At 63.2% G+C, this 56534-nt stretch carries 53 protein-coding genes (1 of these 53 cut by a window edge); 34 read left to right on the forward strand and 19 right to left on the reverse strand.

All coding sequences use genetic code 11. The annotated features are described in order from the left end of the window. Nucleotides 1-703, reverse strand: the start of a protein-coding gene (locus KUV86_RS13440; RefSeq protein ID WP_261397644.1) for an insulinase family protein. 2234 nt of this gene lie to the left of the window's left edge; the window shows 703 of its 2937 coding nt (coding positions 1-703); its start codon is at nucleotides 701-703; the stop codon falls past the left edge of the window. An 8-nt stretch (nucleotides 704-711) separates the two neighbouring features. Next, nucleotides 712-1386, reverse strand: a complete 675-nt coding sequence (locus tag KUV86_RS13445) for an SOS response-associated peptidase (protein WP_206940457.1) — start codon at nucleotides 1384-1386, stop codon at nucleotides 712-714. A 189-nt stretch (nucleotides 1387-1575) separates the two neighbouring features. On the opposite strand from KUV86_RS13445, the gene KUV86_RS13450 reads away from it, so the two are divergent. After that, on the forward strand, nucleotides 1576-2196 hold the full coding sequence (locus KUV86_RS13450; protein ID WP_206940455.1) for a TetR/AcrR family transcriptional regulator: 621 nt from the start codon (nucleotides 1576-1578) through the stop codon (nucleotides 2194-2196). Continuing rightward, entirely contained in the window at nucleotides 2193-2900 is a 708-nt protein-coding gene (locus KUV86_RS13455) for a 1-acyl-sn-glycerol-3-phosphate acyltransferase (protein WP_315857905.1), read from the forward strand. The genes KUV86_RS13450 and KUV86_RS13455 overlap by 4 nt, the downstream gene beginning before the upstream one ends. A 166-nt stretch (nucleotides 2901-3066) precedes the next feature. On the opposite strand, the gene KUV86_RS13460 is transcribed toward KUV86_RS13455, so the two are convergent. Beyond that, nucleotides 3067-4356 (reverse strand): HlyC/CorC family transporter, encoded by a 1290-nt coding sequence (locus tag KUV86_RS13460; protein WP_206940453.1) that lies wholly within the window; start codon nucleotides 4354-4356, stop codon nucleotides 3067-3069. A 217-nt stretch (nucleotides 4357-4573) separates the two neighbouring features. Continuing rightward, nucleotides 4574-5374 (reverse strand): inner membrane protein YpjD, encoded by an 801-nt coding sequence (locus tag KUV86_RS13465; RefSeq protein ID WP_222164013.1) that lies wholly within the window; start codon nucleotides 5372-5374, stop codon nucleotides 4574-4576. Between the two features lie 463 nt (nucleotides 5375-5837). Between KUV86_RS13465 and ffh the strand changes: the two genes are divergently transcribed. The 11 genes from ffh to recJ all read left to right on the forward strand — a co-directional run bounded on the left by ffh (nucleotide 5838) and on the right by recJ (nucleotide 17186). Next, nucleotides 5838-7247, forward strand: coding sequence for a signal recognition particle protein (gene ffh / locus KUV86_RS13470; protein ID WP_206940442.1), 1410 nt, complete (start codon nucleotides 5838-5840; stop codon nucleotides 7245-7247). Between the two features lie 206 nt (nucleotides 7248-7453). Next, the gene (gene rpsP, locus KUV86_RS13475) at nucleotides 7454-7702 is read left to right on the forward strand and encodes a 30S ribosomal protein S16 (RefSeq protein WP_206940440.1); all 249 of its coding nucleotides are present in this window, start codon (nucleotides 7454-7456) and stop codon (nucleotides 7700-7702) included. A 50-nt stretch (nucleotides 7703-7752) separates the two neighbouring features. Beyond that, entirely contained in the window at nucleotides 7753-8322 is a 570-nt protein-coding gene (gene rimM, locus KUV86_RS13480) for a ribosome maturation factor RimM (protein WP_206940438.1), read from the forward strand. 42 nt (nucleotides 8323-8364) lie between these two features. Continuing rightward, the gene (trmD, locus tag KUV86_RS13485) at nucleotides 8365-9171 is read left to right on the forward strand and encodes a tRNA (guanosine(37)-N1)-methyltransferase TrmD (RefSeq protein WP_206940436.1); all 807 of its coding nucleotides are present in this window, start codon (nucleotides 8365-8367) and stop codon (nucleotides 9169-9171) included. 110 nt (nucleotides 9172-9281) lie between these two features. Further along, nucleotides 9282-9638, forward strand: coding sequence for a 50S ribosomal protein L19 (gene rplS, locus KUV86_RS13490; protein WP_045991330.1), 357 nt, complete (start codon nucleotides 9282-9284; stop codon nucleotides 9636-9638). A gap of 283 nt (nucleotides 9639-9921) precedes the next feature. After that, complete coding sequence (xerD, locus tag KUV86_RS13495; RefSeq protein ID WP_222485153.1) at nucleotides 9922-10818, forward strand: site-specific tyrosine recombinase XerD; 897 nt, start codon at nucleotides 9922-9924, stop codon at nucleotides 10816-10818. A gap of 3 nt (nucleotides 10819-10821) precedes the next feature. Next, a complete protein-coding gene (locus KUV86_RS13500; protein WP_206940432.1) occupies nucleotides 10822-11574 on the forward strand; it encodes a DsbC family protein in 753 nt (250 codons plus the stop codon). Nucleotides 11575-11726: 152 nt separating this feature from the next. Continuing rightward, on the forward strand, nucleotides 11727-13043 hold the full coding sequence (locus KUV86_RS13505; RefSeq protein ID WP_206940846.1) for a homoserine dehydrogenase: 1317 nt from the start codon (nucleotides 11727-11729) through the stop codon (nucleotides 13041-13043). A gap of 88 nt (nucleotides 13044-13131) precedes the next feature. Beyond that, complete coding sequence (gene thrC / locus KUV86_RS13510) at nucleotides 13132-14523, forward strand: threonine synthase (protein ID WP_206940429.1); 1392 nt, start codon at nucleotides 13132-13134, stop codon at nucleotides 14521-14523. 65 nt (nucleotides 14524-14588) lie between these two features. Next, nucleotides 14589-15206: a glutathione S-transferase family protein gene (locus KUV86_RS13515; RefSeq protein WP_222485154.1), complete on the forward strand. Its 618-nt coding sequence runs from the start codon at nucleotides 14589-14591 to the stop codon at nucleotides 15204-15206. A 168-nt stretch (nucleotides 15207-15374) separates the two neighbouring features. Continuing rightward, a complete protein-coding gene (recJ, locus tag KUV86_RS13520; RefSeq protein ID WP_222485155.1) occupies nucleotides 15375-17186 on the forward strand; it encodes a single-stranded-DNA-specific exonuclease RecJ in 1812 nt (603 codons plus the stop codon). 155 nt (nucleotides 17187-17341) lie between these two features. Here the strand turns inward: recJ and KUV86_RS13525 are convergent, their stop codons facing one another. The 3 genes from KUV86_RS13525 to KUV86_RS13535 all read right to left on the reverse strand — a co-directional run bounded on the left by KUV86_RS13525 (nucleotide 17342) and on the right by KUV86_RS13535 (nucleotide 20975). Continuing rightward, a complete protein-coding gene (locus KUV86_RS13525; protein WP_206940423.1) occupies nucleotides 17342-17782 on the reverse strand; it encodes a VOC family protein in 441 nt (146 codons plus the stop codon). A 140-nt stretch (nucleotides 17783-17922) separates the two neighbouring features. Next, entirely contained in the window at nucleotides 17923-20529 is a 2607-nt protein-coding gene (locus KUV86_RS13530; RefSeq protein WP_242520704.1) for a heavy metal translocating P-type ATPase, read from the reverse strand. After that, complete coding sequence (locus tag KUV86_RS13535; RefSeq protein ID WP_222485156.1) at nucleotides 20526-20975, reverse strand: MerR family transcriptional regulator; 450 nt, start codon at nucleotides 20973-20975, stop codon at nucleotides 20526-20528. Before KUV86_RS13535 ends, KUV86_RS13530 begins: the two co-directional genes overlap by 4 nt. Nucleotides 20976-21290: 315 nt before the next feature. Here KUV86_RS13535 and KUV86_RS13540 point away from each other — a divergent pair, with 315 nt between their 5' ends. From KUV86_RS13540 to KUV86_RS13550, 3 genes are all read left to right on the forward strand, one after another. Beyond that, a complete protein-coding gene (locus tag KUV86_RS13540; RefSeq protein WP_222485157.1) occupies nucleotides 21291-22616 on the forward strand; it encodes an OmpP1/FadL family transporter in 1326 nt (441 codons plus the stop codon). 444 nt (nucleotides 22617-23060) lie between these two features. After that, nucleotides 23061-24998 (forward strand): TonB-dependent receptor domain-containing protein, encoded by a 1938-nt coding sequence (locus KUV86_RS13545; RefSeq protein ID WP_222485159.1) that lies wholly within the window; start codon nucleotides 23061-23063, stop codon nucleotides 24996-24998. Nucleotides 24999-25059: 61 nt separating this feature from the next. Further along, nucleotides 25060-26139, forward strand: a complete 1080-nt coding sequence (locus KUV86_RS13550; protein ID WP_222485161.1) for an MBL fold metallo-hydrolase — start codon at nucleotides 25060-25062, stop codon at nucleotides 26137-26139. A 95-nt stretch (nucleotides 26140-26234) separates the two neighbouring features. Here the strand turns inward: KUV86_RS13550 and KUV86_RS13555 are convergent, their stop codons facing one another. From KUV86_RS13555 to KUV86_RS13575, 5 genes are all read right to left on the reverse strand, one after another. Then, entirely contained in the window at nucleotides 26235-27869 is a 1635-nt protein-coding gene (locus tag KUV86_RS13555) for an ABC transporter ATP-binding protein (RefSeq protein ID WP_222485163.1), read from the reverse strand. Between the two features lie 20 nt (nucleotides 27870-27889). Further along, entirely contained in the window at nucleotides 27890-28771 is an 882-nt protein-coding gene (locus KUV86_RS13560) for an ABC transporter permease (RefSeq protein WP_222485165.1), read from the reverse strand. Between the two features lie 9 nt (nucleotides 28772-28780). Continuing rightward, nucleotides 28781-29707, reverse strand: coding sequence for an oligopeptide ABC transporter permease OppB (oppB, locus tag KUV86_RS13565; protein WP_222164021.1), 927 nt, complete (start codon nucleotides 29705-29707; stop codon nucleotides 28781-28783). Nucleotides 29708-29819: 112 nt separating this feature from the next. After that, entirely contained in the window at nucleotides 29820-31445 is a 1626-nt protein-coding gene (locus KUV86_RS13570; protein ID WP_222485167.1) for a peptide ABC transporter substrate-binding protein, read from the reverse strand. Nucleotides 31446-31558: 113 nt separating this feature from the next. Then, on the reverse strand, nucleotides 31559-33190 hold the full coding sequence (locus KUV86_RS13575) for a peptide ABC transporter substrate-binding protein (RefSeq protein ID WP_222485169.1): 1632 nt from the start codon (nucleotides 33188-33190) through the stop codon (nucleotides 31559-31561). Between the two features lie 362 nt (nucleotides 33191-33552). On the opposite strand from KUV86_RS13575, the gene prfB reads away from it, so the two are divergent. From prfB to KUV86_RS13610, 7 genes are all read left to right on the forward strand, one after another. Further along, nucleotides 33553-34651, forward strand: a protein-coding gene (gene prfB / locus KUV86_RS13580) for a peptide chain release factor 2 (RefSeq protein ID WP_347401316.1) whose coding sequence is annotated in 2 segments (ribosomal slippage) — nucleotides 33553-33627 and nucleotides 33629-34651 — 1098 coding nt in all. Because the reading frame shifts where the segments join, the coding sequence is not laid out codon by codon here. Nucleotides 34652-34787: 136 nt separating this feature from the next. After that, the gene (gene lysS, locus KUV86_RS13585) at nucleotides 34788-36317 is read left to right on the forward strand and encodes a lysine--tRNA ligase (RefSeq protein ID WP_222164023.1); all 1530 of its coding nucleotides are present in this window, start codon (nucleotides 34788-34790) and stop codon (nucleotides 36315-36317) included. Nucleotides 36318-36461: 144 nt separating this feature from the next. Then, nucleotides 36462-36848, forward strand: coding sequence for a hypothetical protein (locus KUV86_RS13590; RefSeq protein WP_206940401.1), 387 nt, complete (start codon nucleotides 36462-36464; stop codon nucleotides 36846-36848). Between the two features lie 131 nt (nucleotides 36849-36979). Continuing rightward, nucleotides 36980-38410, forward strand: coding sequence for an MFS transporter (locus KUV86_RS13595; RefSeq protein ID WP_222485170.1), 1431 nt, complete (start codon nucleotides 36980-36982; stop codon nucleotides 38408-38410). Nucleotides 38411-38565: 155 nt separating this feature from the next. Beyond that, nucleotides 38566-38877 carry a BolA family protein gene (locus KUV86_RS13600; RefSeq protein WP_222238901.1) on the forward strand — a complete coding sequence of 104 codons (312 nt, stop codon included), beginning with the start codon at nucleotides 38566-38568 and terminating at the stop codon, nucleotides 38875-38877. After that, complete coding sequence (locus tag KUV86_RS13605; RefSeq protein WP_222485172.1) at nucleotides 38874-39767, forward strand: hypothetical protein; 894 nt, start codon at nucleotides 38874-38876, stop codon at nucleotides 39765-39767. Before KUV86_RS13600 ends, KUV86_RS13605 begins: the two co-directional genes overlap by 4 nt. Continuing rightward, complete coding sequence (locus KUV86_RS13610) at nucleotides 39764-40291, forward strand: GNAT family N-acetyltransferase (RefSeq protein ID WP_222485175.1); 528 nt, start codon at nucleotides 39764-39766, stop codon at nucleotides 40289-40291. Before KUV86_RS13605 ends, KUV86_RS13610 begins: the two co-directional genes overlap by 4 nt. 129 nt (nucleotides 40292-40420) lie before the next feature. Here the strand turns inward: KUV86_RS13610 and zapB are convergent, their stop codons facing one another. Next, nucleotides 40421-40642, reverse strand: coding sequence for a cell division protein ZapB (gene zapB, locus KUV86_RS13615; protein WP_206940392.1), 222 nt, complete (start codon nucleotides 40640-40642; stop codon nucleotides 40421-40423). Between the two features lie 193 nt (nucleotides 40643-40835). Continuing rightward, the gene (rsmD, locus tag KUV86_RS13620; RefSeq protein ID WP_222485177.1) at nucleotides 40836-41462 is read right to left on the reverse strand and encodes a 16S rRNA (guanine(966)-N(2))-methyltransferase RsmD; all 627 of its coding nucleotides are present in this window, start codon (nucleotides 41460-41462) and stop codon (nucleotides 40836-40838) included. Between the two features lie 219 nt (nucleotides 41463-41681). Here rsmD and ftsY point away from each other — a divergent pair, with 219 nt between their 5' ends. The 4 genes from ftsY to rpoH all read left to right on the forward strand — a co-directional run bounded on the left by ftsY (nucleotide 41682) and on the right by rpoH (nucleotide 46080). After that, nucleotides 41682-43304, forward strand: a complete 1623-nt coding sequence (ftsY, locus tag KUV86_RS13625) for a signal recognition particle-docking protein FtsY (protein WP_222485179.1) — start codon at nucleotides 41682-41684, stop codon at nucleotides 43302-43304. Next, nucleotides 43301-43969 (forward strand): cell division ATP-binding protein FtsE, encoded by a 669-nt coding sequence (ftsE, locus tag KUV86_RS13630; RefSeq protein WP_206940388.1) that lies wholly within the window; start codon nucleotides 43301-43303, stop codon nucleotides 43967-43969. The genes ftsY and ftsE overlap by 4 nt, the downstream gene beginning before the upstream one ends. A 2-nt stretch (nucleotides 43970-43971) precedes the next feature. After that, nucleotides 43972-45030: a permease-like cell division protein FtsX gene (gene ftsX / locus KUV86_RS13635; protein WP_261396043.1), complete on the forward strand. Its 1059-nt coding sequence runs from the start codon at nucleotides 43972-43974 to the stop codon at nucleotides 45028-45030. Nucleotides 45031-45213: 183 nt separating this feature from the next. Next, nucleotides 45214-46080, forward strand: a complete 867-nt coding sequence (gene rpoH / locus KUV86_RS13640; RefSeq protein WP_206940385.1) for an RNA polymerase sigma factor RpoH — start codon at nucleotides 45214-45216, stop codon at nucleotides 46078-46080. 155 nt (nucleotides 46081-46235) lie between these two features. Here rpoH and slmA read toward each other — a convergent pair whose 3' ends face one another. The 5 genes from slmA to coaBC all read right to left on the reverse strand — a co-directional run bounded on the left by slmA (nucleotide 46236) and on the right by coaBC (nucleotide 51220). Next, nucleotides 46236-46844: a nucleoid occlusion factor SlmA gene (gene slmA / locus KUV86_RS13645; RefSeq protein WP_206940382.1), complete on the reverse strand. Its 609-nt coding sequence runs from the start codon at nucleotides 46842-46844 to the stop codon at nucleotides 46236-46238. A gap of 129 nt (nucleotides 46845-46973) precedes the next feature. Then, nucleotides 46974-47879: an acetylglutamate kinase gene (gene argB, locus KUV86_RS13650; RefSeq protein WP_206940380.1), complete on the reverse strand. Its 906-nt coding sequence runs from the start codon at nucleotides 47877-47879 to the stop codon at nucleotides 46974-46976. A gap of 22 nt (nucleotides 47880-47901) precedes the next feature. Further along, on the reverse strand, nucleotides 47902-49284 hold the full coding sequence (locus KUV86_RS13655; RefSeq protein WP_206940377.1) for a phosphomannomutase/phosphoglucomutase: 1383 nt from the start codon (nucleotides 49282-49284) through the stop codon (nucleotides 47902-47904). A 48-nt stretch (nucleotides 49285-49332) separates the two neighbouring features. Continuing rightward, entirely contained in the window at nucleotides 49333-49773 is a 441-nt protein-coding gene (dut, locus tag KUV86_RS13660) for a dUTP diphosphatase (protein WP_374107049.1), read from the reverse strand. A gap of 142 nt (nucleotides 49774-49915) precedes the next feature. Continuing rightward, a complete protein-coding gene (gene coaBC / locus KUV86_RS13665) occupies nucleotides 49916-51220 on the reverse strand; it encodes a bifunctional phosphopantothenoylcysteine decarboxylase/phosphopantothenate--cysteine ligase CoaBC (RefSeq protein ID WP_222485181.1) in 1305 nt (434 codons plus the stop codon). A gap of 368 nt (nucleotides 51221-51588) precedes the next feature. On the opposite strand from coaBC, the gene radC reads away from it, so the two are divergent. From radC to KUV86_RS13700, 7 genes are all read left to right on the forward strand, one after another. Next, nucleotides 51589-52263, forward strand: coding sequence for a RadC family protein (radC, locus tag KUV86_RS13670; protein ID WP_206940371.1), 675 nt, complete (start codon nucleotides 51589-51591; stop codon nucleotides 52261-52263). Between the two features lie 414 nt (nucleotides 52264-52677). Next, a complete protein-coding gene (gene rpmB, locus KUV86_RS13675) occupies nucleotides 52678-52914 on the forward strand; it encodes a 50S ribosomal protein L28 (protein ID WP_206940369.1) in 237 nt (78 codons plus the stop codon). Between the two features lie 111 nt (nucleotides 52915-53025). Further along, on the forward strand, nucleotides 53026-53181 hold the full coding sequence (gene rpmG, locus KUV86_RS13680; protein WP_016856547.1) for a 50S ribosomal protein L33: 156 nt from the start codon (nucleotides 53026-53028) through the stop codon (nucleotides 53179-53181). Nucleotides 53182-53332: 151 nt separating this feature from the next. Continuing rightward, complete coding sequence (gene mutM, locus KUV86_RS13685) at nucleotides 53333-54196, forward strand: bifunctional DNA-formamidopyrimidine glycosylase/DNA-(apurinic or apyrimidinic site) lyase (protein ID WP_222164033.1); 864 nt, start codon at nucleotides 53333-53335, stop codon at nucleotides 54194-54196. Nucleotides 54197-54244: 48 nt separating this feature from the next. Continuing rightward, nucleotides 54245-55435, forward strand: coding sequence for a class I SAM-dependent rRNA methyltransferase (locus tag KUV86_RS13690; RefSeq protein ID WP_222485183.1), 1191 nt, complete (start codon nucleotides 54245-54247; stop codon nucleotides 55433-55435). A gap of 182 nt (nucleotides 55436-55617) precedes the next feature. Continuing rightward, nucleotides 55618-55947 (forward strand): DUF2007 domain-containing protein, encoded by a 330-nt coding sequence (locus KUV86_RS13695; protein ID WP_206940363.1) that lies wholly within the window; start codon nucleotides 55618-55620, stop codon nucleotides 55945-55947. Next, nucleotides 55947-56402, forward strand: a complete 456-nt coding sequence (locus KUV86_RS13700; RefSeq protein ID WP_222485185.1) for an acyl-CoA thioesterase — start codon at nucleotides 55947-55949, stop codon at nucleotides 56400-56402. The genes KUV86_RS13695 and KUV86_RS13700 overlap by 1 nt, the downstream gene beginning before the upstream one ends. Nucleotides 56403-56534 lie beyond the last annotated feature (132 nt).

The raw sequence follows: 56534 nt of genomic DNA on the forward strand, positions 1-56534 counted from the left end.
TTGGCTCGCCCTCGGGGCGCTCTGCCAAGGTGTCCTTGCTGCCGACAGAGAAGCCAACGGTCGGGTTTGCCGGGTTAAGCAAGCCGTCGAGTACCTCGTTCTCACGACGGGCATCGTCGCGCAGCCGTGCCTGGTACTCGGAGTGGACGACATTGCGCTCACTGCCTAGCTGGTCTGCATTGAACAGCGGGTCGACGAAGAATCGGCTGAAGCGGTCCAGGGCGCCCTCAAAGGCGTCCGCTTCCACATCAAAGAAGTAGTTGGTGTTGAGCGACGCAGTGAAGGCGTTATGACGGCCACCGTGGCGACTGATGTAGCCCTGGTAGGCGTCTGCTTCAGGATAGGCCTCGGTGCCGAGAAACAGCATGTGCTCCAGCAGGTGAGCCAGTCCCTGCAGGTCGTTTGGATCCTGGGCACTGCCGACGGAGACGTTCAGCGACGCGGCGGCCTTGTCGGCCTCCGGGTCACTGACCAGCAGCACTTCGAGTCCGTTGTCGAGGGTCAGGACGCGATAGTCCCGGTCATCGTGAGGGCTGACGATGGGCGAGGTGGCCGCCGCAATGGACGTGGTGGCGGTAGCTGTCTCGGCGCTGCTGGACGGGGGAGCCTGATCCCCCGGAGCAGCCTGTGCCATGGGTAGCCAAATGCACGCCAGGGCGGTGGCGAGGCAGGGGGCGCCTCGCCTGATACGGATCGAAGCCATCACGTCTCCTAAAGTGTCTGTCGCCACATCTGCCCGATGGGGTGGGCGCAGGACGGATCCTGTTCCAATGGATTGTTCACTCGTCTTGATACCGGAAAAGCGCCCAACAGTTCCCCGGGAGGCGTGCGCAGCATCTGTTCCAGCGGCTCGCTGTCGCTGGCCGGGTCGAGCCAGGCCCGCGCCTGGTGCCGTTCGATGATGGCCGGCACGCGGTCGGTCAGCGGAGTCAACAGCTCGGGGCTGGGAACGGTGATCAAGGCGAACGAATCTGTATAGTCGGTCAAGGTAGTGTGAAACCTACACCAAAGCCCCGCCAACAGCAGTGGTCCCCGGTCCGCCCGGGTGATCAGAAAAGGCTGCTTGTAGTGGGGGCGGGGTTGCCAGGCATAGGCGCCGGACGCGGGCACCAGACAGCGCCGTGCCCGGAAGGCGTCGCGAAACATCGGCCGGGACTCGAGGCTTTCGGCGCGGGCGCAGTGCGGCGCGTGGTCGAGGACCTTGAGCCATGGCGGTGTCAGGCCCCAGAAGCCGGTGCCCAAGGTAAAGCGCCCTGCCTCCAGGCGGATGATCGACAAGGGGCGCCTTGGTGCCATGTTGACGCCGCTGATGGCCTGCACCGGTGCATCGAGGTCATCGAGCGCATGTTCGATGGCGCGAGCGGGGATATAGAGGCGGCCGGTCATGAGGACTCCTGCGATCTGGACGGTCAGCCTACCCAAGAGCTAGACGCCGCGAAAGTCTCGTTGACTGTGGTGAGCCGTGCATACCTCAACGTTCTGTCGAAAACAGTGTTCGATTAATGTATGCTCAGGAAAACGCCGCTTACCCAAGGTCGCCGATGCTCGGCGCGAGTGATACAGCGAGGAAGAGCAATGGCTCGTCCCAGACAGCACGCCCCCGAGGAGCTCCATGCCCAGGTGATGGCCGCCTGTGATGCCTGGCTGGCAGATCAGCCCGTGCATGCGCTGTCGCTGCGCTCGCTGGCACGCGAGGTAGGCTGTGCCCCCAGCACCTTGCTCAAGCTTTACGGCAGCTTCAACAACCTGTTGCAACACGTCAATGTCGAGAGTCTTGCTCGACTGCGCACGGTGATGGAGCCGCTGCTGGTCGATACCACCGAGCCAGAGGCGCGCCTGCGCGCCCTCGCCCAGGGGTACTGGACCTTCGCGCGGGAGGATGCGCATCGCTGGCAGCTGATGTTCGACTATCCCCTGGCCCAGGAAGGTGAGCTGGATCAGCGTCAGACGGACATGATCGGCGCGCTCTTTGCGCGGGTCGAGGACACCTTGACCGAGTATCAGCCGGGTCTTCAGACCATCGAGGCCCAGCGCCTGGCCCGTACCCTGTGGGGCAGCGTGCATGGCTTGGTTCAGCTGGGATTGAATGATCGACTCGGCTATTCCCAGGGCGGCGCCTTTGAAGTCGAGGAGCTGCTGGATCAGCTGCTATCCACCACCCTGGCGGGCCTTACGCAGACGAACAGGGTGTCGTGATCGAAATCTTCCTTTGGGGCCTGGTTGGCCTTATTGCCTGTCTCGCCGTCTGGCGCTTCTCTCGGACCCCCGCCGTCTACATCCGACGCCTGGTCTTTGCTCTCATCCACCTGCTGTATCGGCTTCGCTTCCAGGGGCGACGCTTCGTTCCTCCCCGTGGACCCGCCTTGGTAGTGTGCAATCACGTCAGTTTCATGGATGCCCTGGTGATGGGAGGCGGGAGCCCTAGGCCCCTGCGCTTCTTGATGGACCGGCCGATCTACGAGTCGATCTGGCTCAACTGGCTGTTCCGCATGGTGGGTGCCATTCCGGTGGAGTCGGATCGTCGCGACCCCGGCAACGTGCGGCGCGCGCTTGATGAAGTCAGTCGCGCGCTGCGCAATGGCGATGTGGTGATGCTGTTTCCGGAGGGGCGGCTTACCTCGGACGGCGAGATTCGGACCTTTCGTCGAGGTTTGGATCTCATTCTGGCCAAGGATCCGGTGCCGGTGATCCCGGCGGCCCTGTCCGGCCTGTGGGGGTCATGGACCTCCAATCGGCACGGCAAGGCGCTGGCCCATCTGCCCAGGCGCTGCCGCGCCCGCGTCGCGCTGTACTTCGGAGAGCCTGTGCCTCCGGGGCAGGCCAGTCGCCAGCTGCTGGAAGCCCAGGTGCGTGAGTTGAAGGCCGAGGCTGATCGTTGGGTCGAGACAGGCAAGCCGTAGGGCGGCCGCCCTCCATTGAGGCTGAGCGGCCGCCCTCCATCGGGGCTGAGCGGTCGCCCTCCATCGGGGCTCGCTGTTGCGGGTCCTCTGGCAAAGGCGCTGGTAGAAACGCAAAGGGACGGCCATGGCCGTCCCTTTCTGGCTGCGTTGTTGTCGCGGGCCTGTCTCAGGCGTCGGTATCGCTAAGCACGCGGCGGGTGCTGGGCCAGCAGCAGACCGAGGTGATCAGGTTGTCGCGCATCTCGAGAATTTCCATGCGGATATTGCCGATCTGCAGACAAGCGGGGCCGTCGGGGAAGGATTCCAGGTGCTCAAGGATGACGCCGTTGAGCGTTTTCGGGCCATCCGTGGGCAGATGCCACCCCAGCGACTTGTTGATATCGCGAATGTTGGCGGTGCCGTCGATCACATGGCTGCCGTCACTCTGGGGCAGCATGTCCTGCTCCTGGCCGGCCACGTCAGTGGTGAACTCCCCGACGATCTCCTCGAGGATATCTTCCAGCGTTACCAGCCCCTCCACGTCACCGTACTCGTCCACGACGATGCCGATGCGGCGTTTCTGCTTCTGGAAGTTCAGCAGCTGCGTGTGCAGCGGCGTTGATTCGGGGATGAAGTAGGGTTCCCGCGCTTCTTGAACGATGGCCGCCTTGGTCACTTCGGGCCGGGACAGAAAACGTGCGGCATTGCGCAGGTGCAGCATGCCGATGATGTTGTTGATGTCGCCCTTGAATACCGGCAGTCGCGTATGCTGGCTGGTGCGGATCTGGGTCAGGATATCTTCCAGACTGTCGTCCAGATCGATGCCCACCACCTCATGACGCGGGACCATGATGTCGTTCACCGTGACATTCTCAAGGTCCAGAATGGACAGCAGCATGGCCTGGTGGCGGTGGGGGATCAGGGTGCCTGCTTCGTGCACGACCGTGCGGAGCTCGTCGCGGGTCAAGTGGTCGCCGCTGCCGTCAATGCTCTTGACGCCAAGGAGCCTGAGCAGTCCATTGGAGATCACGTTGACCACCCATACCAGCGGGTACAGGAGCTTGAGCAGGGGCTCGAGGATCATCGACGCCGGGTAGGCAATGCGCTCGGGTTTGACGGCGGCAAAGGTCTTGGGCGTGACCTCGGCGAAGATCAGCACCACGATGGTGAGGATGGCCGTTGAAATGGCCGGGCCGCTGACATCGCCGAAGAAGTGAATGGCGATGATGGTGGCAATCGACGCCGCCAGGTTGTTGACGAAGTTGTTACCGATCAGGATGACGCCAATCAGCCTGTCTGGCCGTGCCAGCAGGCGCAGGACGCGCTTGGCGTTGCGTTGTCCGCTGTTGGCCTGGTGGCTTAGCCGGTAGCGGTTGATCGACATCATTCCCGTCTCGGAGCTGGAGAAGAAGCCCGACAGGGTAATCAGCAGAAAGAGCAGGCCGAACAGCAGGCCTACCGGAAAGTCGTCGTTCAAGACGTTGGATCCTTGGTCGCGGGTAAGGGACGAGTTGTAGGGGGTCGCTCAGGGAGTGTCAAGGTCGCCCCCGTCACGGCAAGGACGGGTGCGTCACCCTCGCAGGCCTTGTCAGGCCGTACCAAGGCCCTGGCGGGATGCCGGATGTTTAGGCCTAACCCCATGTTTGTAGCACTCTTTATTCTTGGTGGTCAGCGTCGGGGTGATAGTCCTGCCATCAACTGTGCGCGAGCAGGATTTCCAGCACAAACTTGCTTCCGAAATAGGCGAGCAACAGGGCCAGGTAGCCCCCTAGGGTCCAGCGAACCGCACGCATGCCCCGCCACCCCAGGCGATAGTGACACAGCAGCAGGACTGCGAACACCAGCCACGCCAGCAGTGACAGGACCGTCTTGTGGACCAGGTGTTGGGCAAACATGTTGTCGAGGAACACAACGCCGCTGGCGATGGCCAGGGTCAGCAAGGCCTGGCCAACCCAGATCATCTCGAACAATACCCGCTCCATGGTGGTGAGGGGCGGCAGCGCCTGCACCACTCCGCGTATCTTGTGGTGTTTCAGCGCCTTGTTCTGAATGCCCACCAAAATCGCCTGCAAGGCAGCGATGGCCAGTACGGCAAAGGCGAGGGCGGAGCTGACAGCGTGAAAGGCGATACCCGGCGTCATACCGTTCTGCCCGGTGGGTGTCGGGAGCTCGATGCCCAGCAGCAACACGATGCCGGCAAAGGGGAACAGCACCGCGGCGATATTGAGCACCGGCTTGAACAGGCTGGCGCCGAGCAGGACGACGACGGCCAGCGCTGTCACCAGCACGGCGCTGGTGGACAGGCCAGGCAGCATCGAGCCTTCCAGCCCGATAAGGCCTCCCGCCACGACCAGGTGCAAGGCGGCAGCCAGGGTGCCAAAGCTGCGCACCAGAAGATCGCGAGGGGGAACTCGGCGAATCAGCGTCAAGCCTTGCCAGGAAGCGGCTGCCAGATAAAAGACAAAGGCCAGTAGGGCCAGAGGTAACGCCTGCATGCTGTGCTGTCCGTGCGCCACGCTGGCGCCAATGGGTAAGAAGTGAACCGTCGGGGCAGGGCGCTCTCCCTGTCCCCTGGCAATGACTATACCGGATCGTACCTCTTCTGACAGCCAGGGGCCGTGCGCCACGACCTGGTGGCCTGGACTGGGCTGCCAGTGTCAGTCGACAGAGCCAGTCAGCAGAGCCAGTCAATAGAGCCAGCCAACAGAGTCAGGGCGTCTGGCGCTGGTCGTCAACGCCAACCAGCGGGGCTCCCCGTCAGCAGAGGTGATGCGAGACCGGTCACGAGTCAGCGCATGGAGAGTCGGCGCCACAAGGCGTATAATTTGCCCCAACGTCAAGGCCGCGCAGGCATGCGGCCGCCTCGGAGGGTGGTTTGCGAGGCGCGTAAGGCCGGTCGCACCAGCCATGTCGCGTCGCGCACGAGGCCAACGCATTCCGCGTATTTTGGAGAGTTCCATGTTTCAGAACTTGAGCGAGCGTCTTTCCCAGACGCTGAAGTCGATCAAGGGCCAGGCCCGCCTGACCGACGATAACATCAAGGACACCCTGCGCGAGGTGCGCAAGGCGCTGCTCGAGGCCGATGTCGCGCTGCCCGTGGTCAAGGCGTTCATCGAACGCGTGCGTGAGCGCGCTGTCGGCCAGGAAGTGTCGCGCAGCCTGTCGCCGGGCCAGCAGTTCATCAAGATCGTCCAGCAAGAGCTCGAAGTCACCATGGGGGAGGCCAATGAAGGGCTTTCTCTCAAGGGGACGCCCGCGGTCGTGCTGATGGCGGGTCTGCAGGGGGCGGGTAAGACCACCTCCGTGGCCAAGCTCGGCAAGTACCTGCGCGAGCGTGAGAAGAAAAAGGTGCTGGTGGTATCCACCGACGTCTATCGTCCGGCGGCCATCGACCAGCTCGAGACATTGGCCAAGGAAGTCGACGTCGATTTCTTTCCGTCTCGCTCGGACCAGGCGCCGGTGGACATCGCCAACGCCGCCCTGAAGCACGCCAAGATCCAGTTCCACGACGTCGTGCTGGTCGATACCGCCGGCCGTTTGGCCATCGACGAAGCCATGATGGAGGAGATCAAGGGTCTCCATCAGGCCATCGAGCCGTCAGAGACGCTGTTCGTGGTCGACTCCATGACCGGCCAGGATGCTGCCAATACGGCCCGCGCCTTTGCCGACGCCCTGCCGCTTACCGGCGTGGTGTTGACCAAGGCCGACGGTGATGCCCGTGGCGGTGCGGCGCTGTCGGTGCGCCACGTGACGGGGCGCCCGATCAAGTTCATGGGGGTGGGCGAAAAGGTCGATGCCCTCGAGCCGTTCCATCCGGACCGGGTGGCCTCGCGCATTCTCGGCATGGGGGATGTGCTGTCCCTGATCGAGGAAGCCGAGCGTACCGTCGACAAGGGCAAGGCCGAACAGCTCGCCAAGAAGGTCAAGAAAGGCCAGGGCTTTGACCTTGAGGACTTTCGTGAACAGCTGCAGCAGCTCAAGAAGATGGGCGGCATGAGCGGACTGCTGGGCAAGTTGCCGGGCATGGGGCAGATGGCCGATATGGCTCAGGGCCCTGGACCCGAGAAGGAGCTGGGCAAGCTTGAGGCCCTGATCAACTCGATGACCCCCAAGGAGCGCCGCAACCCTGACATCATCAACGGGTCGCGCAAGCGCCGTATCGCTGCCGGTGCGGGCTTGCAGGTGCCCGACCTCAACCGCTTGCTGAAGCAGCACAAGCAGATGCAGAAGATGATGAAGAAGGCAGGCAAGAAGGGCGGCATGCAGAAAATGATGAGAGGCATGTCCGGAATGATGGGTGGCGGTGGCCCAGGCGGTCCCGGTGGTATGGGCGGAATGGGCGGCCCCGGCGGCATGCCCTGGCGCTGAGACCGCATTGATACCTGCTCCTGCCGGTGCCGGCCGTCAAGGCCGGTGAGGCAAAAAAGGTTCCCAAGGGGGGCGGTTTTCCGTAGAATACTGCCTCTTCGTTCGAGGACCGTGCATTGGCGCGGCCCTCGTCGTGAGCAAAACATCGGTGGCAGACCCGTCCGTCGCCGTTATCCGTAAAATCCCAACCGAAGGACAGTCAACGTATGGTTACCATTCGTCTGGCACGTGGTGGCGCCAAGAAGCGTCCCTTCTACCACCTCGCCGTGACCGACTCCCGCAATGCCCGTGATGGCCGTTTCATCGAGCGTCTGGGCTTCTTCAACCCGGTAGCACGTGGTCAGGAAGAGCGTCTGCGCATCGACCTGGATCGCATTGCTCACTGGCAGTCTCAGGGCGCGCAGCTGTCTGATCGCGTTGCCGAGCTGGTCAAGGAAGCACGCAAGCAGGCCTGAGGCGAACGCCTTGCCTGTGACAGTCCCGGTGTGAATGAGGTTTGACCCAGATGGCATCGCCCCAAGGCAACAACGCGTCGCCAGCGGCGCAAGACGATCGCCACAGCGATGATTACGTCGTGCTGGGCAAGCTGACCAGTCCTTACGGCATCAAGGGCTGGATGAAGGTGTATTCGTACACCTCGCCCATGGAAGGCATTCTTGATTATGCCGAGTGGGTGGTCCGTCATGACGGACAGCTTTCACGCCACCGCCTCAAGCAGGGGCGCAAGCAGGGACAAGGGCTGGTCGCCCAGCTGGAAGGCATCGATGACCGTGACCGGGCCGAAGTGATGGCCGGGGCGGACATTCTGCTGGCCAAGCAGGACCTGCCCGAGCTCGACAGTGAAGAGTACTACTGGCACCAGCTGGAAGGCCTGCGGGTCGTGACCCTCGAGGGGGTTGTGCTGGGCAAGGTGGCTTATCTGTTCGAGACCGGTGCCAATGACGTGATGGTCGTGAAGGGTAGCGATGCTCCGGACGACCGTGAACGTCTTCTCCCCTATCTGCCCGATGACGTGATCAAGCGCGTCGACCTGGGTGCGGGGGACATACTGGTCGACTGGGACCCGGAGTTTTGATCGCCTGGCGATCAAGCAGCGCGTTGACGGGAGATCAGTGAGATGTGGATTGGGGTGGTGTCACTCTTTCCGGACATGTTCGAGGCGATCACTCGCCACGGTGTGACCGGCAGGGCTGTAGACAAAGGCCAGGTGACGCTGGAGTTCTGGAATCCCCGGGACTACGCCACCGACCGCCATCGTACCGTGGACGACCGCCCTTACGGCGGAGGTCCGGGGATGCTGATGAAGGTCGACACCCTGCGTTGTGCAATCCACGCTGCTCGCGACCGGGCGCACGTCGCGACCGGGCAGCGACCCCGAGTGATCTATCTGTCGCCCCAGGGCCGCAGGCTGGATCAACAGGGCGCGCGCGAGTTGGCGTCAGGCCCGCCCCTGGTGGTAGTGGCAGGACGCTATGAAGGCATCGATGAACGTGTGGTCGAAGCGGACATCGATGAGGAGTGGTCCATTGGCGACTATGTGCTGAGTGGAGGTGAACTCCCGGCCATGGTGCTGATCGACACCGCGGCAAGGCTGGTGCCGGGTGTACTGGGGCATCAGGATTCCGCAGTCGAGGACTCCTTCAATGACGGTCTGCTGGACTGTCCGCACTATACCCGTCCGGAGGAAATCGACGGACGCAAGGTGCCGGATGTGCTGCTCAGCGGTCACCATGGACAGATTCGCCAGTGGCGAATGAAGCAGTCCCTGGGGCGTACCTGGTTGAGACGGCCTGACCTGCTCGAGGGCAGGGCTCTGTCAAAGGAGCAGCAGCGTCTGTTGAACGAGTTCATCGACGAATACGCCGACAAGGCGGAGGTGCAGGACGACGGTCACGAGGTCGACCGGGCGGCCAATCGCCGCTGACGGACCTGCGTCATCAACGACCCGAGCGCTCGAGCTTCGAGTGCCGGGATCACGATCCATCGGCATCCACGACCGATCGATGGATCACAACGATTTCAGGAGCAAGTGAAATGAGCAGCAAGAACAAGGTGATCCAGGCGCTCGAAGCCGAGCAGATGAGCAAGCAGGTGCCGGACTTTGCCCCGGGCGACACTATCGTCGTTCAGGTCAAGGTCAAGGAAGGTAACCGCGAGCGTCTGCAGGCGTTCGAGGGCGTTGTCATTGGCAAGCGTAACCGCGGTCTGAACTCCGCTTTCACCGTGCGCAAGATTTCCCACGGTGTTGGCGTCGAGCGTACTTTCCAGACCTACAGTCCGCTGGTTGACTCCATCAGCGTCAAGCGTCGCGGTGACGTGCGTCAGGCCAAGCTGTACTACCTCCGTGAGCGTAGCGGCAAGTCTGCACGTATCAAGGAAAAGCTGGCCTAAGACGCCTGAGGAAGCGCTGAATACATCAGCCGAGCGGATTGAGGCGCCAGGCGCCCGCAGCGCAGAACCCGGAGCCTATGCGGTATAGGTGAGGAGTTCGAGCAGCGCGCAACGCAGCGATTCGTCCGCGCAGGCATTTATGCAGTGTTTCCCCTAAGCGTCAGTCAGTCCGAGGGAGGACCTTCCTCCCTCTCCCGACACCCCGTCACCACCTCTGTGGGGCGGGGTGTTTGTGCATTGAGGCCCTGGCATTCGTCCGGTCGCCCAGGCAGCGAGGCAGGCAATGAGCGCAGGCCACGGTCAGATCATCGACACCTTTCTCGACACCCTGTGGCTGGAACAAGGGGTGAGCGACCATACCCTGAGTGCCTATCGTCATGACCTCGAGGCCTGGCAGGCCTGGTTGGACGAGGCCGCTCTGACGCTGTTGGCACCGGGGGCGGTGAGTCTGCCGGCCTGGTTGGATCAGCGCCGCGAGGCAGGCTATCAGCTCAGCAGCAATGCCAGGCTGTTGTCGAGTCTCCGGCGGTTCTACCGCTGGGCCCTGGCGGAAGGCCTGATCGACGAGGACCCGTTGGTCAAGGTGCGTCTGCCCCGGGTGCGTCCCGCGTTGCCGGATACCCTGGATGAGGACGAGGTCGAGCGCCTGCTGCAGGCGCCAGATGTGACCGCCGCCCTGGGCTTACGCGACCGGGCCATGCTTGAGGTGCTGTACGGTGCTGGGCTCAGGGTCAGCGAGCTGATCGGCCTGACCACAGACGCCATCAACCTGCGGCAAGGCGTGGTGCGCGTGCGCGGAAAGGGCCAGAAGGACAGGCTGGTGCCGTTGGGCGAAGAGGCATGCGACTGGCTGGAACGCTATCTGCGCCAGGGCAGATCTGAACTGATGAGCGATATCCAGAAGCCAGCGCTGTTTCCCGGAAGGCGGGACAACGCCATGACGCGCCAGACCTTTTGGCACCGAATCAAGCATTACGCCAGTGTTGCGGGTATCGACCGCCCCCTCTCTCCCCATACACTGAGGCATGCCTTTGCCACCCATCTTTTGAATCATGGGGCAAACTTGCGTGTCGTACAGATGCTGCTGGGGCACTCGGACCTGTCGACGACCCAGATATACACCCATGTGGCGCAGGCGCGACTGGAAGCCCTGCATGCCGATCATCATCCTCGAGGCTGACTCATGAATCGCCCCTCCTTCGCGACCCTGCTGACCAGCGTGCTTCCCGCCACGCTGCTCGCCACGTCCCTGGCCGCCGGCAGTGCCGTTGCCGCGCCGCCCGCTGCGCTCAACGAGCTGTCCGTGAATGGCCAGAAGATGCCGGTGAGCCAAGTGCTCGACACCCCGATGAGCGGGATCTACGAGGTTCGTCTGGAAACCGGTGAAACGTTCTACACCAACGCCAGCGGTAGCCATTTTCTGGTGGGCGATCTCTACGAGAATGCCGAGGACGGCCTGGTCAACTTGTCCGAGCAGAGCCGCAACGCCAGCCGCGCCGAGCGTCTGGCCGCCGTCGCCGAGTCCGACCAGATCGTCTACCGTGGGGTGGACGAGCCGAAGGCCACCATCCACGTCTTTACCGATTCGACCTGCCCCTATTGCCGCAAGCTGCACGAAGAGGTGCCGCGCTTGAACGAGCTGGGGATTCAGGTCAACTATCTGGCCTTCCCGCGCGGCGGCATGCAGAGCGAGGGCGCGCGTCAGCTCACTCAGGTGTGGTGTAGCGACAATCGCTCTGAAGCCATGACCGCGGCCAAAGAGGGAGAGGTTCCGAGCGACGCTGCAAGCTGCGACAATCCGGTCGAGCAGCAGTATCATCTGGGGCTTGAACTCGGGGTCCAGGGGACGCCTGCCATCGTGTTGCCGGACGGCACCATGGTGCCTGGCTACGTTCCGGCGGAGCGCCTGGCCGAACGCCTGGGCATCGACGGCTGATCGCCAGCTGTCTGCAAGACGGACCAATAATGAGCGGGAGCGCTGGCGCGGCCGGTGCCTCCCGCATCGACAAGGCTCGACGCAGATTCGGGCCACCACGCATCGCTGACACAACTGCCGCCCGTGGCGGCAGCGAGTAAGGGAGAATGACATTGAAACCGGTAAGAGTGGGAATCTGTGGGCTAGGTACCGTCGGCGGCGGTACCTTCAACGTACTGACACGAAACGCCGATGAAATTGCCCGCAGGGCAGGGCGTCCGCTTGTCATTGAGCAGGTCGCCCATCGCAGCATCAACCCCGACTGTGATCTTACCGGTATCCGTACCACCAAGGATGTCTTCGAAGTCGCGACCAACCCGAACGTGGACGTGGTGGTCGAGCTGATCGGTGGCTACGAGGTGGCGCGTGACCTGGTCATGACGGCGATCGACAATGGCAAGCACGTGGTGACGGCCAACAAGGCGCTGATCGCCGTGCACGGCAACGAGATCTTCAAGGCCGCCCACGACAAGGGCGTGATTGTGGCGTTCGAAGCGGCGGTGGCCGGCGGCATCCCGGTCATCAAGTCCCTGCGTGAAGGTCTTGGGGCCAACCGCATCAGCTGGGTGGCTGGCATCATCAACGGTACCGGCAACTACATCCTGACCCACATGCGCGACGAAGGCCGTGCCTTTGAAGATGTGCTGGCCGAGGCCCAGGCGCTTGGCTATGCCGAGGCGGACCCGACCTTCGACGTCGAGGGCATCGATGCCGCGCACAAGCTGACCATTCTGGCGTCGATCGCCTACGGCGTGCCGCTGCAGTTCGAAAAGGCCTACACCGAAGGTATCTCGCGGATCACCGCAGAGGACGTCGAGCAGGCCGATAACCTGGGCTACATCATCAAGCACCTGGGGATTTCCAAGCGCACCGGCTGTGGCCTTGAGCTGCGGGTGCATCCGACCCTGATCCCCAAGGAGCGCCTGCTGGCCAGCGTGCACGGCGTGAAGAACGCCATCGCGGTGATGGGGGATGCGGTAGGCCCGACCCTGTATTACGGCGCCGGTGCCGGCGACGAACCGACCGCCTCTGCCGTGGTCGCGGACTTGCTGGACGTTGCCCGCGATATCTCCACCGAGCACCGCTACCGGACCCCCTACCTGGCCTTCAGCGGCGTCAGCGACGATTGTGACGAGCTGCCGATCATGCCGATGGAGGAGATCACCACCGCCTACTATCTGCGACTGCTGGCGGTTGATCGTCCCGGGGTGCTGGCTCGGGTGGCCACCATCCTGTCCGAGGAAGGCATCTCCATCGAGGCGCTGATCCAGAAGGAAGCGACCGAAGGTGAGCTGGTGCCGATTATCCTGATGACGCACCGCACCCTCGAGAAGCAGATGAACGAGGCCATCCGCCGGATCGAGGCCCTGGCCGACATCGCGGGTTCGGTGACCCGAATCCGTGTCGAGAGCCTCGACGAGCAGGATTGACGATGTCCATGGGGCGGCCGCGGCCATGCCCCATGGCGCTTCGCTGGACCCCTCAGGCCGCGCTGCAGCGGCGGCAAGGAATCACAAGATGCGCTATATCAGCACCCGTGGGCAGGCGCCCGCGCTGTCCTTTGAAGATGTCGTTCTCACCGGCATGGCCACCGATGGCGGCCTTTACGTGCCCGAGGACTTTCCCCAACTCAGCGCGGATGATCTGGCCGACATGGCCGGTCTCTCCTATGCCGAGATCGCCTTCCGTGTGATGAAGCCGTTTGTCGGCGGTGAGATCGACGACGACACCTTCCGCGGCCTGGTCCGGGACGCCTACGCCACCTTCAGCCACGATGCGGTCGTCCCGCTCAACCAGCTGGATGCCAACCACTTCCTGCTGGAGTTGTTCCACGGGCCGACGCTGGCGTTCAAGGACGTGGCACTGCAGCTGTTGGGCCGCATTCTCGATCACTTCCTGCAGAAGCGCGGCGAGCGCGCGGTGATCATGGGCGCCACGTCCGGGGATACCGGCTCTGCGGCCATTGAAGGCTGCCGCCACTGTGACAACCTGGATATCTTCATTCTTCACCCCCACAACCGGGTGTCGGAGGTGCAGCGCCGCCAGATGACCACGGTGCTGGCCGACAACGTCTTCAATGTCGCTATCGAAGGCAACTTCGATGACGCCCAGGCCATGGTCAAGGCGAGCTTCGCTGACCAGAGCTTCCTCGAGGGGACTAGGCTGGTAGCCGTCAACTCGATCAACTGGGCGCGTATCATGGCCCAGGTGGTGTATTACGTGGCGTCGGCGGTGGCCGTCGGGGCGCCCCAGCGCCAGGTCAGCTTCTGCGTGCCCTCGGCCAACTTTGGCAATGTCTTTGCCGGCTATGTGGCATATCGCATGGGACTGCCGGTCAAGCAATTCATCATCGCGACCAACGCCAACGACATTCTTCACCGCACCCTGGCCGACAATGACTTCTCCAAGAAGGACCTGCTGGCCACCCTGGCACCGTCCATGGACATCGTGGTGTCGTCCAACTTCGAGCGTCTGCTGTTTGAAGCCTACGAGCGGGACGGCGCAGCCGTCGATGCGCTGCTCACACGCTTCCAGCAGGAGCCGACCGCGTTGGCCGACGCGCCCCTGGGCCGACTGCGCGACATTTTTGCCAGCCATAGCGTCGATGACGCTACCATTCTGGAGGTGATCCGCGAGGCTCATCACCGGACCCAGGAAATTCTCGACCCGCATACCGCGACAGGCTACCGTGCCGCCGAGCGCGAGCGCAGGGATGCCGCCACGCCGATGATTACCCTGGCGACGGCCCATCCGGCCAAGTTCGCCGAGGCAGTGGTCAAGGCGGGCTTCCCTGGTGTGCCGCTTCCGCCACATATGGAAGACCTGCTGGAGCGTGAGGAACGCTACGAGGTGCTTCCCGCTAGACTCGAAGCGGTACAGGCCTTCGTGGCCGAGCATCGCCGCCGCTAGGCTTGCCCGTTCCGGTCGAGGCGAGGATCTTGCTTCGACCATTCCGTTTCGCCAGGGAGACAATCATGAAGCTTTGGGGACGCAGCAATTCGGTCAACGTGAAGAAGCCCATGTGGTGTGCCGCCGAGCTCGGTATCACGCTCGAACGGATCGACGTGGGAGGGCCTTTCGGAGGGCTGGATACGCCGGACTATCTGGCCAAGAATCCGAACGGGCTGATTCCCTGCCTCGAAGACGGCGACCTCGTCCTGTGGGAGTCCAATGCAATCGTGCGCTACCTGGCGGATGCCTACGGTAACGTTCAGCTGAACACGGCGACTCCCGCCGAGCGCGGTCGCTCGGGCATGTGGATGGACTGGGCCCTGGCCAGCCTGGCGGGGCCCTATCGTGACCTCATCATGAACCTGGTGCGGGGAACGCCCGAGACCCGTGATGATGCCGCGATCGAGCGCGGGCTGTCGGGGTTCGAAAAAGCACTGCGCCTGGCGGACGGGGTGCTGGCCAAGCAACCCTGGCTATCGGGCGATGCCTTTGGCCTGGCCGATATTCCGTTGGGGGCCTATGTCTATCTGTGGTTTGAGCTGGACATCGAACGCCCCACGCTTCCCCACCTGGAGGCCTGGTACGGCAAGCTGACCCAGCGCAGCGCCTACCGCGAACATGTGATGCTGCCGATCAGCTGAGGCCGATGACGCCTATCGCGTCCGAACGTCGGCACCACCATCGAGATACCCAGTGGTGGTGCCGGCGTCGCCTGCTGAGGGAGTGGCTGACCTGCCGAGGGGCCGACGTGCCCCGCTGACCCCGGAGCGACGCCGGAACGTCACCTACCCCCATATCCCGAGAGTCCGATGTCTGAGTCTTCTGTGATCGACAGTGCCCCGCGCCCCTTTGTCGAGCCACGCCCGAGAATACAGCGCCGTCAGCGCAATGAATCCCTCTACCGTCAGGGCCTGGACGCCGGCCTGTCCGAGCTGCAGGCACGCCTGCTGGCTGGCCGCCTGGTGGACTACGAAGGTGAGCTCGAGCCCCTGGTCGATCCCAGTCTGCGCTACCTGGTACACCCTGAACGCCTGGCCGATGCTCCGCGTGCCGCCGAGCGCATCGCCAGGGCGGTGGCCGAAGGGGAGCATATCGGTATTCTTACCGACTACGATGTCGACGGCATCACGTCACACGTGGTGATCCGGCGCACCTTGAACGAGCTGTTTGGCGTACCGGCATCACGACTTCACAGCCTGATTGGTCACCGCATTCATGATGGGTATGGCATCAGCCTGCCGCTGGTGGAGCGCACCCTGCGGCTCAGTCCCCGCCCAAGCCTGGTGATCACCGCCGATTGCGGCAGTAGTGATGAAGCGCGTATTGCCCGGCTGAAGCAGGCCGGCATTGACGTGGTGGTGAGCGACCACCACGCATTGCCCGTGGAGGGTCCGCCGCCGTCGGCCTATGCCACGGTCAACCCGACCCGACAGGACTGTGACTATCCCGATGCCACCATCGCCGGCTGCATGGTGGCGTGGCTGTTGATGTCGCTGACGCGCCAGGCATTGATCGAGCAGGCGGTGCTGTCACCGTCGACGCCCAAGCTGTCGCCCTGGCTGTCCTATGTGGCCTTGGGCACGGTGGCCGATTGTGTCTCCCTGGGCGCAAGCGCCATCAATCGTGCCGTGGTTCGTCACGGTCTGGCCGTGATCAATCGCATGGGCGAGCCGTGCTGGCGAGTGATGGCCGAGCGGCTGGGAGCGGATAGCGTGCCCTTCGATGCCGAGACTCTAGGCTTCCAGATGGGGCCCCGCATCAACGCACGCTCGCGCCTGGATGATCCTTACGCCGCGTTGCATTTCATGCTGGCCAGCGATGACAGCGTGGCGCGGCGCCATCTTGAGACGCTGGATGCCGACAACCAGTCACGCAAGGCCATCGAGGCGGAGATGGTGGCTGATGCCAAGGCATTGGCCAGAGTGGCGCTGGAGGCCGATGACCCGATGATCATCGTGCATCTGGAGGAGGGGCATCCTGGCGTTCAGGGGATTGTCGCATCGCGCCTGGTGCAGGCCTATGGTCGTCCCACGCTGGTGCTCACTCCTGCGGCAGAAGCCGGTATGCTGACAGGTTCCGGGCGTTCAGTAGACGCCTTGCATCTGCGTGATGCGCTGCAACGTGCCCATCAGCTTGCCCCCGATGCTCTGGTCCGTTTTGGAGGCCATCGCGGTGCGGCTGGAGTCGGTGTGGTGCAGTCGCGTCTCGACGCTTTTCGAGCTGCGATGCTGACCGCGGTACGCGAACAGTTGGGCGAGCGGGAATTGGTACCCTGTATCGACACCGACGGTGAGCTCTCTGAACAGCAGTTACGTCTCGAGACCCTGGTCGAGATCGAGGGGCTCGGTCCCTTCGGTCGCGAGTTCGAGGCACCCCTGTTCGAGGGACGCTTTGTGGTGGAGCGGCTCAAGCCAGTAGGGGATGGCAGTCACCTGTCACTCGAACTGTCGTGTCAGGGGCTGACGCTGAAAGCCATCTGGTTTCGCTGTCTGACACCTGGCCAACTGCCCGACTTTGATGTGGGGTCGACGTTGCACTGTGCTTACAAGCTCAATCGCAATCGCTACCGTGGGCGCGAAACCCTGCAGCTGATGGTCGAACACGCAGACCCCGTCGATTGATACCTTCCAAGCACAGGCCAGCGTCGAGCCCTGAACCGCGCCAGCTAGCTAAGTGAAACGGCTGTGATTGAGGTGGAACGGCCGTGATTGAGGTGGAACGGTCGTTCCCTGGGGGGACAGTGAGGGGCTCGCCCCGGTGCTCAACGATGTCGCCGTCAGTAATGGGGCCAGACTCCCGGGGTCGCCAGTTCCAGCAGATGGCCATCCGGGTCTCGGAAGTAGAGGCTTTCTCCGCCACGCGACCAGCGCGTTCGGCCTTCGATCTCGACACCATGGGCATGGAGTCGGGACTCCCATGCCGCCAACTCTGCGTGGCGAATGGCAAAGGCCATATGGACCCAGCCGCGACCGTCGTGGGGCGGAATGGTGCCCCCGTTGTCCGGCAGTACGACGGTTTCCAGGGTTCCCCCTTCCAGAAACAACAACAGTACCGAGGGCCCCACCTGATAGGCGGTAAAGCGATGGTCTGCGGTAAAGGGGGACAGGCCCAGGGCCGACTCGAAGAACTGTCGTGCCTTGGCCATGTCGGCCACATACAGCGCCGTTTCCAGCACTCGATCGAGAGTGGGGCCCGTGGGCGATTCCGCTTGGCTCATGGTCTTGCCTCCTTTTCCCGTCTTCACGCCTGTCTGGCCCAGCGATGTGGTCCTTACGCTGGGAGTGCTCTTTCAGGATAGCCAGAACCACCAGATGATCAGCGCGATGAGCCCCAGCCCCGCCAATGTCACGATGATACTCATGAAGAGACTCCTGACGCTGTAGAAGAGTCGGCGTCTGCCGAGGGCTGCGTCATAGCACCCTGCAGCCGTTTAAGACGCAGTCGGTTGGCGTTGGCGACCACGGTGATGGAAGAAGCGGACATTGCCGCGCCGGCGATCATCGGTGACAGCAGGGTGCCTGTCAGCGGATACAGCAGACCTGCAGCGATGGGGATACACAGGGCGTTGTAGCCAAGGGCGCCCCACAGGTTCTGGCGAATGTTGCTCAAGGTTGCCTGGCTGATCTCGATGGCCGCTGCGATCCCGTGGAGAGAAGGCCGCATCAGCGTGATGCCGGCGCTTTCAATGGCCACGTCGGTGCCCTGGCCCATGGCAAAGCCCACGTTGGCGCGGGCCAGCGCTGGCGCGTCGTTGATGCCGTCACCTACCATGCCGACGATCTCCCCTTGGGCCTGGCGTCGTTCGATGTCGGCATGCTTGTCACTGGGCGACAGCTCCGCATGGACCTCGTCGATGCCGACGGCTTCGCCGATGGCTGTTGCGGTGGCGGCGTTGTCGCCGGTCAGCATGACCACCTTGATGCCATCGGCCTGGAGGCGAGCGATGGCGTCTCGGCTGTCCTCGCGCAGCGGATCCTCGATCGCGAAGGCTGCTGTCAGTTGATCGTCTAGCGCAGCATAGACCAGGGTGCGTGCCTGCTGTTGCCAGTCAGGTAGCGTGTCAACAGCGGCGTGCAGATCGATGCCTCGTGCCTCCATCAATGCCCCGTTGCCGATCGCCAGCGTAGGCCCTTGCGCTGTTCGTGCCTTGACCCCCTGACCGGTGATGCTCTCGAAGTCGTCGACGGTGACGTCGCCGTGGTGAGCGGAGGCGGCTTGCTGCTCGGCGAAACGCGCCAGCGCTTCCCCCACCGGGTGTTCGGACCGGCTCTCGAGATTCGCGATGAGTGCCAGCAGCGATGAGCGTTCGAGCCCACGCGAATCGAACCAGTGCACGTCGGTCACTCTGGGACGTCCCTCGGTCAGTGTGCCGGTCTTGTCGACCACCAGGGTGGTCAGCGTACTGGCCGTCTGCAGCGCCTCGCCCGAGCGGATCAGTACGCCGTGGTCGGCCGCCTTGCCTACCCCGATCATGGTCGACAGCGGCGTGGCCAACCCAAGGGCGCAGGGACAGGCGATGATCAGCACCGTGGTGGCAGTGACCAGCATGTGAATCACCGCCGGTTCGGGGCCCAGGTGGTACCAGGCCAGAGCGGTCAACACCGCGATAATCATGACGCTGGGCACGAAGACCGCAGACACCCGGTCCGCGAGATTGCCGATGGGCGGCTTCGACCCCTGGGCCGTCGCCACCTGTTCGGTGATCCGCCCCAGCCGCGTGTCCGCGCCAATGCGGGTGGCGCGGAATACCAGTGAGCCGCGTCCGTTGACGGTGCCGGCGCTGACCTCGTCCCCTGGCCCGCGGGCGACGGGGGCCGGCTCCCCTGACAGCATCGATTCGTCGATGTAGCTGCTGCCTTCGGTCACCTGGCCGTCCACCGGCAGGCGTTCGCCGGGTCGTACCCGGATCAGGTCGCCCTCGGTGACGTCGTCGATGGCGACTTCTTGATCACCATGCTGGGTCACCAGGCGGGCGGTTTGACTCTGCAAATCGAGCAACCGATGCAGCGCCTCGGAGGTATGCCCCTGGGCGCGCAGCTCCAGCGCCTTGCCCAGCAGCACCAGACCGATGACCATGGCGGACGCCTCGAAATAGAGGCCTCGGGCGGCCTCGGGTAGCCAGGGCGCTGCCAGCACCACCACCATGGAATACAGCCAGGCGGTACCGGTGCCCAGGGCAATCAGGGTGTCCATATTGGCCTGATGATGACGCAGGGCTTTCCAGGCGCCACGGAAGAACTGGCGCCCCGGGCCGATCAGCACTGCCAGGGTCGCCAAACCGACCAGTCCCCAGCCAAGACGCGCCACGCCGGTTGGGGCCGGGTGATGGATCAGCATCATGATCATCAGGGGGACGGCGAGCCCCAGGGAGGCGATGCTGCCCTTGAGCATGCGCCGGTAGTCCTGCTGGTTGCGCTGTGCTCGCTGCTTTTCCGCCTCGCGCAGGTCGACAATGGGCGTGGCGCCATATCCCACCGACTCGACCGCTTGCACCAGTGCCTGGGGATCGACGCTGCCCCGCACCCGTGCCGTATGAGAGGCAAAGTTGACGTCTGCCTGTTCGACACCGGGGGTATGCGCCAGAGCCTTTTGAACGCTAGCGACACAGCCTGCGCAGGTCATGCCCTGGATCGCCAGACGCTGGGCCGAAGCGGTGGAGGCGTCGGGTTGTGAGGGTGGTTCGTCCGGTACGGGGGAGGTCGTCGCCTTGCCACAGGCCGCTGGGTCGTCACAGACCGGAGGGTTGGTGGCGTCAGTGTGCTCGGCGGGGTAGCCGGCCTGTGCCAGCAGGGCTTTCACCTCACTGGCACCGAGTGCCGAGGCGACCGAGAGCCTGCCGCTCCCGGGATCACCTTCGACCCTGGCCGTGTTGTCACGCTCCTGGATGGCCCGGCGCATGCGCCCGACGCAGCCCTGGCAGGACATTCCGCTCACCTGAAACTGGTGCTCCTCGAGGTGATTCATGATGACTCCTGCTGTCTGGCCGTGGTGGATTCCGGTACGGACGCCTTCGGCACGCTTTCGATCAGACGGCACAGACTGTGTCCGTCCGGGACGCCGTCGGGCAGGTGTTGCCAGCTGTGCATGGCATCTTCCATGCGCTGAGCCAGCGCTTCCAGTTCCGCAATACGCTGGCGTATCTTCGGCAGCCGCTCCGCCAACAGGTCGCGGACCAGTGGGCAGGGAGAGTCTCCCTGGTCCGCATGAACCAGGATCTGGCGTATGTCGGCCAGGCTGAAGCCCAGGGTGCGGGCGCGCTGAATAAAGCTCAGGCGTTCACGATCCTGCTCCGAGTAGCGGTGATAGCCGTTCGCTGGGTCCTTGCTCGGGGACAGCAAGCCCTCTCGGGTGTAGTGACGAACGGTCTCGGAGGTGACCCCTACGGATATGGCCAGTTCACTGACTTTCATCTTGTCTCCTTGGGCGGGGTGGCGCGGAACAGGGAGCGATGTGGTGCAATGTCAGTGTAAAACCTTTGTGTTACCCAATGGTCAAGGGGATATTTTGTATGCTGTAAACAGCAGAGGATGAAGTCCTAAGTCACTGAATTGACGTTATCAGCAAAATTCGTTGGACCAAAGTATGAGCAAATTAGCTATTAAAACGAACGTTTGGCCTTGAACTCTCGCCCGCCTTCGCAAACACTGCGATCAAGCCCGCTAACAAAGGCGGTGCCAGCCGATAATAAATGCGCCGACACGCTTGCTGATATTAAGGACGTCGAGATGATCTATAACAAAGTCAAGCCGTTGACCCTGGCGGTTGCCGTGGCCGCCTCCGCTCTTTCTGGTCAAGCCATGGCCGGTGCCTTCCAGCTGAATGAGCAAGGTGTCAGCGGGCAGGGCACTTCCAATGCGGGCCGCGCCTCTACCGTCAATGATGCCAGCATCGTGTTCGGCAACCCCGCCGGCATGTCGTTTCTTGATCGCGCTCAGGTCACCGCCGGTGCCGCCTTCCTGACCGTAGATACCGATATCAAGAATACCAATGACAGCGCGACGGACTCCAACGAAGGCGATATGGTGCCCAACAGTGTGATTCCGTTCGGTTTCTACGTGCAGCCGATCAATGACAACCTGCACTTCGGTCTCGGCGTGTATGCGCCCTTCGGTTTGATCACCGACTACGAAGGTCAATTCCAGGGCCGCTTCTTTGGCGATCGCAGCAAGGTCGAGGTGGTGACCGTCCAGCCGACCATCTCGGTCAAGTTCAGCGAACAGTTCTCGGCGGGCTTCGGTCTGACCTATAACCAGATCGACGGCGAGCTGACCGCCAATACCCAGGGTGGCCCCGTAGGCCTGTTCGACGCCGCAACCGGTGCGCCTCTGGGCGGCAATGCTATCGCGGGTGAAGGCGATGTGGATATCGAGGGTGATGACAACGCCTGGGGCTATACCCTGGGCGCCATGTACAAGCCCTGGGAACACACCACCTTTGGCTTCGCCTATCACTCCGAAGTGGAGTATGACCTGGAGGGCAAGGCGCGCTTTACCAACGTGCGCGTTCCTCGGCTTAGCCGCGACGTTCCCGGGGCGATCGAAGTGGGCACTATCTCTCCGCGAGTTGATGCCGATCTGTCCATTACCCTGCCTGCCGTCTGGGATTTCTCGGCCACTCACCAGATCAATGACCGCTGGACGGTGATGGCCGGCGCCGCCATGACCAACTGGAGCGAGTTCGATGAGATTCGTGTTGAGAATGACTTTTCCGAGATCGTCGAGGCCCAGAACTACGAGGACAGCTGGCAGTACTCCGTGGGTACCACCTACCAGCTGAATCCCCAGTGGGTCCTGCGTACCGGCCTTGCCTACGACGAGACACCGATCAAGGACGAATATCGCAGCGTGCGGGTGCCGTCCGATGACCGCATCATCTTCTCACTCGGTGCCGGCTGGACACCCATGCCGGATCTGACCGTGGACGTGGCCTACAGCTACATTCATGAGTCCGACGCAGAACTGTCCCAGGAAGAGGAAAACCGCGGCACCTATGAGGCGGACTTCGAGAACACTGCCCAGGCCTTCGGCGCCCAGGTCACCTACCGCTTCTGATCCGTTTGGCTGCAAGACCACGGCCACTGACATTAGCCCCGCAGCGCCCCCTCCCAGGAGGGGGCGCTGTCGTTGGTAGGTAGCTAAGGAACCACGGTAGAAACAGCTGCGTGGACGATTCGCTACGTTGCGCGATGCTCTCATTCTTCATCTGTATCACATAGGCGCCATGGACTGTGCTGCGGGCGCCTGGTCTCTCATTGCGCTCAGCGCTTTCCCGAGGATTCGCATTGCCGCTTGGCGCAACCGTCAACGTGGCGCTGTGGACGAGGGCGATAGCCATCTGCGGCGATGGGTACGAGCGGCATGGTTGCGGAAAATAGAACATGCCGTTGTGACGAAAGCATGGCCAAAAGGCCGCTTAACGCTGTTTGGACGGCATCGACCTCTCTAGAATTGAGAACTAATAACGTTCAATACGAATTGACGATACTGGTGTTCTCCATGCTCTCACGCTCTTTGCTCCCTTGGGTGTTTGTTCCTCTGGGTGGCGCTGCCCCGCTGGTGGTCCACGCTCAGGATGACATCAATCTCGACGATATCGTCGTCACTGCCGCGGGTTACGAGCAGACCGTCAGCAATGCCCCAGCTTCCGTCAGTGTTGTCACTCGCGAGTCCTTGGAGAGGCGTGCATATCGTGACATCACCGATGCTCTCCAGGATGTTCCAGGGGTTGTCGTCACGGGAGGTGGCGACGGTGAAGATATCAGCTTGCGGGGTATGCCCCCCCAATACACGCTGTGGTTGGTGGATGGCCGCCGCCAAACCTCTCGGGAATCCCAGCCCAGTGGTGGTGGCGGCTTTCAGAAGGACTGGCTGCCGCCGCTCAGCGCCATCGAGCGTATCGAGGTCATCCGGGGGCCCATGTCGACTCTGTACGGCTCCGACGCGATAGGAGGCGTGATCAACGTCATCACCCGCAAGGTCAGTGATGAATGGGTCACCAGCGTGCGCAGCGAAGCGACACTTCAGGAAGACAGCGATTCCGGCAACGAATTCAACAACCAGCTATATGTGTCGGGACCTTTGATCAACGATGTGCTCGGTGTGCAGCTTAGTGGCCAATACCAGCATCGTCAGGAAGACAAGATCGAGCGGGGCTATGCCAAGCGCGAGTTCGACAATCTGGCGGCTCGCCTCTCCTGGCAGGCAAGCGACGAGCACGCCTTTTCCTTTGATGCCAGTCGGCGCAAGCAGGAGCGCACCAGCCGGGCGGGATTTTCATTGCCAGAGCGATCAAGCGACAGCGAAACCGAGAACCGGCACAAGACGCTAGCGCTCTCCCATCAGGGCAGGTGGGGCGCCATGACCTCCGATTCTTACCTCCAGCGGGAAGAGACCGACAACGTTGGGCGCGATATCGAGATCCGCAACACCGTAGCCGATTCGCGCTGGGTGCTGCCGTTGGCCGATCACTTCGTCACCTTTGGCGCTACCTGGGAAGACGAAAGGCTTCAGGATACGACGACCAATGCGCTCTCCGATACCGACGAGATCACCGTCTATCAGTACGCGTTGTTTGTCGAGGATGAGTGGTTTCTGACGGACCGCGTTGCCCTCACCGCAGGTCTTCGCATGGATGATCACGAGTTCTTCGGCGACCACTACAGCCCCCGTCTTTATGGTGTGTGGGACTTTGCCGACGAATGGACGATGAAAGGTGGCATGTCCACTGGTTTTCGTGCGCCTAACCTGCGTGAGCTGTCAGGGGAGTGGGTCCAGGAGAGTCGTGGGGGCGATATTTACGGCAACCCGGATCTGGATGCGGAAGAGTCTCGCAGCTACGAGATGGGGCTGGTCCATGATGGCGCCGGAGGCCTGCAGGCCAGCCTGACCCTGTTCTACAACGACTTCGATGACAAGATTGCCACCGTGGGCTGCGGGGGCCGTGACTGCGGCGATGCGGCGACGGGGGATCCGGATGCTCGCACCAACGTCAACATTGATGACGCTATTACCCAGGGAGTGGAAGCTAGTCTCACCATGCCAGTAGGGCAGCGAGTTCAGGCCCTGGCGTCATACACCTACACCGACTCCGAGCAGAAGAGCGGTGACAACGAGGGACAGCCTCTGACCCAGGTGCCGCGCCACCTGTTCACAACCACGCTGAACTGGCAGGCCAGTGACAGCTTAGCGCCCTGGCTGCGCTTTACCTTCCGTGGTGAGGAAAGCCAGCCGGTCAACTTGTCGAGTAACAGCAGTACCTCCATTCGTGCCCCATCCTATGCCACCTGGGACACCGGCCTGGGATGGCAGGCGACGCCTCGGCTAGAGCTATTGGCAGGCATCTACAACCTGACTGACAAGGATATCGACTACGACAATTTCGGCCATGTTGATGATGGACGACGCTATTGGGTTGGGCTGGAGATGGAATTCTGAGCACGTGATGACCGGCCTCTATCGAATCGATACCGCCCTGATTTCGTTTAAGGAACTGAAAATGAAGCACCTATCCAATCCGACTCGGCGAAACGTGGCACGGCAGGCGATCACGCTGGGTCTAGGTCTGCCGGTGGCGCTGATCAGCCTGTCAGCAGTGGCGGACGTTGCTGACAGCGAAGCGCCCGATACCCTGGCTCAGGCGATCGCCGAACGGGGCCTGGCTGCCGGTCAGGCGTTTCCGGGGTTGGCTAGCCTGTGTGACCTGTCCACTCGTCTCAAGGTGGCAGGGCAGCGTCCCAAGGGCAGTGGCGCCGAGCACGAGCATCGTGAGTCCCACCGGGAAAACCGGCGCGGCCCGGCAGAACCAATGCCGACCCGGGTGTTTGATAACCTCTACTATGTCGGTACTCCGGGCGTCGCGAGCTGGGCGGTCACCACCAGTGAGGGCATCATTCTGATCGATGCCCTGAACAACAATGAGGAAGCCGAGCGTTTTATCGAGCAAGGGCTCGTCGATCTCGGGCTTGATCCTGGCGACATCACTACCCTGATCGTGACCCATGCCCATGGTGATCACTATGGTGGTCAGCAATATCTGGTCGACGCCTACGGTGCCCAGGTAGTGATGAGCGATGCTGACTGGACAGCGCTGGAGCAGCCGGAGCTGGCGATCGATAACCCGCGCTGGGGCGAGCCTCCGGTCCGTGATGTCACCGTGGCCGATGGCGAAGCGATCACCCTTGGTGATACCTCTATCGACGCCTACGTTACCCCAGGTCATACGCCGGGCACACTGTCGCTGGTCATTCCACTCAAGGATGGTGAGTCGACCCACCACGCCGTGCTCTGGGGAGGCACCGGTTTCAATTTCGGGCCGGATGAAGCTCGCCTGCGTGAGTACTCAGCCTCAGCCGCGCGGATGAAGGCGATCGCCGCAGAACATGACGTCGATGTCTTTCTCTCCAACCATCCCACCCGGGACAACTCTCTTCAGCGTATCGAGGCCTTGAAGCAGCGTGAGGAAGGCGCTCCACACCCCTTCGTCAGCGACCAGTCGCTGGGTGCCCTGGACCTGCTGATGAGCTGCTCGCTGGCCCAGGCCGAGCGCGTCTACGCAGGTGAGCACCCGGCAGAGTAAGGACACCAAGCGAGCAATAGCGAAGGCGGCGACCGCTGCCATCGCACACCAGGCGCTGTCTAGGCAGAGCCTGGTGTCATGCTGGCGACCCTTCGTTACGCCACCTGGTCGAGCATGGCGGCGGCCAGCAGGCGCTTGGTGTACTCGGTCTTGGGGGCAGCAAACAAGTCCTCGGCGCTGCCCTGTTCCACCACCTGGCCGTCCTTCATCACCAGCACGGTGTCGGCCAGCGCCCGCACCACGGCCAGGTCATGGCTGATAAACAGATAGGTCAGCCCATGCTTTTGCTGCAGCTCGCGCAGAAGGTCGATGACGGTGACCTGTACCGAGCGATCCAGCGCCGAGGTGGGCTCATCCAGCAGCAGGAACTCGGGCTTGAGGACCAGCGCCCGAGCGATGGCGATGCGCTGGCGCTGGCCGCCGGAAAACTCGTGGGGGTAGCGGTTGCGCATGGCGGGATCCAGCGAGACTTCTTGCAGGCTGGCCATCACCTGGGCGTCGCGCTCGGCGCGGGACAGGTGCGGGGCATGGACCTTGAGCCCCTCGCCGATGATGTCGCCCACGGTCAGGCGTGGCGACAGCGAGCCGTAGGGATCCTGGAACACCACCTGCAGCTTCGAGCGGATCGGCCGCATGGCGGTCTTGTCGAGCACGTCGAGGCGGGTGTCGTGGAAGCGTATCTCGCCCTGACTCTTGAGTAGCCTGAGCAGGGCACGCCCGAGGGTCGACTTGCCCGAGCCGGATTCACCGACGATACCCACCGTCTGGCCGCGGCGGATGGTGACATCGATGCCGCGCACCGCCTCGAAATATTCGCTGGGCCCGAACAGGCGCTTCTTGAGGGCGAAGCGCACGCGCATATCCTTGGCTTCCAGCACCATGGGCTCGCTGTCAGGTACCGTGGCCTTGCGTCCTCGCGGCTCGGCGTCGATCAGCATGCGCGTGTAGTCATGGTGTGGGTTGGCGAAGACCTCGGCGGTGACGCCCTGTTCCACCAGCTCGCCGTGGCGCATCACGCAGACCCGGTCAGCGAAGTGCTTGACGATGGTCAGGTCGTGGGTGATGAACAGGATCGCCATGCCATAACGGCGCTGGAGGTCCTTGAGCAGATCCAGAATCTGGGCCTGAACGGTCACGTCCAGCGCCGTGGTGGGCTCATCGGCGATCAGCAGTTCCGGCTCGCCGGCCAGCGCCATGGCGATCATCACCCGCTGGCGCTGGCCGCCGGACAGCTCATGGGGATAGCTCGCGATGCGCCGCTCTGGCTCGGGAATACCGACCTGCTCGAGCAGGTCGATGGCCTTGGCGGTCGCTGCCTTGCCTTTCACGTTCTGGTGGCGGTCGAGCACTTCCTTGATCTGGTCGCCGATGCGGTGCAGCGGATTGAGCGAGGTCATCGGCTCCTGGAAGATCATGGCGATGTTGCCACCGCGAATCCGGCGCATGCGCTTGGGCGTGGCGCTCAGCAGTTCCTCGCCCTTGAAGCGAATCACCCCTTCGGCCCGGGCCAGCTCCGGCAACAGGCGCATGGCAGCGGTGGAGGTCACCGACTTGCCCGAGCCGGATTCACCGACCAGCGCCAGGGTCTCGCCGGGGCTGATGGCAAAGCTCACGTCCTTGACCGCCTGGACGGTGCCGTGAGGCAGCTCGAAGCTGACGCTGAGCCCCTCGATCTCGAGCAGCGCCTCGCGGGCGGGACGACGGGGTGGCTTATGTTGTGTGTCGGTCATGGTCGCGTCTCCGTCGTCACTTAGCGGGTCTTGGGGTCGAGGGCGTCACGCAGGCCGTCGCCGAGGAAGTTCAGGCAGAACAGCGTCAGCGCCAGGAACACCGAGGGCACCAGCAGCATCCAGGGTGAGGTCTGCATCATGTCGGCCCCCTCGGAGATCAGCACGCCCCAGCTGGTCAGCGGCTCCTGCACGCCGAGGCCGAGGAAGGACAGGAAGCTCTCCAGCAGGATGACCTTGGGCACCGTCAGGGTGACGTAGACGATCACCGGGCCGATGGCGTTCGGAATCAGGTGACGGGTGACGATCTTGCCGTCCTTGACGCCCAGCGCGTGGGCCGCCTCGACAAATTCACGCTGCTTGAGCGCCAGGGTCTGGCCGCGCACGATGCGGGCCATGTCGAGCCACTCCACCGCGCCGATGGCGGCGTAGATCAGGAAGATGTTGCGGCCGAATACCACCATCAGCAGGATCACCAGGAACATGAAGGGCAGCGAGTACATGATGTCGACGAAGCGCATCATCAGGTTGTCCAGGCGACCGCCGACATAGCCGGAGATGGCGCCATACAGCACGCCGATGATCAGGCTGACGAAGGTCGCCACCAGCGCCACCGACAGCGATACCTGGCCCCCGTAGAGGGTTCGGGTCAGCAGATCCCGGCCGTTGGCGTCGGTGCCGAGCCAGTGGCCACCCTCCAGGGTGGGTCCTACATCAAAGGCGTTCCAGTCAACGTCGGCCAGCCCCCAGGGGGTTAGCCAGGGGCCGATAAAGCAGGCCAGGGTCATGGTGCCCAATAGCCACAGGCTGACCATGGCGGCGCGGTTCTGAGTCAGGCGCCGCCAGGCATCGCGGCCAAGGCTGTCGCCGGCAGGGGCGCTGGGGGCGAGGGTATCGGTGGTCATGGCGTCGCCTCAGTCGTCGTAGCGGATTTGGGGGTCGAGGGCGGAATAGATCAGGTCGACGATCAGGTTCATCAGCACGATCAGCGCGCCGTAGAACACCACCGTGCCCATCACCAGGGTGTAGTCCCGGTTGAGCGCGCCCTGGACGAAGTAACGCCCGATCCCGGGGATGCCGAAGATCTGTTCGATCACCACCGAGCCGGTGATGATGCCGGCGATGGCCGGACCCAGGTAGGAGGTCACCGGCAGCAGCGCCGGACGCAGCGCGTGGCGCCAGACCACCTCGGCCTCGGTCAGGCCCTTGGCCCGGGCGGTGCGAATATAGTGACTGCCCATCACCTCGATCATGCTGGCGCGCATCATGCGGGCGATGTAGGCGATCTGCTGGATCGACAGGGCGATCACCGGCAGGATCAGATTGGGCAGGGCGCCGTCGTTCCAGCCACCGGCAGGCAGCCAGCCCAGCATGACCCCGAAGACCAGCGCCAGCACCGGGGCGACCACGAAATTGGGCACCGCTATCCCGGCCAGGGCCGTGCCCATGACCGCGTAGTCCACGGCGGTATTGCGTTTCAGCGCGGCAATGATGCCCAGCGGCAGCCCGATCGCCAGCGCCAGCAGCATCGCCAGACCGCCGATCTGAAGGCTGACCGGAAAGCCCTGCATGATCAGCTCGGTGACGGTGAAGTCCTTGTACTTGAACGAGGGGCCGAAGTCGCCCTGGGCCAGGTTGCCCAGATAGCGGAAGTACTGCTGCCACAGCGGCTCGTCCAGGTGGTAGGCGGCCATCAGGTTGGCCTCGATCTCTGGTGGCAGCGCGCGTTCGCCGTCGAAGGGGCCGCCGGGAGCGATGCGCATCAGAAAGAAGGCTATGGTGATGACGATCAGCATCGTCGGAATGGCCTGAGCCAGGCGCTTGAGGGTATAGCTCAGCATGGTGCCGTTCCTCGCTTGCGGCGGCGGGCGGGGCGTTCGCGGCCGCGCCCAATGGGTTCATGGATCGGGGCTGGGCGAGGGTGTCCCAGCGGTAGGGTGGGGCCGGGCTTGCTCATTTTGCGGCTGCCTCGTCCACGGACACGTAGCGCAGCGGATGCACATCGAGCGCCGTGGGCTGCCAGCCCTCGACGTCCGGCGAGACCAGATTGACGACCACGTAGTCGTAGATCGGCAGCATCACGTCGGCTTCCAGCAGGCGCTGCTCGGCCTCGGTCATCAGCGCGGCGCGTCGGTCCACGTCGAGCTCATGGGTGCTGGCCTCGACCAGGGCGTCGTACTCGGGATCCGCGTAGCCGGTGCTGGCCGCCGCCGAGCCGCCCGCCGCGTAGGCGTTGAGGAAGTCGTAGGGGTCGTTGACCGTGGCCACGAAACCGTAGCGGGCGATCTCGAAGTCGCCCTGGCGCAGGCCGGCGAAGTGCACCGCCGCCTCGCGATTGACCAGCTCGATCTCCACACCCAGCGGGCGCCACATGGCGGCGATGGCCACGGCGATCTTCTTGTGGTCTTCCAGGGTGTTGTAGGAAAGCTCAAGTTCAAGCGGTCGATCGGGCCCGTAGCCGGCTTGATCCAGCAGCATCCGGGCCCTGGCTCGGCGGCTGTCCATGTCCTGGTTATGGAAGTCGAGGCTTGCCGAGGTGGGCGAGGCGATGGTGCGCGGCACGAACCAGTAGGACGGCGTCTGGCCCATGCCCAGCAGGCGTTCGGTTATCACCTCGCGGTCGAGCGCCAGATTCAGCGCCTCGCGCACCCGCTTATCGCTGAGCGGCGTGCCGTCACGCAGGTTGAGCATATAGAAGTAGCTGCCGATCAGCGGACCGACCCGCAGCGATTCGCTCAGGTTCTCCTGGGCCCAGTCGAACCGCGCGGAAGGCACCGCGCCGTAGGCGATGTCGAGTTCGCCCGAGCGAAAACGATTCATCAGCGCCGAGGTGTCCTCGATGGCGTGGAAGTCGACACCGTCGAGGGCCACTTCATCGGCGGCGTAGTAGTGGGGGTTGCGGCTAACCTCGACCTTGTCCTGGGGCTTCCAGTCGGCCAGCACGAAAGGGCCGCTGGCCACCAGGGTGCCTGGCCGGGTCCAGTCCTCGACGCCGCTGGTAAGCAGGTGACGGGGCAGGGGGGCGGCCTCGGTCATCGCCATGGCCTGAAGAAAATAGGCGGTGGGCTCGGACAGCCGGATTTCCAGGGTGTGGGTGTCCAGCGCGCTGACGCCGAGGCTCTCCGGCTCGGCCTTCCCGGTGTTGATCGCTCGGGCGTTGACGATGGGGTAGTAGAGGTTGGCGTTGTGGTTGGCGGTGGCCGGCGTCACCAGACGTTGCAGCGCGAAGACGGCATCGTCGGCGGTGATCGGCTCGCCGTCGGACCAGTGAGCCTGGCGCAGTGTGAAGGTGTAGACCAGGCCGTCGTCGGACAGCGTCCAGGATTCGGCCAGGCCCGGCTCCAGTGAGCCGTCGGGGCCGTAATTGATCAGCCGATCAAACAGCTCCCGGGTGATCCGGCTCTCCCAGTTGCCGTTGACCTTCTGCGGATCCAGGGTACTGGGCTCGGCACCGTTGCCTACCTGCAGCGTGGCGGCTTGAGCGCCAAGCGCCAGCGACGCCGAGGCCAACAGCAGCGTTGCGCGGGTACTGGCCAGAACGGCCGAGGGCAAGACACCACGAAGCGCGGGAGGGAACATGGGCATTTCCTTGATCAGGATGAGAGGGCGAAAGGAACGCCAGCCAGCGGCGACATGGGCCCGAGGGCATGCCTCGGGCTCATTGAAGGCCAACGGTGACACGCTGTCCTCGTCTATTCCTCGAAGGAAACCCAGCGTGAGGGGTGGTCGTCCTCGATGTTGTCTTCCCAACCACTGATCGCCGGGTTCACCAGGTTGCGTGAGACGTAGTACAGCATCGGGATCAGCGCGTCGTCGTCCATGGCCAGGGCCTCGGCACGTTCCAGGATGGCCTTGCGCTCGTCCAGGTCGAGGGTCGTGGCCGCCTCGTCGTACAGGGTATCGAACGCCTCGTTGGCATAGGCCCCGTAGTTGTTGCCGACGCCGGAGCGCAGCAGCGCGAGGAAGTTCTCGGCGTCGTTGTAGTCGGCAATCCAGCCGGCCCTGGCCACGTCGAAGTCGCCCTCGGCGATGGTCTGGTAGTGCACCGTGGCCTCGGCGTTGACCAGCTCCACCTCGACCCCCAGCGGTCGCCACATGGAGGACACTGCTACCGCGATCTTCTTGTGCTCGTCAGTGGTGTTGTAGCGCAGGCGCAGCGTCAGCGGGTTGCCCTGGTCGTAGCCGGCGTCTTCGAGAAGTTCCTTGGCGCGGGCCATGCGGGCGTTCAAATCGCCGGTGATGTCGTTGCCCTCGGCGTCGTCGAAGGCTGCGTTCTGGACCTGGTAGTGATCGATGCCATCGGGCACGAAGGACAGTGATTTCTGGAAGGTGCCGCCCATGATGTTGTCGGCGATGACGTCGCGGCGTACGGCCATGTTGAGCGCCTCGCGCACCCTGGGGTCGGCGGTGGGATGGCCGTCGCGATGGTTGAACACGTAGTAGTAGCTGCCCAGGTAGGTGGCCATATGGGTGGCCTCGGGGATCTCTTCCTTCAACAGCGGATACATGCTCGAGGAATACTCGCGCATGATGTCCAGCTCGCCTGCGCGAAAGCGCGAGACGCCGGCGTTGCGATCCTCGATGGTGTGGTAGCGCACGCCGTCCAGCGCCACCTGGTCGGCCTCGTAGTACTCGGGGTTCTTGACCGTGGTGATGCGTGACTGGGAGATCCACTCGGTAGGGGTGAAGGCGCCATTGGTGACGATGTGTTCGAGATCCACGTACTCCTTGCCGTACTGCTCGAAGGTGTGCTGCGGCTGTGGGTAGGCGGTGTAGTGGGTCAACAGCTGCAGGAAGTAAGGCGTGGACTGGTTTAGCTGGACGACCAGAGTGCGGCCATCGTCGCGGCTTTCCACGCCAAGCTCTTCCAGGGGCAGCTCGCCGGTGTTGACCTCTCTGGCGTTGACCAGCGGGTACAGCATGTAGGCGTACTTGGAGGCGTTGGCTGGGTCCAGCAGGTGGCGCCAGCCGAACACGAAGTCCTCGGCGGTGACCGGTTCGCCGTCGGACCAGCGGGCATCCTCGCGCAGGCTGAAGGTCCAGGTCTTGCCGTCCTCGGAGACCTGCCAGTCGCTGGCCATGCCGGGCAGGACCTTACCTTCCGGAGACTTTTTGACCAGGCCCTCGTAGACGTCCATCAGGATCTGGGATTCCCAGATACCGCCCGAGATTTGGGAGGTGTCGAAGGAGGCGAGTTCGCCGGTGACGCCCAGGTCGAGAGTCTCGGCCATGGCCGGTGCGGCGATGACGGCAGCCAGCGTGGACAGGGTCAGGCCAGAGGCCAGCCCTAGCTGACGCACCCAGCGAGGACGGATCGCGATCATGTCAGTTCCTTGTTGATGTTGGCATTGTTGTGGCGGGCAGGGCCGTTGGTAGCGCCTGCGGCTAGCCTGAGAAGGTCGCACAAGGTGTGCGACATCGGCTAAGCCCGCTTAGTCGCTAATGACCATCGCGCTGAGTCGCTGGTGCTGTCCAGACGAAAATTTTCATAGCGTCTTGCGTTTCGTCGATAGCCCAGCGCGAGCCCTTTTGCCATGAGGGGTGGCCGCCCTGGTCAGGATGACGGGGTTAGACGTTTTGGCTACAATGCTCCCCCTTTATCGCGTTGCCCCTGGCGACGTTCGACCAAAGCCCATTTCACGTGCCCTGGCCGCCCTGTGGCGAGGGACAACACAAGGCGAGCACCATGTTGGAAACCAATCCGATTCACAACCAGATCAAGGACCTGTCTGAGCGGACAGATGTTCTTAGGGGGTATCTTTGACTATGCCGAAAAGAAAGATCGGCTAGAAGAAGTGACCCGCGAGCTCGAGGATCCGGCGGTCTGGAACGACCCGGACTACGCTCAGAAGCTCGGGAAGGAGCGCGCCTCGCTGGAGCTGGTGGTCGCCACCATCGACGAGCTGGACCAGGGGCTCGGCGACAGCCGTGACCTGCTGGAACTGGCCGAGATGGAAGACGACGAAGCGACCGTGGCGGAAGTCGAGAAGGAGCTTGATTCGCTTCAGGCCAATCTCGAGAAGCTTGAGTTTCGTCGCATGTTCTCCGGTGAGATGGACGAGAACAGCGCGTACCTGGACATTCAGGCAGGCTCTGGCGGCACCGAGGCTCAGGATTGGGCCAACATGTTGTTGCGTATGTATCTGCGCTGGGCCGAGGCCCACGGTTTCAAGGCCGAGATCACTGAGCTGTCTGCCGGTGAAGTGGCGGGCATCAAGTCGGCTACGGTGCATATTCAGGGCGAGTACGCCTTTGGCTGGCTGCGCACCGAGACCGGCGTACACCGCCTGGTGCGCAAGAGTCCGTTTGACTCTGGCGGTCGCCGCCACACCTCGTTTGCGTCGGTGTTTCTGTCGCCTGAAATCGACGACAGCTTCGAGATCGAGATCAATCCGGCGGACCTTCGCGTCGACACCTATCGCTCCAGTGGCGCCGGTGGTCAGCACGTCAACACCACCGACTCAGCGGTGCGCATCACCCATGAGCCGTCCGGCGTGGTGGTGTCCTGCCAGAGCCAGCGTAGCCAGCACGCCAACCGCGACTTCGCCATGAAGCAGTTGAAGGCGAAGCTGTGGGAGCTGGAGATGCAGAAGCGCAACGCCGCCAAGCAGGAAGCGGAAGACTCCAAGGCCGACATCGGCTGGGGCAGCCAGATTCGCTCCTATGTGCTGGATGACCAGCGCATCAAGGATCTGCGTACCGGCGTGCAGTCCAGCAACTGCGACAAGGTGCTCGACGGCGACCTCGACCAGTATATCGTCGCCAGCCTCAAGCAGGGGCTCTAAGCGACCGTCGACGCCGCCACCCAGCCCCAGGCGCTCGTGCCTGGGGCCTTTCGCCACCATCATTCATGGGTCCCTGCCGGGACCATCCGGGAAGGTCGCTCGTTGGCCTTCCCCTTCGTGACAGAGACGACTAGCCATGGCCCAACAGGATACGCCTTCCCCTCAGGACGCCGCCGCCGAAGAGAACCGTCTGATCGCGGAACGCCGCGCCAAGCTTGCCGCCCGTCGCAAGCTGGCCGAGGCCGAAGGTGGCAGTGCTTTTCCCAATAACTTTCGCCGTGACAGCCTGGCGGCCGAACTCGATGCCGAGCTTGGCGACAAGGACAAGGAAGCGCTGGAATCGCTGGGGCGTGAGGCGGCCGTGGCCGGGCGCATCATGCGCAAGCGTGGTCCCTTCATCGTGATTCAGGATGTCAGCGGCCAGATTCAGCTCTACGTCGACAAGAAGGGGCTCGATCCCGCCCTGCTCGAGGACATCAAGAGCTGGGACATCGGCGACATCGTGGCTGGCCATGGCCCGGTGCACAAATCCGGCAAGGGCGACCTGTACGTGATGATGCGTGAGGCCAAGCTCCTGACCAAGAGCCTGCGTCCGCTGCCGGACAAGTTCCACGGCCTGACCGACATGGAAGCGCGCTACCGCCAGCGCTATGTCGACCTGATCATGAACCCGGACTCGCGTCGGGTGTTCGAGACTCGCGCCGGCATCATCAGCGCCATGCGCCGCTTCTTCGAGGATCGCGGCTTCATGGAGGTGGAAACCCCGATGCTGCAGCCGATTCCCGGCGGGGCCACCGCGCGTCCCTTCGTCACCCACCATAATGCGCTGGACATCGACATGTACCTGCGTATCGCGCCGGAGCTTTATCTCAAGCGCCTGGTGGTAGGCGGCTTCGAGCGAGTCTTCGAGATCAACCGTAACTTCCGCAACGAAGGGCTTTCCACCCGCCACAACCCTGAGTTCACCATGGTCGAGTTCTACTGGGCCTACGTGGACTACCAGGCGTTGATGGACCTGACCGAAACCATGCTGCGGGAGATCGCTCAGAAGGTGCTGGGCACCACCACCCTGACTTACCAGGGTTCCACCTACGATCTCGGTCAGCCGTTCGTGCGCATGACCCTGCGTGAGGCGATTCTGGCCCACGGCGAGGGCATCGAGGCAGCGGACATCGACGAACTCGAGCCTGCCCGCGCCCTGGCCGGCCGACTGGGTATCAAGGTCAAGGACGGCTGGGGGCTTGGCAAGCTGCAGACCGAGATCTTCGAGGAAGTGGCCGAGTCGCGTCTGGATCAGCCGACCTTCATCACCGAATATCCGGCGGAGGTGAGCCCGTTGGCACGCCGCAACGACGCCAACCCGTTCGTCACCGATCGCTTCGAGTTCTTCGTCGGCGGCCGCGAGATTGCCAATGGATTCTCGGAGCTCAATGATGCCGAGGACCAGGCCGAGCGCTTCCGTGCCCAGGCTGCCGAGAAGGATGCCGGCGATCTGGAGGCAATGTACTACGACGCCGACTACGTGCGCGCACTGGAAGTCGGGCTGCCGCCCACCGCTGGTGAGGGTATCGGGATTGACCGTCTGGTCATGCTGTTCACCGACAGCCCGTCGATTCGCGACGTGCTGCTGTTCCCGGCCATGCGCCCGGAAGCCGGCGACGCGTGAACCAAACGGGCGGCCGCTGGGAGCCTTTCCGAGCGGCCGCAGGCGAAACCGCGCCGCAGCGGCCGGGTTTTATTGGCAAGGGACGCCCATAGCACCCATAATGGCTGCGATTCGAGACTGCGATTCGACGTCGAGGAGATCGCGATGAAACTGCTCAACCGCTCCGCACTGAGCGTCAGACCCACCCAGCACTTTGTTGACTGGATCAATGCCCTGGAACCGACCATGGGCGATGACGATCTCAACCTGTCCGACGTCGACCGCGAGAGTACGGTCTACCTGATTCCAGAAATGGATACTCCCGAGGCGTTGGAAGCCTTCGTTCGCGAGCGATATCTCGAGGTGCTCGAGAACGAGCTGCGCGCCTGGGAAGAGGACGAGCGGCAGTGGCCTGAATCGTTGGACTGGGCGCTGTTCCAGCGTTTCCTTCAAGTCGAGCACAGCTATCTGGCCATCGATCTGGATAGCGAGGCGGCGCTTGAAATCTCCGAGGTTGACGACGAGTTGCTGGCCGACCTCGAACAGGACTGAGCTCCGCACCCAGCGGCAGACCTGCTTGCCGCACGTGCAACGCGTCTCTTTGCTGACAGGACCGGCCCAGGCCGGTCCTGTCAGCGTTCGCGCTGGTTTCCTATGACGCCCCAGGACGGGACGATACCTGCATGAGTCGACTGTTCTCTACCCGTGACGGCGACGATGGCCTGCCCGGGCCGGAACGTCGTCTGGCGGTCATCGCCCTGGTGCTGGGCACCTTGATGGCGGTGGTCGACACCACCATGATCAATATCGCGCTGCCCTCCATGGCTCGCGATCTCGGCGTGTCGGATGCCCGCGCCGTATGGATCACCAACCTGTTTCAGGTGGTCTGCGCGGCGATGCTGCTGGTATTTGCAGCGGCCAGCGAGCTGCTCAGTCGGCGCAAGGTCTACGTCGCCGGGCTGTCGCTGTTTGTGCTGGCCGCCCTGGGCAGCGCGCTGTCGCCTAACTTCGAGACCCTGCTGGTGTTTCGTGCCTTGCAGGGCGTTGGCGCCGCAGCCACGCTGTCCATCGGGCCAAGCCTGTATCGTTCGATTTTTCCCTCGCGCCTGTTGGGTAGCGCACTTGGCCTGTCGTCGCTGGTGGTGGCCGGTGGCTATGCTGCAGGTCCTTCTATCGGCGGGCTGGTACTGTCGGTGGCCAACTGGCCATGGCTGTTTGCGCTGAACGTGCCGCTGGGGATCGCCGCGGCCTTCATGGCGTGGAAGGCGCTGCCCAGGGAAACACGCCGCGAGGGTAGCTTCGATGGACCTGGCGCGCTGGCGTCCATGGCCATGCTGGCGGGGCTGTTCATGGCCATGGATGCCATTGGCCATCGTGCGCCGATGCTAGATATCGCGTTGTGGCTGGCAGTGACGCTGGGGTCTGCGTGGGCCTTCATCCATCGCCAGGGGCGAGCGCCGCATCCGCTGCTGCCGCTGGGACTGTTTCGCGAGCCACGCTTCAGCCTGGCCGTGTCGGCCCAGGGTACGGCCTTTATCGGCCAGGGGCTGACCTTCGTCGCGCTGTCGTTTCTGTATCAGCAGCAGATGGGCTACTCGGCCCTGCACACCGCCTGGTTGTTCACTCCCTGGCCACTGACCATCATGATTGTCGGTCCGTTGGCCGGGCGTCTGGCAGATCGCTTCAATCCCAGTCTGGTCGCTAGTGTCGGCCTTGCCGTACTGCTGGTGGGGTTGCTCAGCCTGGCCAGCCTGGACAGCGATGCGACGGCCCTCGATAGCCTATGGCGCACGGCCCTGTGTGGCGCTGGCTTTGGCCTGTTTCAGCCGCCTAACAATCGTGAGTTGATGACCAGCGTGCCGAAGTCTCGCAGTGCCAACGCCTCTGGCGTGATGAGTACCACCCGCACGGTGGGGCAGTCGCTGGGGGTGGCGTTGGTGGGCCTGTGTCTGGCGGTCGGTGCGGGGGTTCAGCAGTCGTTGTGGGTGGGCGCTGCCACCACCTTGCTGGCGCTGGTGATCAGCCTGGTGCGACTGCCGATGGCCCAGCGTGCGTACCGTATCGCCCGAGAAGAAAAGAAGGCGGCCCGCCGCGAGGCATCAGGTCAAGCTTAGTCAGCCAGGCTGTGAATGCGTACAATGGCATAGTACTGAGGACAGCCCGCAAGGTTTGTCGTGCCTTCGCGACAATCATGCAGGGGTGCGTCGAATTGACGTCCATCGTAGCCATGTTTGCCGTCTCTACCGAGGCAATGACAAGAGATTTCATCATGAGTATTCAGGCGACCATTGAACATAAGCTCGCGGCTCTCGAACCCACCGAAATGGTGGTCGAGAATGAAAGCCACATGCATAGCGTGCCGCCGAATTCGGAAACCCACTTCAAGGTGACGCTGGTGTCTGAGCGTTTCGCCGGCCTGATGCCGGTCAAGCGTCACCAGCAGATCTACTCGTTGCTGGCCGATGAGCTGTCCGGCCCGGTGCATGCCCTGGCCCTTCACCTCTACACCCCCGGCGAGTGGCAGAGCCGTGGCGCGGCACGCCCTGACTCGCCCAACTGCATGGGTGGCTCGCGCTCGTGACGCCTGAGCCGACACGACTGGCCTATCTGGATGCCATGGGGCTGACCGCTTGGGTCGCCCGGTATCAGTTTCCCAATGCGCGGGAAACCGAGGTCTGTGACTGGCCTGAGCTGGAGCCTCAGCAGCCGCCGGAAACGGGGGCGCGAGGCTTGCACGCGCTGTTGGATGAGGTGCCTGCAGCGCGCAGCCACGAAGCTGCCCAGGACAGCAGCGTCGCCGTCGCGGCGGCGTCCACTGCTCAGACGCCGTCTCCAGAGCCGTCTCAGCCTGCAGCGCCGGTCGCCCGCAAGGCGAGAGCACTGCTGGGCGATATGGTGCCTGATGATGAGGCGACCAGCGCCACACCGGCACTGGACAGCGAAGAAGAGGGTGTCGAGGACGCCGAGCCGCTGCGCTTTGTCTGCCAGGTGGCCTGTCTCGATGGACGCTGGTTGTTGTTGGTGGCCCAGCAGGCGCCGTTGGGCGTGGAGCACCAGCGGCTGCTGTTCAACATCCTGCACAGCAGTGGAGTGACGGCCGAGCAGCGCCCGGTATTCGAGACGCTGACCTGGCCTCTGGCGGAAGGGTTGCCGGTCAGGCGTCCTCTGGAAGAGGCTCGTCAAGGGCTCAAGGCCTTCGTGGCTGGTCGAGCCCGGCGGGGCTGGGCGCCTGAACGCGTGCTGGTATTCGGCCACGAAGACGCCTTGATGCAGGTCCTGGGTGAAGCTGGGCAGGCTGCCGGCGCCGAACCGACAGCGGCCAGTGAATCAGGGCATTCCAGCACTCTGGCACTCCCCCAATGGAGTGGGCCAGGCCTTGATGAGCTGCTGAGCAGTGCGACGGCCAAGCGCCGTTTGTGGGTGTCGAGTGCCGATTGGCAAACCCTATGGCAACAGGGCCGCGAGGCATGACGACCGGATCCGCCGGGCGGGGTGCTGGGCAGCAGCCTGGACGGGGCACCGAGCCCTTCGTGGTGCGTCAGTTGAGGCCTGATGACCTGGCTGCTCTCGAGGCTCTCGAGGCGTCCCAGACCCATCGACTGTCTCGGCCACAGGCCCTTGAGCAGGCCTTCGTCGATGAGCAGCGTCTGCTGCTGGGAGTCGAGGATAGCAACGGAGGTCTAGCCGCCTACGCGCTGGTGTCGCGGCTGCCCTTTGAAGCCGAACTGGAGGCCATACTGGTGGCCACTGATGCGCGGCGCCAGGGGCTCGGTCGTTTGTTGCTGTCGCAGCTGGTAGAGCAAGCAAGAGATTGGGGGGCAGAAAGGCTGCTGCTGGAAGTCCGCGCGGATAACGCTGAGGCGATCGCTCTTTATCGTGCGCTCGGCTTCACCCAGGATGGGCTTCGCCGCGCTTACTATGCTGCCCACTGCGCCGCCCACGAGCCGGGTGGTGAACGCGTCGACGCGGTGCTGATGTCGTTGACGCTGGCCTAAGCGCGCGAGATGCAAGGGGCTCTCTTCAAGGCCTCTCTTCAAGGGCCCTCTTCAAGGGCCCCTCTTGGAGCCCTCGGATCGGGCGGTGCGGCTCGCGGTGCTTAGATCGCGGTGCTTGGATCGTGATGCTTAGACGCTGTGCGCCGGTGCTGGCTGCGCGCTGCCCTGTTCTGCATCCACGTCGTCGAGTTGGCCCAGGATAGCCGTCAGACGGCGCTCCCACTCCTCACGCTCCTGCTTCAGTCGAGCGTTTTCCTCGCGCAACTCCTCAGCTTCCAGTTTCAGCAATTCCAGGGCCTCCAGCGCGCTGGTGACCTTCTTTTCGAGTTGGTTGAAGAGTTCCGTGCTCATCCTCGTCTCCTGACATGACGTGGGGTGAGGGCGCAACGCGCGCCCCGATGGCACGAGCGTAACGCCGAGCTCGTCGGTGGACAAGCGTCGCGACGCGGCGACGCTGTCTGATAGAGAGTGCCAGCATCCTTCCTGGGCACAGCGCACTGGTCGAGAGGCCCGGAAAGCACGTCGCAAGGGGCGGTAAGAGGGCTCAGCTCGACGTCGTATGACGCCGATAGAGTCGCCCAAAACTGTCGCCCGCCTTGACCTCCCGGTGTAGATGCCAGTGCTTCGGTACGCTCAGCTCCAGTCCGCTTTCCACCTCGACATAGATCCAGGCATCGTCGGTCAGCCAGCCTTGCTCCAGCGCAGCACAGCAGGGTTCGGCCAGTGCCTGGCGGAAGGGCGGGTCGATAAACGCGATGTCAAACGCTACCTCGGGCGGGTTCGAGAGCATCGTCAAGGTATCTTGAGTGATCACCTCGGCGCTGCTGATGGAGAGCGTGGCCAGGTTGTCGTTGATGGCCTTGGCGACCTGGCCATCACGCTCGACGAAGGTGGCGGCCCTGGCGCCGCGTGATAGCGCTTCCAGGCCCAGGGCGCCGGTACCTGCGAACAGGTCCAGCACTCGCTTGCCGTAGAGCGTACCGCCAAGCCAGTTGAACAGCGTTTCGCGCACGCGATCGGGCGTCGGGCGCAGGCCTGGTTTGTCGAGGACGGGCAGCAGTCGGCGTCGGTGGTCGCCACCGATGATACGCAGCTTGCCAGGGGCGCGGCCTGTGGCTGCTGTTTTGGCGCCGGGACGGGGGCGCGGTCGAGAAGGGCGATGTCGGCTCATGGCGAGAGATTTTACCCGTGCCGAGTGGCTGCGTCATGCCAAGGACGGCCTCAGCGTCATCTTTGTTCGTCGGGTGGTGGTTGGGTTGGACCCTGAACGGCGCAAAAGCCGCTGACAGGTCCGCCAGTGAGTTCGACAGCCTGCCTTGCGAGTCCACAGAAGACGGGCAGGGTGGTAGGATGTGGCGGTTCGTTCACCGGCTGAGGCGGCAGGTCATCCATGTTCGGTATTTTCAAGCGCAAGAAGAAGCAGTCGGGTGAAACACCCGTTGAGGATCAGCAGTCACAGGACCTGGCATCCCGCGAGGAAGAGACGCGGTCGAGCGAGGGTCCTGCTGAGACGCCGGATCACGCTGAGTCGTCCCCCGATGCGGCACCTCGGGCTGATGAGGAAAGGTTGACTCCGGCCGCTGAGCACGGGGCAGACTCGGATGTCACATCGGCGCAACAGCACAGCGAGTCTCAGCAGCAAGCAGCTGGCGAGCCTGCCGAGGCGCTGGTGCCGGAGCCCATCGAGCCTGACGCCTTGCGTGAGGCCAGCACCTCGCAGGCCGAGCCCGAGGCCGCAGCCACACCTGCGGCCCAACCAGAGCGCGAGCCGGGTGCTGAGTCAGGGGTTGAGACAGGGGTTGAGACAGCGGCTGGGCAAAAGACCGAGCGAGATCTTCAGGCAGCGTCGGAGGCCTCCGAAACAAGGACGCCTGCCGCTGATGCCGCTCCCCAGCGACCCGTCGAGACCGAAGCGGGGCACGAGAATGCGCCGACGGTCGAGGCATCGCCAGAGCCAGAGCCCTCCTCTCAGCGTCTCGAGCACGCCGAGGTCATCGAGCCCAGCCGCTCCAGCGGGCCTGCGCTGCAGGAAAAGCCGAGGGCCGCGGCTGCCGATAAAGGTGCAGAGAAAAAGGGGTGGTTTGCCCGCATGCGGGCGGGGCTGGGCAAGACCCGGGCTAATCTTAGCGATGGGCTGGCCGACCTGTTCATGGGGGCCAAGCAGATCGATGACGACCTCATCGAGGATATCGAAACCCAGCTGCTGATGGCGGATGTAGGGATCGAGGCGACCAGTGAGATTATCGAGGCACTGACCGAGCGAGTGTCGCGCAAGGAGCTGAAGGATCCCGAGGCGCTGTATCGTGCCCTGCAGCAGGAGCTGGCCAGTATGCTGGGGGCGGTCAGCGATCCGCTGACCCTGACCACGGAAGATGGCGGACCCTTTGTGATTCTCGTGGTGGGCGTCAACGGGGTGGGCAAGACCACCACCATCGGCAAGTTGACCCAGCGCTTCCAGCGCGAGGGCAAGAGCGTGATGCTGGCGGCGGGAGATACCTTCCGTGCCGCCGCGGTCGAGCAGCTCAAGGTCTGGGGCGAGCGCAACAGCGTTCCCGTGGTGGCTCAGCACACTGGTGCCGACAGTGCCTCGGTCATCTACGACGCGGTGGCCGCTGCGCGGGCTCGCGGAGTTGACGTGCTGATCGCTGATACGGCGGGGCGTCTGCACAACAAGTCCCACCTGATGGAAGAGCTGAAAAAGGTTCACCGCGTGATGGGCAAGCTGGATGCCAATGCGCCCCATGAGGTCATGCTGGTACTGGATGCAGGCACTGGCCAGAACGCTCTGTCCCAGGCGGCGACCTTCAACGAGGCCGTGCCGGTCAGCGGGATTACTCTGACCAAGCTCGATGGCACCGCCAAGGGCGGCGTCATCTTTGCCCTGGCGAAGCAACTCAAGACGCCGATTCGTTTTATCGGTGTCGGCGAGAGCCTCGATGACCTGCGACCGTTCAAGGCAGAGGATTTTGTCGATGCCTTGTTTGATCGTCGCTCGAGTGACGGCGACGAATGATCGCCTTCGAGCACGTCGGCAAGCGCTATGGAGGGCGCTTCGAGGCGCTCTCCAATATCGACTTCCGTGTTTCCCGCGGAGAAATGGTGTTTCTCACCGGGCATTCCGGGGCCGGCAAGAGCTCGTTGCTGCGTTTGATCATGCGCCTGGAGCGCCCGAGTCGAGGGCGCGTGCTGGTGGCCGGACACGACATCGACAAGCTGCACTCGAGCCAGCTGCCCTTCTACCGGCGTCAGATTGGTGTGGTGTTTCAGGATCACCAGCTGCTGTTTGATCGCTCCATCTATCACAATGTGGCGCTGCCGCTGGAAATCCGCGGACTACCGCCGCGAGATACGGCTCGACGTGTGCGTGCCGCCCTCGACAAGGTCGGCCTGTTGCACCGTGAGAAGGCCTTGCCGATCGAATTGTCCGGTGGTGAGCAGCAGCGTGTTGGAATCGCCCGTGCCGTCGTCAACAAGCCGGCCCTGCTGCTGGCCGACGAACCCACCGGTAATCTGGACCCCCAGTTATCCGCTGACATCATGGGCTTGTTCGAAGATTTCCATCGCATCGGCACCACCGTGATGATTGCCAGCCACGACCTGGCACTGATTGCGCGCCTGCGTCACCGGACCCTGCGCCTGAGCGAGGGACGGCTGGTGGGTGATGAGGAGGCTGCGTGAGTCTGGATCCCCCCCGTAGAAGAGCGGCCACGCCGCGCAGCACTGGAGCCCGCAGTCGGGGTGCCGCCAGGTCGGACCGACCAGCCGGTCGAACCGCGGGTACGCCGGCCCAGGGTGGTGCCCGTCAGCAGTCCGCCAGGCCGCAAGGACAGTGGCGGTCATGGCTGCGTCATCACCGGGCCATGTGCCTCGACAGCCTGCGCCGGCTGATTCGCCAGCCGGTGGGCAGCCTGCTGACCATGCTGGCCATCGCCATTGCCTTGGTGCTCCCTAGTGCGCTGTGGCTGTCCCTGGACAGTGCCAAGCTGGTCGATGCAGAGCTCGATGCCAGCGCCACCTTGACCGCTTATCTGGACAAGAGCGTGGATGAGGCCCAGGCCCAGCGTATTCTCGAGGCCATAGAGGCACAGTCGAATATCGCCAGTACGCGCTTGATTACCGCGGCTGAGGGCATGGCGGAGTTCCAGCAGGCGCTTGGTCTTGACGACGCGCTGGCCCGACTCGAGACCAATCCACTGCCCGCTTCGGTGGTGATATCGCCGCAGTCGCCGTCACCCGAGGCAATGACGGCGTTGTCCGAACGGCTGACGGCCATGCCGGGCATTGCGGAGGTACGCCTTGATCTGGCCTGGATCGAACGCTTGCGGCAGTTGGCCGAGGTGGGACGGCGTGTCACGCTGGCGTTAGGCGTACTGTTCGGACTGGGGGTGTTGCTGGTGGTCGGCAACACGATCCGGCTGGCGGTGGAGAATCGCCGCAAGGAAATCGAAGTGGTGACGCTGATTGGTGCCACCCATGCCTTCGTGCGCCGCCCGTTCCTTTACAGCGGTGCCTGGTATGGGCTCGGCGGTGGCCTGCTGGCCTGGGCATTGCTCACCCTTGGCAGTGACTGGCTGTCAGCCCCGGTAGCGTCGCTGGCTGCGAGCTATGGGGCACACTACCAGCTGCCCGCGCTGGGGGCGGCTGGTTCTACAATATTGCTGAGTTGTAGTACACTATTGGGCTGGTTAGGTGCCTGGATCGCCGTCAGTCGTCATCTGGCGGGCATCAAGCCCCGCTAGGTCATCACGTTGCGCACGGTCATCTCATAGCGCACGTGAGTCGTCAGCGAAGCCTGAGGCGCCACCAGGTGGTTTCGTCGGATGCACCCTGAAGGGCTATACGACGAAAGGGGAACTTTTTGAGCGTGTGTTCCTCCAAGGTGCATTCGAAATCTTGTTGGTCTTCGAGGAGACAATCTGCACATGAGCAACAGTCTTCTGCCGGTGGGTCATCTATCACCGGGGCACGACCTGAACGGCTACATTCAAGCCGTCAACCGCATTCCCCTGCTGACGGTGGAAGAAGAGCAGGATCTGGCCCATCGCCTCCAACAGGAAGGTGATCTGGAAGCCGCCCGCCGTCTGGTCATGTCCCATCTTCGTTTTGTCGTGCACATCGCACGCAGTTACTCCGGCTATGGGCTTCCCCAGGCTGACCTGATTCAGGAAGGTAATGTTGGCCTGATGAAGGCGGTCAAGCGTTTCGATCCGACCCAGGGCGTCAGGCTGGTGTCCTTCGCCGTGCACTGGATCAAGGCGGAAATCCACGAGTTCGTGCTGCGCAACTGGCGCATCGTCAAGATCGCCACCACCAAGGCCCAGCGCAAGTTGTTCTTCAACCTGCGTGGTGCCAAGAAGCGTCTGGCCTGGCTGAACAGCGACGAAGTCGATGCGATTGCCAAGGATCTGGACGTCAAGCCAGAGGTGGTGCGGGAAATGGAAGGCCGGCTGGCCTCCCACGATGCCGGCTTCGATGCTGCTCCGTCCGATGACGAGGAAAGCGCGTACCAGGCCCCCGTGCATTATCTGGATGATGCCAGCCAGGATCCGGCGACTCAGCTTGAGGACAGCGACTGGGAAGAAGACGCCACCCGTCGCCTGCAAGGGGCGCTGGCGGACCTGGATGAGCGTTCCCGGGATATCCTGACCCAGCGCTGGCTAGCCGAGAACAAGGCGACGCTGCACGAGCTGGCGGACGTCTATGGGGTATCGGCTGAGCGGATTCGTCAGCTTGAGAAAAACGCCATGAAGAAGATTCGTGAGCGTCTTGGCGATGCCCTGGCTGCCTAAGCGGCGGTAGGGGAGGTCCCTTCGGCACTGGCCTGAACGCAAGCCTAAACGCAAGCTATGTTCAGCAGCAGTGCCAGCCCACGAAAAGAAGCGCCCGAACCGTTAGGTTCGGGCGCTTTGCGTAAAGACCGGTCCGTTCGCGGCAGCCCTCAGAATCAGGCGGGCACCGCGCTGTCTCTGAGCAACTGAGACGACAGCGCAGGCCACTGATCTTCCCAGTACTCGGTGGGACGGTGGCGATAGTCGCTGCGCACGTACTGGGCGATACGCCCCTCGATCTGTGCTGTCAGTAGATTCGCGCTGGCGCTCGCCGGCATGGCCAGACGACGTCCCTCACGAAGTTCCGCCTCGCGGAGTACCTGCTTGAACTGGGTTTCCAGGCGCTCGAACAGCTGGTGAATGCGCAGGCGTAGCCTGGCGGTTTCACCGGTCAGTACATCGCCGCCGAGCAGGCGCGACAGTCCGGGGTTCTTCTCGGCAAAGGCCAGCACCAGGGTCATGATCTGATGGCAGCGTGGCAGCGCCTCCTGCTGCTCGTCGAGGATACGCGTGATGCGTTCAAACAAGGTTTCCTCGATAAAGCTGATCAGACCTTCATACATCCTGGCCTTGCTCGGAAAGTGGCGATAGAGCGCGGCTTCCGAGACGCCCACCTGTCGGGCCAGGGCAGCAATGGTGATGCGCTTGCCGCTGTCTTCCTCCAGCATCAGGGCCAGGGCCTGCAGAATCTGGTCCCGCCGGCTTGGGGTGTTTTCCTGCGTCATGGTGTCGAGTTCTTTATCGTTGATGGCCCGCCAGGCTATCCGGCGGGCGAGTTCCCTTGCGATTCGACGATCTGGCTGGCGAACCGCATCTTCCTTGCGTGTCAGTCTTGTTGGCGCCGCTGGGCGGTATCAGTCAGGTGCGTGGTTGGTGATCAGGGTGCCGACGCCGGCATTGGTGAAAATTTCCAGCAGGGTGGCGTGGGGCACGCGGCCATCGACGATATGGGCGCTGACCACGCCGCCCTTGACCGCATCCAGCGCGCAGCGGATCTTGGGCAGCATACCACCATGAATGGTGCCATCGGCGATCAATTCGTCGACCTGCGCGGTAGACAGCCCTGTCATCACCTCGCCGTCACGGTTCATCAGGCCTGCCACATTGGTCAGCAGCATCAGCTTTTCAGCACCCAGCGCTTCGGCCACCTTTCCCGCCACCAGGTCGGCGTTGATATTGTAGCTATGGCCTTCGCCATCGACGCCGATAGGGGCGATGACGGGAATGAAGTCCCGCGCGGCCAGCATTTCGATCAGGTCCGTGGAGACATGCTCCACTTCACCCACGTGGCCGATATCGATGATTTCTGGAGCGGTCATTTCCGGGCTCTGGTGTTCCACCTTGAGCTGGCGAGCCCGAATCTGCGCTCCGTCCTTGCCGGTGAGGCCGATGGCCTTGCCGCCGCACTGGTTGATCTGATTGACGATGTCCTTGTTGACCAGGCCGCCCAGCACCATTTCCACCACGTCCATGGTCTCGGCGTCGGTCACCCGCATGCCACCGACAAAGCGTGACTCGATGTTGAGCTTCGCCAGCAATTCGCCGATCTGAGGGCCTCCGCCGTGGACCACGACGGGGTTGATCCCTACTTCCTTCATCAACACCATGTCCCGTGCGAAGGAGTCGATAAGGGCATCTTCGGTCATGGCATTGCCGCCATACTTGACCACTACGGTCTTGCCGGAAAACTTCTGGATGTAGGGGAGGGCCTCAGAGAGGACCTCCACCACCAGGCGCGGATCGTGAGCCTGTTCGCTCATTGGCGTAGTGTCTCCTGCGGGTTCAGTTCGGAAGGGTGAGCGAGGCGTCTACCGCCGCCAGAGCCTTGGCAAAACGCTCGCGAATGCGTGCCAGGGCATCACCATCATTGCCCTCGAAACGCAGCACCAGCATCGGCGTGGTGTTCGACGCGCGGCACAGGCCCCAGCCGTCAGCGTAGTCCACACGGATGCCATCGAGGGTAGTCTTGACGCCGTCGTCACCGAAATCCCCCTCCCGAGCCAGACGATCGACCAGATCGAACTTGGTCTCGTCGGTCACTTCGATATTGATCTCCGGCGTGCTGATGTTCTGCGGATAGCGATCAAAGAAAGTGTCGGCGTCACCGTCGAAGCGGGACAGGATTTCGAGCAGGCGGGCTGCGCCGTAGAGACCGTCGTCAAAGCCGTACCAGCGCTCCTTGAAGAAGATGTGGCCGCTCATCTCGCCGGCCAGCAGGGCGCCGGTTTCCTTCATGCGAGCCTTGATCAGGGAATGACCGGTCCGCCACATCTCAGGCGTGCCGCCGGCTTGCTCGATCACCTCGATCAGCTTGCCAGTGCACTTGACGTCGAAGATGACGCGGGCGTCCGGATTGCGGCTCAGCATGTCTTCGGCAAAGGCCATCAGCAGGTGGTCGGGGTAGATCAGTCGCCCCTTGGGGGTGATCACACCCAGGCGATCGCCATCGCCGTCGAAGGCCAGGCCGATATCGGCGCCGTGCTCGGCCACTGCCTTGATCAGGTCCTTGAGGTTTTCTGGCTTGCCCGGATCCGGGTGATGGTTCGGGAAGGTGCCATCGATCTCATCAAACAGGGGGATGGTGTCAGCGCCCAGTGCCTTGACCAGCTGTGGGCCAAGCTCACCTGCGACACCGTTGCCACAGTCGACCACCGCCTTGATCTTGCCGGATACCGAAACGTCACCAAGGATGCGTGCGAGATAGGCCTCGCGAACGTCCTGCTCGGAGACCTGGCCCTGACCTGAACGCAGATCACCGTTCTCAAGACGCGTGTAGAGCGCGGTGATCGCGTCGCCGGACAGCGTCTCGCCGCCAAGGACCATCTTCAGACCGTTGTAATCCGGCGGGTTGTGGCTGCCGGTCAACATGACCCCGGAGCTGGTGCCGTCGAGAGTATGGGTCGCGAAATACAGCACCGGGGTCGGCACCATGCCGATGTCGATGACATCGCAGCCGCTGGCGGTGAGGCCGCGGGTCAGGGCCTGGATCAGTCGGGGGCCGGACAGCCGGCCGTCACGGGCGACGACCACCCGGGTTTCCCCGCGGTCCTGGGCCTCGCTGCCGATGGCCTGGCCAATGGCTTCGACCCCCGCCTCGGTCAGGGTGTCGTCGACGATGCCGCGAATGTCATAGGCACGAAAGATCGTGGAAGGTACGTGTGTCATGGGCAGGTCCTTTCCTTTTGACGTAGCGCTGGGTCAGGTGAGTCGCGATCAGTGACGGCCAGAACTGCCGAAGCCGCCATCACCGCGCAGGCTGGCGGAGAAGTCGTCGACCACTTCCAGGTTGGCTTGAACCACCGGCACCAGCACGTACTGGGCGAGGCGTTCAAAGGGTTCCAGGGTGAAGGAGCGGTCCGAGCGGTTCCACACGGACACCATCAGTTCGCCCTGGTAGTCAGAGTCGATCAGGCCGACCAGATTGCCGAGCACGATCCCGTGCTTGTGGCCGAGGCCAGAGCGCGGCAGGATCAACCCGGCCAGTGCCGGGTCGGCAATGTGGATGGCGAGGCCGGTACGCACCAGCTCGCAGTCTCCTGGAGCCAGCGTCAACGGCGCATCGAGCAGCGCATGCAGGTCCATGCCGGCGGAGCCTTCAGTGGCATAGCGCGGCATGCGGTCCTTGATGCGCTCGTCGAGTATCCTGACCGCCATGGTGGGGCGAGTGGTTGTGCTGGACATGCAAAATCCTTGAGTCGTGAGAGCGCTTCCGGCCCCAGTGTTGAGCGTAGTGCAGCGACCGCATGGTCGGCCGCAGTGATACAGTGCCACGGCACCGCACGACCGGCGCGAAGTGTCAGTCGTGGTGCTGGCGAGCGGCAAGACAGGCGCTGGCCTGGGCGATGACAGCCTCGGCCAGGCGCGTCTTGTCCTGTTCGGCTTCGTGGCGTGTGTTGACCTGGTCGCCGTCGCGCCACATCAATAATGCCGCATTGCGATCGGAGCCAAAGCCGAGTCCTGCGCGGGAAACGTCATTGGCCACGATCATGTCGAGCTTCTTGCGTCTGAGCTTGTCCTCGGCGTAGCGCTCGAGGTCACGGGTCTCGGCGGCGAAGCCGACAATCAGGGGGCGTGGGTGGCGACTCGCCAAGGTGGCAATGATGTCCGGGTTCTTGACCAGCGTCAGCGTCAGACCGTCCTCGCCTTCCTGCTTCTTGATCTTGTGTTCGGCGGGTGCTGCGGCGCGGTAATCGGCTACCGCTGCACAGCCAATGAAGATGTCGCAATCGGCGACTAGGCCTTCGGCCGCGGCGAGCATCTGCTCAGCGGTATCCACATCCATGCGAGTCACTCCGGCCGGGGTAGGCAGGCTGACAGGCCCAGCGATCAGCGTGACCCGGGCGCCGCTGTCGCGAGCTGCCTGCGCCAGCGCAAATCCCATCTTGCCCGAGCTGTGATTGCTCAGGTAGCGCACCGGATCAAGGGGCTCGCGCGTCGGCCCTGCGGTGATCACGATATGGGGCGCCACTGGGGAAGGCGGTGTGCTCGCTTCACTCTGTGCCGCGACAGTCGCCTCTGTGGTGGCATCCCCGAACAAGGCCGTGACGATCTGCTCGGGCTCCATCATGCGTCCAGGGCCTACATCACCGCAGGCTTGATCGCCTTGATCGGGGCCCAGCAACTGCCATCCATCGTCGCGCAGCTGGGCGGCATTGCGCGCCGTAGCCGGATGGCGCCACATGGCCTGGTTCATGGCCGGTGCCACTACTCGTGGCGCATCGCTAGCCAGACAGGCGGTCGTCAGCAGGTCGTTGGCCATGCCCTGGGCCAGGCGTGCCATGAGGTCGGCAGTTGCGGGGGCGATCAGGATCAGGTCGGCCCAGCGTGCCAGCTCGATGTGCCCCATGCCCAGTTCCGCATCCGGATCCAGCAGTGATGTCCTCACCGCACGTCCGGTCAGCGCCTGCAGCGTCAGCGGCGTGATGAAGGCCTGTGCCCCTTCCGTCATGACAACCTGGACCTCGCAACCCGCCTGCACCAGCAAGCGAGCCAACACAGCACTTTTATAGGCAGCAATGCCAGCGCTGATACCAAGCAGCACACGCTGTCCTGCGCGCAGCGCCGGAGGGCCATAGCGCGTAGAGGAAGATGGTTGAAGCATGCAAAACGATCCACGACCGGGGTAAGAGTCCTACCTTACCACCGGTGTCGGATCATGCGTAGCCGCGCACCCCCGTCCCAGGTCATCGCTGATGCCACTAGACTCATCAGGTATGTCGGCGCTCGCCGACACTGGCGCGCATCGCTACCCAGGGAAAGGCCGCCACCCAAAGCGGGACAAGGCAGCGGGAGGGCGGTCAGACAGGCAGACAAGAAGGGCAGACAACAAGAGCTGACTAGAAAGGCTGACAAGAAAGGCTGACAAGAGAAGCTGACAAGAGAAGCTGACAACGGCGGGCGGCCAGAGGGGCGGATAACACAGGCTGACCAGAAAGCGCGGCAAGAGCGCTGTTCATAAAGGAGACAGGGATGTCGATACGGGATTGGCCTGAAGGAGAAAGGCCCAGGGAAAAGCTTTTAACCATGGGGCCCGGTGCGCTGTCAGATGCCGAGCTGCTGGCGATACTGCTGCGCGTCGGTGTGGCAGGGCGCTCCGCCGTGGACCTGGCTCGGGATGTACTGGTGGCGTTTGGTGGCCTGCGCGCGCTGCTTGAAGCTCGCCAGCAAGAGGTCTGCGCCCAGCGCGGCCTGGGGGTGGCGACGTTCGTCCAGCTGCAGGCTGCCCAGGAGATGTCGCGCCGGCATCTTGCGAGCCACCTTGAACGGGGTCAGCCGTTGGATTCCCCCAGTCGAGTGAGGGCCTTCCTTGCCGCCCAGCTGCGCCACCTTGACCACGAAGTCTTCGCCGCGCTGTTTCTCGATAGCCAGCACCGAGTGATTCGATTCGAGGTGTTGTTCCATGGCACGTTGGACAGCGCCTCGGTGTATCCGCGAGAAGTCGCCAAGAGGGCGCTCGCCCTGGGAGCCGGAGCGCTGATCCTGTGTCATAACCATCCGTCCGGCGTTGCCGAGCCCAGCGGCGCAGATCGACGAATCACCGAACGACTGAGGGAGGCGCTGGGGCTGTTCGATATCCGTGTGCTGGATCATTTTGTGGTGGGAGACGCAGAAGTGGTGTCATTTGCCGAGCGAGGGTGGGTATAATACGCCGCGCGCAGGAACCGGGTGGTTATCGGCGGCGTCTACGACGCATGACGACACCGGGATCCTCTACCATCGACAACGCCACGCCACCGCCGTGAACGCACCCTTGCCGCTTCGATGCAACACACGAGACAGGCAACGGCGCGAACGGGATGGCGAAGCTTGGCGTAACTCTTGCCCAGGCGGCAGGGTTCTGGTATAAAGTGCACCCTTTGAATTCCCTTGGGTTGAAAGCACGGGGCTCATGACAGGGCTTGAGGTTGCTGAGGCTTGATGACTGCGGATCTGCGTCGACACCGCGCGGCGGGTTTGCGACACAGGCTGACAGGCACGCCACTTATTCAGTTAAGGTTCTCGCCCTTCCCGGTTTGCCCGACAGGTTTTGAACAACTCGCCACGCGGTTGGAGGCTCTCATGTCCAAAGTATGTCAGGTTACCGGCAAGCGCCCGGTGACTGGTAACAACGTTTCACACTCCCAGCGCAAGACACGTCGTCGTTTCTTGCCGAATCTTCACAGCCATCGCTTCTGGGTCGAGTCCGAAAAGCGTTTCGTGACTCTGCGCGTCTCTTCCAAGGGCATGCGCATCATCGACAAGAAGGGCATCGACGAGGTGCTCAGCGATATTCGTAAGCGCGGCGACGCCATCTAAGGATGTCGTCACTCGGAGCCTGTAGAGCGTAGCTCGTGCACAGGTTCCGGCCGACTTGAAAGACTGGCCTGGTGTGGCGAACGTGCCAGGCAGCAATCTGGGAGAATTCTCATGCGTGACAAGATTCGTCTGGTGTCCAGCGCCGGTACCGGCCACTTCTACACCACCGACAAGAACAAGCGTAACACTCCGGACAAGATGGAAATGAAGAAGTTTGATCCGGTGGTTCGCAAGCACGTGATGTACAAGGAAGCCAAGATCAAGTAAGGCTTGATCTCGCTTCCACCGCAGGCGAGCCGCCTGTCGACGAGAACCCGGCCCCGAGGTCGGGTTCTTGCGTATCAAGGTGCTGACGCGGCGCCTGGCGAGAATGTTTCGCCTGACGTCGCGATATCAGCCTCACTGCCGCAGGTGCAACATGCCCGAGTTGCCTGAAGTCGAGACGACCCGGCGCGGTATCGCTCCCCATGTGGAAGGGCGAGAAGTGCGCGAGGTGCTGGTGCGTCAGTCGCGCCTGAGAGTGCCCGTGCCCGAGACCCTTGCCGAGCGCCTGGTAGGGGCGCGGATTGGTCAGATTCGTCGTCGCGCCAAGTACTTGCTGTTGCCTGTCCTGTCTCCCTCGGAGAGCGCTACGGTGGACGAGGTGGAAGCGCCCCGGGAACGGGGTACCTTGCTCTGGCACCTGGGCATGTCGGGCAGCCTGCGGATCGCTCGTCTTGGCGATCTGCCGAAGAAGCATGACCACGTCGACCTGGTGCTCGAAGGCGGCGCGATTCTGCGCTACCACGATCCTCGCCGTTTTGGCTTTGTCGATTGGCTACGCGAGGACGAGTCTCAGGATACGCGATTGTCGCGTCTCGGCCCTGAGCCGCTATCGCCAGCGTTTGATGGTGCTCGTCTTTACGCCCTTTCTCGTGGGCGGCAAGCCGCGGTGAAGCCGTTTTTGATGGACAATGCTGTGGTCGTTGGCGTGGGCAATATCTATGCCAGCGAAGCGTTGTTTCTGGCGGGAATCGACCCTCGGCGAGCAGCCGGGCGCATCGGCCGCGAGCGCTATGACAGGCTCGCCGCGGCTGCCAAGGATGTACTTGCCGCAGCCATCACCCAAGGGGGCACGACGCTGCGTGACTTTGTCAGCGGCACTGGCGAGCCCGGCTATTTCGCTCAGCGCCTCAATGTCTATGGACGCGCTGGAGCGCCATGTCGCCGCTGCGGCGGCGAACTCAAGCATGTGACCCTGGGGCAGAGGGCCAGTGTCTTTTGTCCTCGCTGTCAGCGCTGATAGCACTGGCACCTCCACACCTTAGATATCTTGAAGAGAGTGATCACCGTGACTCGACCGCTGCGCTTGAAAAAGAATGCCGATCGTCGCCTCAAGTCTGGCCATCTATGGCTGTATTCCAACGAGGTCGATACCACCGAGACACCGCTCAAGGCATTTGAGGTTGGCGAACAGGTCATCGTCGAAGCCGCCAATGGCAAGCCCATGGGGCTGGCCTATATCAACCCGAACTCGCTGATCTGTGCACGTATCGTGTCGCGTGATCCGAGCCAGCGCCTGGATCGCTCGCTGCTGGTGCATCGCCTCAACCAGGCGCTGGCCCTGCGTGATCGCCTGTTCGACAAGCCTTTTTACCGTCTGGTGCATGGTGAAGCCGACCTGCTGCCCGGTCTGGTGATCGATCGCTATGCCGACGTGCTGGTGGTACAGCTGAACACAGCAGGCATGGAAGCGGTGAAGGATGAGCTGCTGGATGCCCTCGACAAGGTGGTATCGCCAGGGTGTGTGGTGTTGCGCAATGACACCAGTGGCCGTCGTCAGGAAGGTCTTGGCGAAACCATTGAAGTGGTCAAGGGCGCGCTTCCCGACCAGGTGCTGCTGGAAGAAAATGGCGTGCAGTTTATCGCCCCCGTCATGGACGGGCAGAAGACCGGTTGGTTCTATGACCATCGCGTCAACCGTGCCTGGTTGAACCAGCAGGTCGCCGGCAAGCGAGTGCTGGACCTGTTCAGTTACGTCGGTGGTTGGGGTGTCCAGGCGGCGGCCCATGGCGCCAGCGAGGTCTTGTGTATCGATGCCAGCGAGTCCGCACTGGACCGCGTCGCGGAGAACGCTGCCCTCAACGGTCAGCACGAACGCGTCGCCGTCGGTCATGGTGACGCCTTCGAGGCCCTGGCCGCGCTCAAGGCAGATGGCGAGAAGTTCGACGTGATCGTGCTCGACCCTCCCGCCTTCATCAAGCGCCGCAAGGATATTGCCAACGGTGAGCGTGCCTATGCCCGCTTGAATCGCGATGCCATGCGTCTGCTGGGGCGCGATGGTCTGCTGCTGTCAGCCTCCTGCTCCATGCATCTGGCGCCGGAGCGTTTGACCGACGTCGTGCGCGGCGCAGTGCGCCATCAGGATCGCCATGGGCAGATCCTGTTCCAGGGACATCAGAGCCCGGACCATCCGGTGCATCCCGCCATTCCCGAGACCGCCTATCTGAAGGCGCTGGGCGTTCGCGTGTTTCGTGATTGAGGGCGGCGCGATACCCCCTTCCACGACGTCTGCTCCAAGGAGGGCGGGCGACATGATCGACCCTCGTTAAGGCGGGGGGATCAAGTGTCGTTCGAGTATCGATCAGGGCTTGTCCTTGTGGCGGGGTTGGGCGCATCGTGGCCAGTAAGGCTGCGGCCCTTGCAACGATAAGGATATCCGCCATGAACGACGTGCCCTGGACGATGGTCTTCTCCGACAGCAATGCCCTGATGGTGGGGCATGTACGTAACCTGCTCAATGGAGCAGGCATACCCACGGAGCTTCGCAACATGACCCTGGGGGGTGGTGCCGGCGAGTTGCCACCGCTCGAGTGTGAACCCCAGGTGTGGGTGGCCGAGCACAATCGCCAGCGCGCCGAGGCGGTCATTCATCAGGCGTTGCGCGCATCCTCGCCTGGGGGCGAGTGGCGCTGCCGGGTGTGTGGTGAGGAGCTGGAGGTCGCCTTCGATACCTGCTGGTACTGTGGTACCGAACGCGAGGATCAGAAATAGTGTCTGCCTGCAGCCAGCCCAACTGGGACCTGCCTAATCCCTTCGTCATCGACATCCTTGTGACAGCGGATGCCATCGACCACTACGGCCACGTCAATAACGCCCAGTACCTGCGCTGGGTCGAACAGGCCAGCTGGGCACACTCGGCTCAGCTAGGTCTGACCTTGGATCACTACCGGGCGTTGGATCGTGCCATGGCGGTGCACCGCCACGAACTCGATTATCTGGCGCCAGGGTTTGAGGGCCAGCAACTGGTCATGGCGACCTGGATCGTGGCCTGTGACGCCCGACTTACCCTGACACGTCGATTCCAACTCTTCCGACCCGATGATGGGGCGACCCTGTTGCGGGCACGCACTCGCTACGCATGCATTGCGCTGTCCAGCGGTCGTCCACGTCGCCTGCCTCCTGAGTTTGTCAGCGCCTATGGGGGTGCATTGGTGGCAGAGGCTTAGAGCGCGGAACCTCGCTTTCCGGCCGAGTGCTGTCGATGCACCTGGCTGTCTAGCGAATACCTGTGCTGACGGCGGCGATCGTTTCTGCTTCCTGCTTCCTGCTTCCTGCTTCCTGCTTCCTGCTTTCCCTTT

The sequence above is a fragment of the Halomonas sp. DP8Y7-3 genome, from assembly GCF_019801675.1.
Taxonomy (GTDB): domain Bacteria; phylum Pseudomonadota; class Gammaproteobacteria; order Pseudomonadales; family Halomonadaceae; genus Halomonas; species Halomonas litopenaei_A.

What these genes read in the sequence shown, in the direction of transcription:
- KUV86_RS13655 (WP_206940377.1), bottom strand. Translation starts at nt 49,284, where the DNA reads ATGACACACGTACCTTCCACGATCTTTCGTGCCTATGACATTCGCGGC.
- KUV86_RS13545 (WP_222485159.1), top strand. Translation starts at nt 23,061, where the DNA reads ATGCTCTCACGCTCTTTGCTCCCTTGGGTGTTTGTTCCTCTGGGTGGC.
- KUV86_RS13450 (WP_206940455.1), top strand. Translation starts at nt 1,576, where the DNA reads ATGGCTCGTCCCAGACAGCACGCCCCCGAGGAGCTCCATGCCCAGGTG.
- KUV86_RS13560 (WP_222485165.1), bottom strand. Translation starts at nt 28,771, where the DNA reads ATGACCACCGATACCCTCGCCCCCAGCGCCCCTGCCGGCGACAGCCTT.
- xerD (WP_222485153.1), top strand. Translation starts at nt 9,922, where the DNA reads ATGAGCGCAGGCCACGGTCAGATCATCGACACCTTTCTCGACACCCTG.
- KUV86_RS13555 (WP_222485163.1), bottom strand. Translation starts at nt 27,869, where the DNA reads ATGACCGACACACAACATAAGCCACCCCGTCGTCCCGCCCGCGAGGCG.
- lysS (WP_222164023.1), top strand. Translation starts at nt 34,788, where the DNA reads ATGGCCCAACAGGATACGCCTTCCCCTCAGGACGCCGCCGCCGAAGAG.
- trmD (WP_206940436.1), top strand. Translation starts at nt 8,365, where the DNA reads ATGTGGATTGGGGTGGTGTCACTCTTTCCGGACATGTTCGAGGCGATC.
- ftsE (WP_206940388.1), top strand. Translation starts at nt 43,301, where the DNA reads ATGATCGCCTTCGAGCACGTCGGCAAGCGCTATGGAGGGCGCTTCGAG.
- rplS (WP_045991330.1), top strand. Translation starts at nt 9,282, where the DNA reads ATGAGCAGCAAGAACAAGGTGATCCAGGCGCTCGAAGCCGAGCAGATG.
- KUV86_RS13525 (WP_206940423.1), bottom strand. Translation starts at nt 17,782, where the DNA reads ATGAGCCAAGCGGAATCGCCCACGGGCCCCACTCTCGATCGAGTGCTG.
- recJ (WP_222485155.1), top strand. Translation starts at nt 15,375, where the DNA reads ATGTCTGAGTCTTCTGTGATCGACAGTGCCCCGCGCCCCTTTGTCGAG.
- coaBC (WP_222485181.1), bottom strand. Translation starts at nt 51,220, where the DNA reads ATGCTTCAACCATCTTCCTCTACGCGCTATGGCCCTCCGGCGCTGCGC.
- rsmD (WP_222485177.1), bottom strand. Translation starts at nt 41,462, where the DNA reads ATGAGCCGACATCGCCCTTCTCGACCGCGCCCCCGTCCCGGCGCCAAA.
- KUV86_RS13465 (WP_222164013.1), bottom strand. Translation starts at nt 5,374, where the DNA reads ATGCAGGCGTTACCTCTGGCCCTACTGGCCTTTGTCTTTTATCTGGCA.
- rpsP (WP_206940440.1), top strand. Translation starts at nt 7,454, where the DNA reads ATGGTTACCATTCGTCTGGCACGTGGTGGCGCCAAGAAGCGTCCCTTC.
- argB (WP_206940380.1), bottom strand. Translation starts at nt 47,879, where the DNA reads ATGAGCGAACAGGCTCACGATCCGCGCCTGGTGGTGGAGGTCCTCTCT.
- ffh (WP_206940442.1), top strand. Translation starts at nt 5,838, where the DNA reads ATGTTTCAGAACTTGAGCGAGCGTCTTTCCCAGACGCTGAAGTCGATC.
- dut (WP_374107049.1), bottom strand. Translation starts at nt 49,773, where the DNA reads ATGGCGGTCAGGATACTCGACGAGCGCATCAAGGACCGCATGCCGCGC.
- KUV86_RS13595 (WP_222485170.1), top strand. Translation starts at nt 36,980, where the DNA reads ATGAGTCGACTGTTCTCTACCCGTGACGGCGACGATGGCCTGCCCGGG.
- slmA (WP_206940382.1), bottom strand. Translation starts at nt 46,844, where the DNA reads ATGACGCAGGAAAACACCCCAAGCCGGCGGGACCAGATTCTGCAGGCC.
- zapB (WP_206940392.1), bottom strand. Translation starts at nt 40,642, where the DNA reads ATGAGCACGGAACTCTTCAACCAACTCGAAAAGAAGGTCACCAGCGCG.
- KUV86_RS13610 (WP_222485175.1), top strand. Translation starts at nt 39,764, where the DNA reads ATGACGACCGGATCCGCCGGGCGGGGTGCTGGGCAGCAGCCTGGACGG.
- KUV86_RS13500 (WP_206940432.1), top strand. Translation starts at nt 10,822, where the DNA reads ATGAATCGCCCCTCCTTCGCGACCCTGCTGACCAGCGTGCTTCCCGCC.
- radC (WP_206940371.1), top strand. Translation starts at nt 51,589, where the DNA reads ATGTCGATACGGGATTGGCCTGAAGGAGAAAGGCCCAGGGAAAAGCTT.
- KUV86_RS13695 (WP_206940363.1), top strand. Translation starts at nt 55,618, where the DNA reads ATGAACGACGTGCCCTGGACGATGGTCTTCTCCGACAGCAATGCCCTG.
- KUV86_RS13535 (WP_222485156.1), bottom strand. Translation starts at nt 20,975, where the DNA reads ATGAAAGTCAGTGAACTGGCCATATCCGTAGGGGTCACCTCCGAGACC.
- KUV86_RS13515 (WP_222485154.1), top strand. Translation starts at nt 14,589, where the DNA reads ATGAAGCTTTGGGGACGCAGCAATTCGGTCAACGTGAAGAAGCCCATG.
- KUV86_RS13575 (WP_222485169.1), bottom strand. Translation starts at nt 33,190, where the DNA reads ATGATCGCGATCCGTCCTCGCTGGGTGCGTCAGCTAGGGCTGGCCTCT.
- KUV86_RS13530 (WP_242520704.1), bottom strand. Translation starts at nt 20,529, where the DNA reads ATGAATCACCTCGAGGAGCACCAGTTTCAGGTGAGCGGAATGTCCTGC.
- oppB (WP_222164021.1), bottom strand. Translation starts at nt 29,707, where the DNA reads ATGCTGAGCTATACCCTCAAGCGCCTGGCTCAGGCCATTCCGACGATG.
- KUV86_RS13445 (WP_206940457.1), bottom strand. Translation starts at nt 1,386, where the DNA reads ATGACCGGCCGCCTCTATATCCCCGCTCGCGCCATCGAACATGCGCTC.
- mutM (WP_222164033.1), top strand. Translation starts at nt 53,333, where the DNA reads ATGCCCGAGTTGCCTGAAGTCGAGACGACCCGGCGCGGTATCGCTCCC.
- KUV86_RS13590 (WP_206940401.1), top strand. Translation starts at nt 36,462, where the DNA reads ATGAAACTGCTCAACCGCTCCGCACTGAGCGTCAGACCCACCCAGCAC.
- KUV86_RS13540 (WP_222485157.1), top strand. Translation starts at nt 21,291, where the DNA reads ATGATCTATAACAAAGTCAAGCCGTTGACCCTGGCGGTTGCCGTGGCC.
- KUV86_RS13550 (WP_222485161.1), top strand. Translation starts at nt 25,060, where the DNA reads ATGAAGCACCTATCCAATCCGACTCGGCGAAACGTGGCACGGCAGGCG.
- rpmG (WP_016856547.1), top strand. Translation starts at nt 53,026, where the DNA reads ATGCGTGACAAGATTCGTCTGGTGTCCAGCGCCGGTACCGGCCACTTC.
- thrC (WP_206940429.1), top strand. Translation starts at nt 13,132, where the DNA reads ATGCGCTATATCAGCACCCGTGGGCAGGCGCCCGCGCTGTCCTTTGAA.
- rimM (WP_206940438.1), top strand. Translation starts at nt 7,753, where the DNA reads ATGGCATCGCCCCAAGGCAACAACGCGTCGCCAGCGGCGCAAGACGAT.
- KUV86_RS13600 (WP_222238901.1), top strand. Translation starts at nt 38,566, where the DNA reads ATGAGTATTCAGGCGACCATTGAACATAAGCTCGCGGCTCTCGAACCC.
- rpoH (WP_206940385.1), top strand. Translation starts at nt 45,214, where the DNA reads ATGAGCAACAGTCTTCTGCCGGTGGGTCATCTATCACCGGGGCACGAC.
- KUV86_RS13570 (WP_222485167.1), bottom strand. Translation starts at nt 31,445, where the DNA reads ATGTTCCCTCCCGCGCTTCGTGGTGTCTTGCCCTCGGCCGTTCTGGCC.
- rpmB (WP_206940369.1), top strand. Translation starts at nt 52,678, where the DNA reads ATGTCCAAAGTATGTCAGGTTACCGGCAAGCGCCCGGTGACTGGTAAC.
- ftsY (WP_222485179.1), top strand. Translation starts at nt 41,682, where the DNA reads ATGTTCGGTATTTTCAAGCGCAAGAAGAAGCAGTCGGGTGAAACACCC.